Annotated in this window: 43 protein-coding genes, 2 tRNA genes, 2 pseudogenes and 1 riboswitch; of the genes and pseudogenes, 7 read left to right on the top strand and 40 right to left on the bottom strand. The window is 36.4% G+C overall.

What is annotated here, in order from left to right; all coding sequences use genetic code 11:
- Nucleotides 1-190 precede the first annotated feature (190 nt).
- The 4 genes from JCM9157_RS17540 to JCM9157_RS23585 all read right to left on the bottom strand — a co-directional run bounded on the left by JCM9157_RS17540 (nt 191) and on the right by JCM9157_RS23585 (nt 2,184).
- Nucleotides 191-478, bottom strand: a complete 288-nt coding sequence (locus JCM9157_RS17540) for a DUF3006 domain-containing protein (protein ID WP_035666750.1) — start codon at nt 476-478, stop codon at nt 191-193.
- A gap of 4 nt (nt 479-482) precedes the next feature.
- Complete coding sequence (locus tag JCM9157_RS17535) at nt 483-1,718, bottom strand: MBL fold metallo-hydrolase (protein ID WP_035666749.1); 1,236 nt, start codon at nt 1,716-1,718, stop codon at nt 483-485.
- On the bottom strand, nt 1,678-1,809 hold the full coding sequence (locus JCM9157_RS25835) for a hypothetical protein (protein WP_268870961.1): 132 nt from the start codon (nt 1,807-1,809) through the stop codon (nt 1,678-1,680). Before JCM9157_RS25835 ends, JCM9157_RS17535 begins: the two co-directional genes overlap by 41 nt.
- 99 nt (nt 1,810-1,908) lie before the next feature.
- Entirely contained in the window at nt 1,909-2,184 is a 276-nt protein-coding gene (locus JCM9157_RS23585; protein WP_052013230.1) for a potassium channel family protein, read from the bottom strand.
- Between the two features lie 409 nt (nt 2,185-2,593).
- Between JCM9157_RS23585 and JCM9157_RS26240 the strand changes: the two are divergent.
- The 3 genes and pseudogenes from JCM9157_RS26240 to sda all read left to right on the top strand — a co-directional run.
- Nucleotides 2,594-2,885, top strand: a pseudogene (locus JCM9157_RS26240) (IS110 family transposase); the annotation flags it as partial.
- Nucleotides 2,886-3,427: 542 nt separating this feature from the next.
- Nucleotides 3,428-3,511, top strand: a riboswitch (cyclic di-GMP riboswitch).
- A gap of 67 nt (nt 3,512-3,578) precedes the next feature.
- A complete protein-coding gene (locus JCM9157_RS17525; protein ID WP_035666748.1) occupies nt 3,579-3,914 on the top strand; it encodes a hypothetical protein in 336 nt (111 codons plus the stop codon).
- A 375-nt stretch (nt 3,915-4,289) separates the two neighbouring features.
- Nucleotides 4,290-4,433, top strand: a complete 144-nt coding sequence (gene sda, locus JCM9157_RS24135) for a sporulation histidine kinase inhibitor Sda (protein WP_148296906.1) — start codon at nt 4,290-4,292, stop codon at nt 4,431-4,433.
- A 905-nt stretch (nt 4,434-5,338) separates the two neighbouring features.
- Here the strand turns inward: sda and JCM9157_RS17520 are convergent.
- The 17 genes and pseudogenes from JCM9157_RS17520 to JCM9157_RS17440 all read right to left on the bottom strand — a co-directional run bounded on the left by JCM9157_RS17520 (nt 5,339) and on the right by JCM9157_RS17440 (nt 17,706).
- Nucleotides 5,339-5,596, bottom strand: coding sequence for a hypothetical protein (locus JCM9157_RS17520; RefSeq protein ID WP_035666746.1), 258 nt, complete (start codon nt 5,594-5,596; stop codon nt 5,339-5,341).
- A gap of 285 nt (nt 5,597-5,881) precedes the next feature.
- Nucleotides 5,882-6,316: a YhfM domain-containing protein gene (locus tag JCM9157_RS17515; RefSeq protein ID WP_035666745.1), complete on the bottom strand. Its 435-nt coding sequence runs from the start codon at nt 6,314-6,316 to the stop codon at nt 5,882-5,884.
- A gap of 180 nt (nt 6,317-6,496) precedes the next feature.
- Nucleotides 6,497-6,952, bottom strand: a complete 456-nt coding sequence (locus JCM9157_RS17510) for a DUF3888 domain-containing protein (protein WP_035666744.1) — start codon at nt 6,950-6,952, stop codon at nt 6,497-6,499.
- 280 nt (nt 6,953-7,232) lie between these two features.
- The gene (locus JCM9157_RS17505) at nt 7,233-7,622 is read right to left on the bottom strand and encodes a tautomerase family protein (protein WP_035666743.1); all 390 of its coding nucleotides are present in this window, start codon (nt 7,620-7,622) and stop codon (nt 7,233-7,235) included.
- Nucleotides 7,623-7,816: 194 nt separating this feature from the next.
- A complete protein-coding gene (locus tag JCM9157_RS17500) occupies nt 7,817-8,005 on the bottom strand; it encodes a hypothetical protein (protein ID WP_235715043.1) in 189 nt (62 codons plus the stop codon).
- 270 nt (nt 8,006-8,275) lie between these two features.
- Nucleotides 8,276-8,722 (bottom strand): YozF family protein, encoded by a 447-nt coding sequence (locus tag JCM9157_RS17495; RefSeq protein WP_035666740.1) that lies wholly within the window; start codon nt 8,720-8,722, stop codon nt 8,276-8,278.
- Nucleotides 8,723-8,949: 227 nt separating this feature from the next.
- Entirely contained in the window at nt 8,950-9,474 is a 525-nt protein-coding gene (locus JCM9157_RS17490; protein ID WP_201768905.1) for a hypothetical protein, read from the bottom strand.
- An 867-nt stretch (nt 9,475-10,341) separates the two neighbouring features.
- The gene (locus JCM9157_RS17480) at nt 10,342-12,504 is read right to left on the bottom strand and encodes a S9 family peptidase (protein WP_035666733.1); all 2,163 of its coding nucleotides are present in this window, start codon (nt 12,502-12,504) and stop codon (nt 10,342-10,344) included.
- A gap of 184 nt (nt 12,505-12,688) precedes the next feature.
- Nucleotides 12,689-12,951: pseudogene (locus tag JCM9157_RS24130) on the bottom strand (ATP-binding protein); the annotation flags it as partial.
- Nucleotides 12,952-13,026: 75 nt separating this feature from the next.
- A complete protein-coding gene (locus JCM9157_RS17475) occupies nt 13,027-13,989 on the bottom strand; it encodes a ParB/RepB/Spo0J family partition protein (protein WP_052013229.1) in 963 nt (320 codons plus the stop codon).
- Nucleotides 13,990-14,332: 343 nt separating this feature from the next.
- Nucleotides 14,333-14,677 carry a hypothetical protein gene (locus tag JCM9157_RS23580; RefSeq protein WP_052013228.1) on the bottom strand — a complete coding sequence of 115 codons (345 nt, stop codon included), beginning with the start codon at nt 14,675-14,677 and terminating at the stop codon, nt 14,333-14,335.
- A 15-nt stretch (nt 14,678-14,692) separates the two neighbouring features.
- Nucleotides 14,693-15,385, bottom strand: a complete 693-nt coding sequence (locus JCM9157_RS17465) for an N-acetylmuramoyl-L-alanine amidase family protein (RefSeq protein ID WP_035666732.1) — start codon at nt 15,383-15,385, stop codon at nt 14,693-14,695.
- Nucleotides 15,386-15,397: 12 nt separating this feature from the next.
- Complete coding sequence (locus JCM9157_RS25480) at nt 15,398-15,865, bottom strand: ATP-binding protein (protein ID WP_052013227.1); 468 nt, start codon at nt 15,863-15,865, stop codon at nt 15,398-15,400.
- 309 nt (nt 15,866-16,174) lie between these two features.
- The gene (locus JCM9157_RS23565) at nt 16,175-16,921 is read right to left on the bottom strand and encodes a DnaD domain-containing protein (protein ID WP_052013225.1); all 747 of its coding nucleotides are present in this window, start codon (nt 16,919-16,921) and stop codon (nt 16,175-16,177) included.
- Between the two features lie 23 nt (nt 16,922-16,944).
- The gene (locus JCM9157_RS17450; RefSeq protein ID WP_035666731.1) at nt 16,945-17,262 is read right to left on the bottom strand and encodes a hypothetical protein; all 318 of its coding nucleotides are present in this window, start codon (nt 17,260-17,262) and stop codon (nt 16,945-16,947) included.
- Complete coding sequence (locus tag JCM9157_RS17445; protein WP_052013223.1) at nt 17,235-17,486, bottom strand: helix-turn-helix domain-containing protein; 252 nt, start codon at nt 17,484-17,486, stop codon at nt 17,235-17,237. The genes JCM9157_RS17450 and JCM9157_RS17445 overlap by 28 nt, the downstream gene beginning before the upstream one ends.
- Nucleotides 17,446-17,706, bottom strand: a complete 261-nt coding sequence (locus JCM9157_RS17440; protein WP_035666730.1) for a helix-turn-helix transcriptional regulator — start codon at nt 17,704-17,706, stop codon at nt 17,446-17,448. Before JCM9157_RS17440 ends, JCM9157_RS17445 begins: the two co-directional genes overlap by 41 nt.
- A 193-nt stretch (nt 17,707-17,899) precedes the next feature.
- Here JCM9157_RS17440 and JCM9157_RS23560 point away from each other — a divergent pair, with 193 nt between their 5' ends.
- A complete protein-coding gene (locus JCM9157_RS23560; protein WP_052013222.1) occupies nt 17,900-18,523 on the top strand; it encodes a LexA family protein in 624 nt (207 codons plus the stop codon).
- Nucleotides 18,524-18,638: 115 nt separating this feature from the next.
- On the top strand, nt 18,639-19,799 hold the full coding sequence (locus JCM9157_RS17430; protein ID WP_052013221.1) for a site-specific integrase: 1,161 nt from the start codon (nt 18,639-18,641) through the stop codon (nt 19,797-19,799).
- A 103-nt stretch (nt 19,800-19,902) separates the two neighbouring features.
- Here JCM9157_RS17430 and JCM9157_RS17425 read toward each other — a convergent pair.
- From JCM9157_RS17425 to JCM9157_RS17370, 12 genes are all read right to left on the bottom strand, one after another.
- Nucleotides 19,903-19,975: transfer RNA gene (locus JCM9157_RS17425), tRNA-Val, on the bottom strand.
- Between the two features lie 66 nt (nt 19,976-20,041).
- Nucleotides 20,042-20,115: transfer RNA gene (locus JCM9157_RS17420), tRNA-Arg, on the bottom strand.
- Between the two features lie 72 nt (nt 20,116-20,187).
- Nucleotides 20,188-20,553, bottom strand: coding sequence for a hypothetical protein (locus tag JCM9157_RS17415; RefSeq protein ID WP_035666729.1), 366 nt, complete (start codon nt 20,551-20,553; stop codon nt 20,188-20,190).
- Nucleotides 20,554-20,671: 118 nt separating this feature from the next.
- Nucleotides 20,672-21,100, bottom strand: coding sequence for a BrxA/BrxB family bacilliredoxin (locus JCM9157_RS17410; RefSeq protein ID WP_276563944.1), 429 nt, complete (start codon nt 21,098-21,100; stop codon nt 20,672-20,674).
- 122 nt (nt 21,101-21,222) lie between these two features.
- Entirely contained in the window at nt 21,223-22,356 is a 1,134-nt protein-coding gene (locus tag JCM9157_RS17405; protein ID WP_035666727.1) for a metal ABC transporter solute-binding protein, Zn/Mn family, read from the bottom strand.
- Nucleotides 22,357-22,629: 273 nt separating this feature from the next.
- The gene (locus tag JCM9157_RS17400) at nt 22,630-23,106 is read right to left on the bottom strand and encodes a hypothetical protein (protein ID WP_035666725.1); all 477 of its coding nucleotides are present in this window, start codon (nt 23,104-23,106) and stop codon (nt 22,630-22,632) included.
- 106 nt (nt 23,107-23,212) lie between these two features.
- Nucleotides 23,213-24,478 carry a dihydrolipoamide acetyltransferase family protein gene (locus tag JCM9157_RS17395; protein ID WP_035666723.1) on the bottom strand — a complete coding sequence of 422 codons (1,266 nt, stop codon included), beginning with the start codon at nt 24,476-24,478 and terminating at the stop codon, nt 23,213-23,215.
- 19 nt (nt 24,479-24,497) lie between these two features.
- Complete coding sequence (locus JCM9157_RS17390; protein ID WP_035666721.1) at nt 24,498-25,481, bottom strand: alpha-ketoacid dehydrogenase subunit beta; 984 nt, start codon at nt 25,479-25,481, stop codon at nt 24,498-24,500.
- Between the two features lie 15 nt (nt 25,482-25,496).
- A complete protein-coding gene (locus JCM9157_RS17385) occupies nt 25,497-26,492 on the bottom strand; it encodes a thiamine pyrophosphate-dependent dehydrogenase E1 component subunit alpha (RefSeq protein ID WP_035666720.1) in 996 nt (331 codons plus the stop codon).
- Between the two features lie 25 nt (nt 26,493-26,517).
- Complete coding sequence (gene lpdA, locus JCM9157_RS17380) at nt 26,518-27,942, bottom strand: dihydrolipoyl dehydrogenase (protein ID WP_035666717.1); 1,425 nt, start codon at nt 27,940-27,942, stop codon at nt 26,518-26,520.
- A 34-nt stretch (nt 27,943-27,976) separates the two neighbouring features.
- On the bottom strand, nt 27,977-29,074 hold the full coding sequence (gene bcd / locus JCM9157_RS17375; protein WP_035666715.1) for a branched-chain amino acid dehydrogenase: 1,098 nt from the start codon (nt 29,072-29,074) through the stop codon (nt 27,977-27,979).
- A 170-nt stretch (nt 29,075-29,244) separates the two neighbouring features.
- On the bottom strand, nt 29,245-31,302 hold the full coding sequence (locus JCM9157_RS17370) for a sigma-54 interaction domain-containing protein (RefSeq protein WP_035666714.1): 2,058 nt from the start codon (nt 31,300-31,302) through the stop codon (nt 29,245-29,247).
- A gap of 194 nt (nt 31,303-31,496) precedes the next feature.
- Between JCM9157_RS17370 and JCM9157_RS17365 the strand changes: the two genes are divergently transcribed.
- Complete coding sequence (locus JCM9157_RS17365) at nt 31,497-31,733, top strand: DUF2627 domain-containing protein (RefSeq protein ID WP_035666713.1); 237 nt, start codon at nt 31,497-31,499, stop codon at nt 31,731-31,733.
- Between the two features lie 59 nt (nt 31,734-31,792).
- Here the strand turns inward: JCM9157_RS17365 and JCM9157_RS17360 are convergent, their stop codons facing one another.
- The 7 genes from JCM9157_RS17360 to ahrC form a co-directional block, all read right to left on the bottom strand.
- Nucleotides 31,793-32,587, bottom strand: coding sequence for a hypothetical protein (locus JCM9157_RS17360; protein WP_035666712.1), 795 nt, complete (start codon nt 32,585-32,587; stop codon nt 31,793-31,795).
- Nucleotides 32,584-33,249, bottom strand: a complete 666-nt coding sequence (locus tag JCM9157_RS17355) for a glycosyltransferase family 2 protein (protein WP_035666711.1) — start codon at nt 33,247-33,249, stop codon at nt 32,584-32,586. Before JCM9157_RS17355 ends, JCM9157_RS17360 begins: the two co-directional genes overlap by 4 nt.
- A 95-nt stretch (nt 33,250-33,344) precedes the next feature.
- Nucleotides 33,345-34,382 carry a putative cytokinetic ring protein SteA gene (gene steA / locus JCM9157_RS17350; RefSeq protein WP_052013220.1) on the bottom strand — a complete coding sequence of 346 codons (1,038 nt, stop codon included), beginning with the start codon at nt 34,380-34,382 and terminating at the stop codon, nt 33,345-33,347.
- Between the two features lie 258 nt (nt 34,383-34,640).
- The gene (gene spo0A, locus JCM9157_RS17345; protein ID WP_035666710.1) at nt 34,641-35,441 is read right to left on the bottom strand and encodes a sporulation transcription factor Spo0A; all 801 of its coding nucleotides are present in this window, start codon (nt 35,439-35,441) and stop codon (nt 34,641-34,643) included.
- 244 nt (nt 35,442-35,685) lie between these two features.
- Nucleotides 35,686-36,972 (bottom strand): SpoIVB peptidase, encoded by a 1,287-nt coding sequence (spoIVB, locus tag JCM9157_RS17340; RefSeq protein ID WP_035666709.1) that lies wholly within the window; start codon nt 36,970-36,972, stop codon nt 35,686-35,688.
- Between the two features lie 123 nt (nt 36,973-37,095).
- A complete protein-coding gene (gene recN, locus JCM9157_RS17335; protein ID WP_035666706.1) occupies nt 37,096-38,820 on the bottom strand; it encodes a DNA repair protein RecN in 1,725 nt (574 codons plus the stop codon).
- Between the two features lie 13 nt (nt 38,821-38,833).
- Nucleotides 38,834-39,283: a transcriptional regulator AhrC/ArgR gene (ahrC, locus tag JCM9157_RS17330; RefSeq protein WP_035666703.1), complete on the bottom strand. Its 450-nt coding sequence runs from the start codon at nt 39,281-39,283 to the stop codon at nt 38,834-38,836.
- Nucleotides 39,284-39,459: 176 nt separating this feature from the next.
- Between ahrC and JCM9157_RS17325 the strand changes: the two genes are divergently transcribed.
- Entirely contained in the window at nt 39,460-41,079 is a 1,620-nt protein-coding gene (locus JCM9157_RS17325; RefSeq protein ID WP_035666702.1) for a DUF2339 domain-containing protein, read from the top strand.
- The last annotated feature ends 114 nt before the right edge of the window (nt 41,080-41,193 follow it).

The following is a 41,193-nucleotide window of genomic DNA, read 5'->3' as shown; positions in this document are numbered from 1 at the left end:
TCGTTAGCTTAAGTACAATTATTCACATACTCTGAATTTATTTTAACACAAATTCCCAATATAACTTCGATAGTGTTTATAAGCGTTGGTCTGAGAACGATCAAAAGAGGTGCGAATTAGATTGCTAATTCCACCTCTTTAAGCTACGATGCATGTTTTCTCCCTCTCGACCGAACCTGTTAGAGACATACTAAGTTGCATCATTATTAATTCTCCTCTTAAACTTACTCCCACCACTCTTTTTACGAATACGATCAAGCTGCGAGTTAACTTTCTGCTGTACTTCTTCTGTTTTTTCATCGTCTACTTCAATGCTTTGAATAACATCATTTTCTATGATCAAAGTAAGCCATGATCCTTCTATAGTTCTTTCAGGAAGGAGATCCTTTTTTACAGTAAACTCTTTTTTCAGGTCGTCTACTAAGATCACTCCAATTTCACCATCTACTATCCGATCCAATACACCTTGTACTTTCATGGTTTCACCTCACACATGCTAATCCTTCTTCTTTGATATCTGCTAACCTACCAGCAGCAATTCCTGAAATCCTACTCATGTCATCAAGCGAATTAAAGGGACGTAATTGAATTAACTCTTCTGCCCGAGCAGGGCCGATATGAGTTATCTCCTGCAACTCACTATCACTTGCACTATTGATATCTACACAATTCGCGTTACTAGTTGTTTTTTCCAATGATGAACTAGATCCTGCAATACTTTCACTTGTTGAGTTTGTACTGGTACTAGACGGGGGTGAACTCCCACTTGAAGAAGGAGAAAGCGTACCATCTTCTTTCGTTAATACTGTCAACGATTGTCCATCTGATTTTATAATAATTGTGCCATGTACATATGTTCCGTATACATCTATACCGGCTTCTATAACCCGGTTAATAACCTCATCATGGGGATGTCCGTATTGATTGTTCTCTCCAGCAGATACAATAGCAATAGCAGGATTAACTGCTGCTAAAAATTCTGGTATGGTTGAAGTACTAGATCCATGATGCCCTAACTGCAAGACATCCGCTTCTAAATCAAACCCTCTACTGAGCATCGCACGTTCAGTTTGAGTTTCGGCATCACCTGTCAATATAAATGACGTTTCCCCATAGGTAAATTTGGCAGCAATAGAACCTTCATGTACGTCACCTGTTAAGCGATCAGGATTTAGGATCTGAATTTCCAGTGGGCCAACGTCAAAGATCTCTCCTGCTCTTGGTTCATGATAACTCACACCACTCGATTCAATTGCATCTAACACTCGTTGGAAAGCTTGTGATGTTGTCGTATCTCCAGACATCCACACCTCAGTAACATCTATTTCATTTAAAATTTGATCCATTTGACCAATATGATCTGCATGTGGATGCGAACCTATCAAAATATCAATATGACTGATTCGATGAGTATTTAAGTAATTCAGTACATCATTACGATTCCAATTTCCAGCATCAAAGAGAATCCTGAAGTCTTCTCCATCATGAGAAAATTCAAATAGAGTGGCATCAGCTTGTCCAACATCGATGAAGTGTACTTTAAGACCTTCTAATGGTCCATCTCTTGGGTTTTCTTTCGTGTTTTCTTCACCCTTTAGTACTTCTTTTTCATCAGATCCCTTATCTGTTTCATCTACATTCACTTGCTCATTATTTTGTTGGTCTGTTTCTACCACATCATCTAAATTTGTGTCCTGTATAGTCTCCGCTTTCTTCATCAGCTAAGACACCTTCAGCAGCCCCGGAACAGCCTGAAAAAGTTAACAAGATTACAATACTAAAAAGACTAAGGAATAGTTTGTTTTTCATTGCACCCTCCTATTTATTACTCATTTTACCACGGATTACTAGTCTTATTAATTTCAATGGTAAATTAAAAGATTAACCAACCTTTTTCTTTTCTTTACTTTATTGATTCATTAGAACAATCAATCGTTCAAATTCATCCGCAGAAAGTTTTTCATAGTGGGACAGTTCATTTTTAATATACTCAATTGTTCCATTCTCTTTTCTTTGATCAGTTAAGAAATAAGTTGCTATCGAGCCAGTAAACATGCCAATAACTCCAATCATTAAAATTAACGCTATAGCCCTTCCAATATTAGTTTCCAGTGGTATATCTCCATATCCAACAGTAGTAGCCGTTACAATTGACCACCAAAGTGCATCTGCATAACTTTCCATACCTGGTTCTATTGCCTTAATTGGAATTGAATACCGGATTCAAAAAGTGCGCCCCTATAGCAAAAAGTCTAATCGCTCTAAATAACCTTGCTATCCTTGCAAGCTGGAATATCGTGTCAAAAGAAATTATAGCAACGAAGTCTAATGGATTTTTAATGTACTCCCATTTCCGCTTACTTTTATAAATGCGAATGGAGACATCAACCAATAATATGAACCAGACAATTCTTTCAATAAAGTAAAGAGGTTCATTATTTGCCCAAATCATTGATACTGAGACTATTGCAAAATGACCATTAAAGTTTCATGTAATAGTACAAGTTTACGATTCAATCTCTTCACCTTTCTCGGACTATCCCTCCACGCTCGTTACACGTTTCTATGGTACTATGCAGCTAACTTGAATGGAGAGTTCCTTGAGGAAGTAAAGACAGTCAGGTGTAAAACCACCAATTATTCTAGAGTCAACAGGATTATCAAACACCAGTTGTTTATTACTTAGAGGAACGTGGTACTTGTTAATTATCATTAATCTAATGATTTCTTATTAAGCGAAAAGTTCGAGTTTAAGGAAGATTATTACCGATACGGTTGATGCGTAACACCTCTGCGAGCTTTTCTACAAGGAAGAGTTAGAACCATATAAAAAGCTTGGAGTTCAACTCTTAAACCTTCGTAATCTAACAAGGGAAAGTTTCAATTATAATCTTGAATAAAAAGAATAACAGGATCAACGACTTCGAACGCAAGTTAAAACAGATATTACAAAAACGATCCGATGTTGGAAGAGTTAATGCAATGGACCGGAAAGAGTAAGACGGAATTACTTGAGGTTCTGCATAGACTTGGTAAAGTTAGCAAATGAAGTATCGGAGTTGTCTGGATCGGTATGAATCAGGAATTCAAGTACTTTGATTTCTATCTCTTTTAGTGGGCGATTCAATCTATGTTCATATTCAATTATTAATTCTTCTAAGTATTTCTCCACAGAGCATTTCTCCTTTTATGTAATAAAAAATATAAGAAAAAATAAATTTCAATATTATTAGATGTTTGTATGATATGCAGATTTTTTCCGAAGGTGAGAGAATTAAATTACTATTTTGTCTAATGTTTTCTTACATGGTTATGGTTAATTGAAATACCTCTTTATTTTATGATCGCTTTGTTTTATCATTATTTTTATACCAAAGTGAATATCGGACTAGGTAATTAGACATAAATCATACACTGAATTATAAAAAAAGAAAAATGGCAAACTTATCGAAAGGTAGGGACGCAAAGCTATAGGGACTAAAGGACAATCCAATGTCAGCCAGCTGCCTTACTAAATAACTCCTAAAATTGAAGTATATTAGTTCTGGGCAGTATATTAAATACAAGGAGTTTTATATATGAAGAGAAATGAACATGAACTACAAGAAGTATTAAAAAGGTTCGAGTCATTACTAAAGCAATATCCTGATAAACAAGAATCACTTCACTTTTTTAAGACCTTTATCAAAGGTGTTTTAAGAGTTAAATCAACAACAACAAATATGCCCATTGCTGAATTCATGTCTATTATTAAACATGAGCGACCATTGGTATTTAAATTGTTGAAACAGCAATCTAGTAACGATAGTTACCTAAAATTCTTAACAGAAATTAATATGAATAACAAAGCTGCTAACAATAACATTAGTAAGCTTAAAGAACAAATCACCTCTCCAAATTTATTTAATAATTAGGAATTAAGAGGACGATAAAATAACTGATAATGAATTAAAATTAATAGAAATTTTGCATATAATTTAAAACGAAAATGGGACCATAACTATTATTGGATTAATGCGCGGAACTGGAATGGGCCGTTCAGAGTTAATTAATTCGTTGAAGTGTCTTGAGAAAAAAGAATTGGTTCACATCATTAATGCTAAGATAAGTAACCTTTGAATAATTATAATCAATCATTCAAAGAAGCCCTCACATTTGAAGGTGTAAGGGCTTCTTAGGTCATACAAAAGTCACACATTTTTTTCATTTTTTACTTTATTTAACGAATGAACTAAGTTAAAATGAAATTCGTGTCTTATGAACTTAATAAAAAGAGGGTTGTGTTGAATATGTTCGATAACTTAGATGATCAAGAAATGTTAGAAGCTTATGATAAAGCCATTAAATTAAATTTAGAAATAGATTTTATCTGTATTCTAAAAGAAGAATTAGAAGCACGTGGGCTTTTAATTCAAATTAAGGGTTATAAGTAGTTCTTACTATTTATTTTTTCTCTTTTTTTCTAATTCAGCCAACCACCTAATGTACTTCACTTCCTTAAATGTTAATTTTCTCTTTAGTTTCTCTTTGAAAAAACTTTTTAATTGATATGCTCTCTTGCTGTTCTTCAGTTTTCTCACTCCCTTAAGAAAAAATATAATACAATTACAATAAATTAACAATGCTTTTTATGTTGTAGTTTGGTAGAGAAGAGACCCTTAAGTGTGAGGGTTCTTTTTTTAGGCAAAAAAATAGCAGCAACCTTTCCCAAGGGTTACCGCTACTGAATGTATGCATTGAAAGAAAATGAACTTACTGAGTCATCCCACCATGACTTACATCATTATATGAACCTGTTTACATTTTGCTTGTCTTTTTTAAAAGAATTCGCACTAAAAAAGATATTTCCGCGTTGCGGACCGACGATTCGTCCAACCATCCAAATGATAAACTTTTTGCCACTTTTTATAACCTTCCTCGTTACCCATCATACTATTTTCTTCCTCAAGTAGCGTCAGTTGAAAAATACAGTCAAGCGCTCCTCTGCCGCTAGAATAAGACTAGGTGATTACGGTCACCAGGTTTCAGCACTCTCTTCCCATCCTTTTTACCAATGTATGCAATAGATTTACCACACATCTCCAAATATTTACAATGAATATAAGCTTTATAAAATAATAAAAAGCTGAAGTATGCATATGAATAGATCATGTGCATACTTCAGCTTCCTTGAGATTTAAGATTGCTTTAATAACGCACCCATTCTACAAATTTGATATGGTTCTTACCATATAATTGAACTACTTCTAAACAGTTAGGCAAACGATCAAACCTCGATGTATTATTCTCTGATTCCACAATAATTCCCCTAATGCCTGTCTCTATTGTAACCATGAACTTATTCTTTATTAATTATATTCCCGCTTACAGTACTTAAAAGTTCTATCTCAGCACCTTCATCATATAGATTTCCGCCAATTTGGCCTCTAATGGATGCCTTCGAAAATTTCATCAATGTAACGTCTCCTTTCACTGGAGCTTCTAATTCTAATTTAGCACCTGGTAATACAAAAACATTTCCATCAATTTCTCCCATAACCTTTGTATCTACCTCAATAATAACTTCTCCTGTTTGTTTTCCAAAAGAGAGTTTCAAATTTATTTCCTCCTTTCCATTGATAATGATTGAAGAAAAATGTCTTATTCATTATTAAATGTAACGTCACAATTAATATTGTCATTTATAACAAGGTCTTTGTTTTCAAAAGCAAAGTATTATTATTAAATCGTTTTTTCATTAGCTCAATTATAACTGGTTATCTGTTAATAATATCATCAATTCCCTAATTATGGTATATGTTAACAGGAGTTTTCAAGTGTATCTTCGCTGCTAAAAGCGTTTCTACTTGTATCGGAGCTCCCCTTGAAGAAGCATTACATGTTAATTTAATTTTTCACCTGTTATGAGTTCAAATAAGGTATCAGATACTTTTTCGGGCAGTTTTATATATTTCGCTTCCCCTTCTATTACTATTTCAAGCTTATCTCCATTAGGTGTAACCCAGACTGAGTAATTGGATGAGTTTATTCTAAATCGGTACTCAGGTGGTGTAGTCATAGATACAAATACATTTTCCTCCCATTTTGCATTTTCTAAAATTTCTTCAACTGTTTTCATTTCCGCATTATCTAACACTTTAACAGTTTTGTACCCTACATCTGTACGTTCTTCAACTGTTATCAACTTAACTGTTTCCCAACCAATTTCTGTAGCCTCTACCAATTGTTCATTATCAATATCGGAAGCACTATAACCTGCTAAAGTAATCATTCCCATTATCAAGGGTATAGCAAAATAATTTTTACTTATTATCATAAATTATCCCTCCCTTAGATAAGACGCTAACTTATATACATAGTTTCACTTTTCTCTTTTTACCTGCTTCGTCTTTAATAATTAATATTCCACAATATTTTTCGATTCGATTTGTATACCATAAAAAATACGCCCCTGTTATTATCACAGAAACGCCCCCTTATGTTTCTACACATTAATTTATCGGTTGTCATTAGTACCATGATGATGCACGTAGTCTTTTATTTCAACTGTTACATCCTTAAGGTTCTTTCTTTCAACATCAGAGGAACCAAAGTATGTTTTTGGGTCAATAACAAATGTAACAGTGTCAAGTTCCCAGTAATCTCCCTTTACATCTGGTTTATTTATTTTTACTGTGAGACTGACTTCATACCACCTTCTTGACTTACTTACCGTATGGTCAACCATTAAAGTGATATTTTTTACTCTTTCCAATCCCCATATCACATCGTCTCCATGTTCTTTATGAACTACATCGGCAACATAAGGATTGAGCAAATCAACTAATAATTCTTCTGGAGCTGCATAAATTTCCTTTTTTATTTTCCTACTGAGGTCAACTTCAGCTGAAACAAAAGAAATAGGAGCTAAAACAATTAGACTTAATAATAACGAAGATATTATCTTTTTCATATAAACACCTCAATTTCTCTGCAAATTTTGATGTGTTTAATATGCGCTAAAAAATACTCCTTACTCAACAATCCTACCGTGGTTAGGGAAAAAGTGTCTCCACTTATTGTAGAGACGCTCTCGTTACATTGTTTCACAAAGTAGTTACAAATAGATTTTAATACGCAATATATTTGTACTGCGCAGCAAAAAATCGGCTGTAAAGTATAGCTCTTGTTCAACTAACGCATCCGTTAGTTGAACAAGCTAAAAAAGGCAGTCGCTAACGACCGCCTATGACTTATACATTTACTTTATAATTCAGCGCTAACTCATCACCAGGTAAGCCTCTTATCCCCCAGTTATGCTTTGGTGTTTCAAAAATTGTAATTTCGACATCTTGTGGTGATATATTTAATTCACTATTCATACGTTCAAATAGTAGCTTTATTAATTGCTTTTTAGCTTCCACTGTTCGACCTTCGAACATACTAACCTCAATTAGGGTATATGCTTCAGTTCTTCCACTTGCATAAAGAATATCTTCTTTGTCCATAGGGAAAAAACGATGAAATTTCTTATCCGAAGGAAATTGAAGTGCATCAACCATACACGAATGAATAACATTCGATAGTGTTTCCTTAATTGGATTTAACTTGTCTTTTACCCCATAAATTTTAATTTGTCCCATTCTCAACTCACCTTTCTCTTCTCAACTCAACTAAACTCGACTAACAATAAATTCTATTCTATAAAGAGATTTAAAATTCCTTCTTTAAGTATTCTGCTCCGATAGTTGAATAACGAGAAATGATATAGCGAATATTCTAGCCTTTGGAGGGTCTCCACTGTATGGGTTTAAAGTTACTTGGATTCATAGATGGATCATGACTCGTTTGAGTCAATTTTTTCTACGATATATTCTATTCGGCCATCCGCATATTCTCTTACAACTTTTCCGTTTTCAGCATAAACAATTGAGGTATTATTGCGTTTTGCTTCTTCTCTAGCGACTTCTCCTGTTTTCGCAATCAAATCGTCAGCCCAAGCGAACCTACGTTTTCGTTTATCCACAGGTTTCATACCTCCTTTTATTACTAATTATAACTTTTTTATAAGAAAGCTATGTTAAATAATATTGTTGATTTTATACCAAAAAATTAGGGAACCCTCGTTAGCCGTGGGTTCCTTCCTTATTGAACTAACGCATCCGATAGTTTAAGTGTAATAATTCACATGCTTAAATTTTTGAAAAATGCTCACTAACGACCGTTAGGGGTTAATTGAGTTATCACGCTCTGAACAAAAAAAGAAGCCGATGTATATCGCTTCGGTTTCAAGAAGTTATTGCACAGGAACAGTAAAATCCTGTTTAAAGAACCTTCCAGATTCTTCTTCCTGCCACATTATAAATACCTCAAATTCCTTTGCCTCTTTGAATACAGGAAAGTTTTTGAAGTTGATAACCTCTTTGTTTGCTAACATTACATCTTCTCCATCTGTGTCATTTACCGACATGCCAAAATCATAGGATTTTCCTGGTTCCTTTCTAAAAGTATGCACTGTCACATTATACTTATTGCCATCCTTATTAGCGATTTTTAGCGAGTAAACATCCGCTTTTTCATTACCTTTTGTCATATTTTCATCGTCAATTTCGGCATTATCAAGTGTTAGAGTCCACTCATCAGAATCAAGCACAACAGGCTCTTTCATTGATTTAGCTTCTGTAAAATGTGGTGAAGAAATAAAGACAAAAGTAATCATCATTATATAAAGCATTTTTTTCATTACTAAAACCTCCTTTTGAATTGATATTATTTTTCCACAGTTCAAAAAAATTATGACCATTTTTCCAAGTAACCCACGTCTTTACCATATATAAACCAACCAGTAGGGAAGCGTATCTTCCTGTGAGGTGCTGCACAATAAAATATCCGATTGTATAACAAAAAAGCCAACATTAATGTTGGCTTAACTACCTCTATTCAACTAAAGCATCCGTTAGCACAATAAAGTTACTGATTATATTCTATTGTTGAGAATATCCTTGAATACATCTCTCTAATATTTTCAGGACTTTCCTTGTCATTGTATAACCCATAATACCAATACTTACCTTCTTCCTCGGTAGAAGAGAGAAAGCCTATGGCATAGTGATTACTGGTCTCTTTTAAGTCTAAATCATCTTCATAAGTTAAGTCTTTTTCAATAAAAGAACGATAAGACTTTGTAGCTTCAATAAGGAAGAATGGAAGATTTGAATTCAAATATACATCCGCATATTGACTTTCAGAAGCCTCTGATAAGTTTTCTTTCGTTATAAACACAGCATCATATCTTTTTAAATCTTTGGGCAATTGGTCAAAATCAATTGTTTCAAAACTTATTTGGTCTTCTTTTACTTCTGGTATCTCTCCAATAACTGCTATATTTAGTGGTTCGCCTTCGTATAATTTAAAGTCAGGCTTTGAAGAGCAAGCTGTAATACCAAGTAAAAATAGCAAAACAGATAATGTAAAACTTATTTTATTTATCTTCAATATACTTCCTCCTTTCTCCTTGAGTTTACCATAAAAAATAATAACCCTTGTTAAGCATAACTGCTCAGTTAGCGCAATAAGGCAAGCGATGCCTTGTTAAAGCATCGCACCCCGTTAGTTTAATAAGTAAGGTAATGAGAAATATAAAATAAATAGCGACAATGTATAAATTACTCTAACTTTATTTGTTTTCCAAACGCTTAACAACCTTCTTGAAGAAAGTAGCAGTAAAAAAACTGCAACTATTTTTGAAAATATATAGTTGTTACTTATGAAGGCAGCAATCATTGTTAAAACGCCTAAGAAAAAAAGTAGTTCCCATAGAATGGATTTTGGATTGCTTTTAATTCCATTCTTTATAATTTCCTTATCCTTTACCAATACATATAGGAAAGGTATGATTATAAATATAAAAATAATTACTATTTTCATCATTTTCCCTTAAGACTCCTTCCTACCACTTTCACCTCTAATTTACAGTTTTCTTCTTGCATCCTGCCCGTTACTTTAAGTACAACATTTCACAAAGTAAATTATATTTTAACATAAATATCCAATTTAAAACTCATTAGGTTTTTCCAAATATGACTTTATTTCTTGCACTTTAATGGTCAAATAAGAAAAAACGACCACTTTAGTGATCGCTTTAAAATATATATTCTTAACCAGTATCGTTGTGCTGTGCAGCAAAAGATTGGCTGTAAAGGATAGCTTTTGTTCAACTAAAACTCTCCGTTAGATAAGTACAATCCTTCACAACCTATATTGCAAGTGAAGAAATAAATAAGGAATGCCGCCGAACCAGTTTGTAGCTCAATCAAATGTAAGCTCATAAAAAAAGCTGCATAACAGCCATATAGTTACTTTTTAAAGATATTTATTAAACCAACCTAGTACCCTCTTATAGTAATCTTTCAAGTTTTCCTCTTTCCAAGAACCCTGATAGTGATCTTCATCATAAAAGACTAATTCCGCAGTCTTACCAAGTCTATTTAGCGATGAAAATATTGGTCCAGCCTCCTCATTACTTATGTGATCCTGTGTTCCTTGAACAATTAATACTGGTACTTGAATGTTATGAAAATCAAATATTGGAGAGTTTCTAATGTACCGTTCTTTATCCTCCCATAACGTTGCTCCCAGATTAACCTGCCCATCTTCCACCCATCCATAATTAAAATTAGGGGGATCAAACTTCGTATAATAACTAATTAAGTTTCCAATACCAGCTGATATTACTGCTGCTTTAAACCTTGGACTTCTAGTTATTGCAACGAGTGCAGAGTATCCACCAAAAGAGTGCCCAATAATACCAATTCTTTCGGAGTCAATCTGAGGATGTTTTACAAGCTCATTTAATGCATTTTCTATTGCCATACTAATCTCCTCAGCTGGTTCAATACTTCTCAACATAGGTAGGTCAGGTAAAAACACAGCATATCCTCTAGTTGCAAATAATTGGTGATTATCTGCTGAACTAGGACTTAACCCGTAATATCTCACATTATTTGATTGCATAGAACCACCATATACTCGGATGATAACAGGCACTTTACCTTTAATATTTTTAGGAAGTAAAAGTGCTCCTCGCAGTGTTACATCACCTTTTTCCCACTTGATAAGTTGAGAAATACCTAACTGGTTTTTGTTTACTTCATTCAATACCGATTCAACTATAATTAATTTAGATTTCACATCGATTGTCTTTAAAATTGGTGGTTCATTAGCTGACTGAGAGAAAAAAGAAATGCATTCGTGGGATCGACTTTTCTGATATAAGGAACCACCTTCAAACCAAGGTAAATGTGCGTTAGGTTCTTCAAATATCTTATCACTTTCATCTGTTTCATAATCAATACAATAAAATCCATAAATAGCGTTACACTTTTCTACTGTTTGTACGATTACATACTCATCTGACTGATTAGTGATTGGAAAAACAGCTACAATTTCTCTCCCATCAAGAGTAATCATTTTTTCTATACTCCTAGATGGTGAATAAACACACAAACTCCCATTAACAATCATGACTATTTCACCATTCTTTAATGGGATCGGCCCATCAAATTCTCTTCGAATTTGGTTCCCGTCAGGACTAAAATCGAGTTTTGCTGAATTGGGATATTGAATATTAACGGACCATAAACCACCCTCTGACAACGGGCCGCTTGTAGTATAAAGAATGGTTTTATTATCTAACCCCCAAGAAAAACTCAACCCATAATCCATCCTTACCTTTTTTTCAATTTTGGTCACTTTCGTAACAATATTAGGCTCAAGAGTAACGACCCATAATTTAAATATATTTTGTTGGGTATTTATCCTTTCTTCTCCTGTGCAATTTGTAAAAGCTAGATACTTTCCATCATTTGAAATGGCCAGTCCAGCTGGTTTAAATCCATTGCAAAGAGTTTTATCTTTTCCCGTTGATATATTGATCAGGGATATATCAGCTCTATAACGGTTTACCCAAGATGTATTAGATACATTAGCTTCATCCTTTGTATTTTTGCTTGTCGTATAATACTGTGGCTTTGAGTTACAATTCTTAAAAACAGCATCAATGGAGGGGATAGATGAACTGAAATGATTATCATCGACTTCTTGAGAAGGCAACGATTTCACAATAATATGAAGACCATCGTTTGTCCAAATGGGCTTCTCAAAACCAAAGAAAGGACGGACAACGATTTCAGAACCGAGTTTCAAAGAACAATCTGAAGGTGTCCATATCCAAAGTTGAGCTTCACCATGAATGTCGGCAAAGAAAGCAAGGGTTTCACCATTAGGACTCCAAACTCCTCCCCAACTACTATTAGCTTGTATAGCAATCGGAAAAGATTCTCCAGTTTCGAGATTACATACCCATTGCGTATTTCCTTCTACTGCTAGAGAAACACCAAACGATCTACTTTCTGATTTTCCATCTATGCAGAATGCTAGCCACTTACCATCGGAAGACATTGACATATGCACTCGATCTGCAGGTTTCTTTACATTTAGAACATCATTCACTGATAAAAGAGTCATATCATTCTCCCCTCATTTCCATAACTTCACAATGTTGCATATTATCTTATACTAAAATCATACCAGAAAAATACGAATTATTGTTTATATTTTCCATATTTATAGAAATTGTTATTGCGCAGTATCGGTCTACTGTTCAGCAACCAATATTTAATTTTTAACTTTTTTTCCTCGTTGGGCTAACTGCTAACGGAACTTCACCAGGCTTCGGGTTCGTTCCCCCACCGATAATGGAAACAGCAGATGCAGAATGATGTGGATGGCGATAGGAGGGCATAGTAATAGAAATATAAGGAGCACCTGCTGCCAGTTGATACAGGCTAATCTTCTCTAGTTGTGCTTCCTAAGATAACGTAGGTAGAATAGACGGAAAGGTTTCAGCTAATAGACTTTTCCACAACCAGGAGGACCATTCATTAAAACATAATGTTTACCAGATGCTACAAGATGAGCGTAATTCAATGAGTTTCTTAGATATAAATAAAAATCCACAATTTCAATATATGGTATTTTGAATTTTTATTAATTCACCAAACTTTCACCATCATCGTCTTCTAGGTTCTCAGGAGACTGTTCATTCTTGGGGAAGTCTGACCATTTTAATGGTGGGTTCAACACTAAGATTAAATTCGTGAGTGATTTAGACAGATTTTCTTTTTGCTTAACTGATAAATTAGCCGCGTAATTCCTAATGCTAAATATCCTCTCTATTCTCTTAATTAAAACCAATGTTAGATTATACATAAATGTATGACTGCTTTTTGTATATTTAGCTTGCAAACTATTTTCACAGACAATCTCTTTCACAGTTTCATAGTTTTTTGATTGCTGCTCGATGATTTGATTTACGCACTCTTTTACATGTTCATTCGGAATATCCTTAAAGGCTTTTTCATTTGTCGCTTTTTTTATGACACCAACCGTATTTTTATTGATTTGCTTATCACCATATTTATCAGCAATATAATCTTTGTTTACTTCGTTAATATTCAAATGCAGAATATCTGTATAAGCATGCCTACCAGCATTATTCTTTTCTCCCTTTTTTAACCACTCTGGCTTAACACCTGAACCACGTATATATTTTTTTATCGTCTCTTCTGTAACACCACATAGGCTTGCAATTAATTTGGTATCGTACTTTTCACTTTCTAATAGTCGGTTAATCATTCTTTCCAGCTGGTATGCAGTTCTCTTCTTAGTGTGTAACTCTATCCCTAACCTTTTAACTATTCTTTCCTCTTCTGATGATAGCTTTTCAACGCTACACTCAGCATCCTCCATCCCTAAGAACTCAAGGGCGTAAAAACGACGGTACCCATCCACTAACACATATTGATTCTTACCTTCTTCCTCAACTATTAACGGCACATTTAATCCTTGTCTACTAATACTTAATTCCAAACTTAAATCCTTCTCACTTTTTCGATAACTCGTTTCCAACCTTATCTGGGAAAGTTTTATCTTCTTTGGCTGCTTGCTCATGTTTGAACCACCCATTTCATTTTTATTAATGGGTATTCAGTGAGTAATTTGTACTATTACAAAATTTTACAGGTTTTTGAACTATGCTTAAAAGCCCACCCTTGTGCTCTAAACTACTTTAGGCAAAAGTTTTATATTGAACCTATCACCCTAAAAATAATCTTAAAAAATTACTGAACGGTCTTTTGATACTGACAACCGACGTTAAATGTTGTCTTTTCTTAAACTCTTTAACTTTCAATACTATAGTTTTGATCATATGCTTCAACATTACTCCAAACAAAAAGCGTTCCTGCTGCTATGCAGAAACACTTGTTTGGAGTAATACCAATGTATAATTAAACTAAAACCTAAACTCCTGCTCCACCACTTCCCCTTCCCCTAACACCCCACCCTCAACAACAAGTGGTACATCGCGCTCATCCTTCTTCTTCCTCACCTTAACCTCATCCCCCAATATAGCTGCTGTTGCCCTCTTCTTAGGCTGCATATCAAACAAACTCATCTGAGCAGATTCAAGTGTCACGTGTACAATCTCATCAGGCCGAAATCGACGTAATGCAATAAAATTATCATTGTTTAATTCAATGTCCCCAAGAATAATGCGCACCGACTGATTCCACTCATCCTTTGCTATTTTGTTCAGAATCTCAATCTTCTTAATACTTGCTTTTAAAACCGATCCCATGTTTCATACCTCCTCTTAATTAACTTGCTCGAGTTCTATTCTGCTTGCTGTCCCAAGATACTGCCCTACTTGATTTAACAGATATTCCTTTTCTCCAAATGCCCCTATTTGCTTCCCGTTGACCAGGACACGGTATAAGGACCGCTTAGAAACCACCTGTTCTTTGACACTGTTTAGTTTAAGTAAACGCTCTAACCCGTTAACATGACCTTCTGCAATCTTCTTTAACATTCGAATATCGCCTAGCAAATTAGCATCCTCTTTGTTATCAATAAAAAGATTCTCAGTAAGTATAGCTGGCATCTTTGTTAATCTCAGAACTGCGAAGTTCGATTTTTTCATTCCTCGATCCCTAACTTTTAGCTGAGCCATGACTCTTGAATGTATTGCCTGTTGAAACTGAATAGTATCTTGCTGTGCATTGGGGTGAATAAATGATTCAAAGCCTGTCCCTCCAGCAGCATTCACATGAATAGACAAAAAGTAATCAGCTCCCCAATTATTCGCAAGCCTCGCTCGTTCTTCAAGGGAGAGAAACGTATCTGACGTTCTTGTCATTTTTACTAGAACGTCAAATTGTTGAAGCAACATATGTCGCATTTCTCTAGCTATAGTTAACACGATATCTTTTTCCTGTAATCCATTTGCCACAGCGCCCGGATCCTTCCCCCCGTGCCCTGGATCCAACATAATTTTAACTTTTGTCATTGGCCCACTCCCTTAACTTCTAAATTGTCGTAACCGGTAATCATCACCTTGAATCGTAATTGCTTCACATTGTTGCATCATTCTTGAAAAGTTACGTGCCCCCACTTTTTCTTGAAGATCTCGCCCATTTAAATTGGTGGTATAAATGGTGTGCTTTCCTAACCTGCTGTCTACGACTTCAAATACTTTCGCTATTGACCAACTTCCACTATGATCGTTACCGTGTTCGGCTCCAATATCATCGAGTACGAGGCAATCCGCTTGTTCCAATACAGTAAGCAGGTCGTCTTCTGCAAATTCACTATTCTTTTTGTAAGTCGCTTTTAGCTTAGTTAAAAGCTTTGGAACCGATATAAAAATTCCAGTGTGACCTTTACCTAGTAACTCTTTTAACATGGCTGCTGCTAGATGCGACTTTCCTAACCCATAAGAGCCTGTAAGTAATAGATTTCTAGGAAAGTCGAATGAGAATTCAGCCACGTATCTTTCTGCTGCTATTTTCCCCCCTTTCTGGCTCGGTTAGTAGGATGATAGGTTCCAAACACTGCTTCGCGCAGATCTGAGTTTATCAAACTGTTTTGGTCAAAGACTTCAAACAGTCGTTCCTTTTCCCTTAACTTTTTGAGCTCTTTTCTTCTTTCCAATACCTGTGATTCAATGGCTTTATCCTCACATCTACAACCATATTTCATCTCCAGGCTTTTGCCTTTATCCGGTCCAAACGGCATCACTACCCGCCTAACTGTTACTGGTTCATCACACCCTTCACAAATGACTTTTGCCACAATGTTAGAATCGGAAATCGTATCCAGTATAGTCTGTGGCAGATGCGCGCTTGCGTGTATCATGAGACTGACCTCCCTTTTGAGGAAACGGAGTGACCCGCTTCCTCCAGTTTTCTTGTTCCGCTTGGATCGCTTTTAGGGTCTGAAGTTTACGAGATTGCCAGTCTTGCAAAATTTTAGAAACATACCGCCAATTACGAACGTTTTTAAGTATTGCAATTTTCATGGCTTCAATCACGATGTCTTCTGGTTCAAGAAAACTACCATCAGATAACCATGTATTTATGTCTTCACTAATAAAAGGCGACAGCATTCCAAATCCATTTTCCTCGTAGAACAAGAATGGATTTACTTTTTTAGTTGTTATGTTTTGTTTAATATTCTTTTGTTCATATAATGGGGTAACACTGTCTCCCACTTTGTCTGCATAACTGTCTACCTCATTGTCTACTAGTTTGTCTGCATATGGTGCAGACAAAGAAAGTAACCGGTAAACAGCAGCCTGATTTCCTTTCCGACTTTCAAAGGTAAGATACCCCTTCTGTTTTAGCTCATTTCGGCTATTATAAAAATTACGTTCCTTAACTCCAGCCTTTAAACACACTACCGATGCAGCCACAGAGAAATCTATCGGCCATCCTGCCTTGTTGCGTATGTGCATAAGGGCATACCATACCGCAATCGCAGTTGAGCTTAACGGATTCGTCTCCTGCTGATCATAAAAGGCGTTAATCTCTCTTATATAGTTCATAGTTACCTCCAGTTGAAGGCTAGTTACATTTGGTATCGAATAGAAATGGCTTTAAGTGCTAGCTTCATATTCCCGGCATCTAACCGGTCCATATCAGCTAATCCTCTAGGAAGTTTGTTTTTGGGGTTATACAAATGAAGAGCTAGAGCTAACATGAATTTTTCACTTTCGCTCCAACATTTACTGATTTGAGTAAGTTTTCGAATATAGACATGTCCTTTGTGGAAATCAAAATATGCATTAGTGTAGAAGTTTGATAGTTTATAATGTTCAGAAAATAAATAAAGCATTGAACACCACTCCGGACTTTCTTTTACATAGTGCGGTACCGCTTTTGCCATAGATCAATCGTCCCTTCATGGTTAGGATTAGATTTATTACTTTGAACTTTAAACCATGTAAAGAAAGCATCGCGCTCCACCCTCTTTAATCTTCCCATACGTACAAGCGGGAAATCAGCTTGTTCCATTAACTCGTAAGCAACACGCTTAGAGCATCCGATGATCTCAGAGATATGTTCTGCCTTAAGAATGATTGGATAATCGTTCACTGTTCTTTGACTCATAAGAAACGCCTCCTTCATATAACTGCTCATAAAACAACCACTCTACAGAAACACTAAATAAAGAAGCTATTCGAAGCTTATATAGCTTACTTGGTTCTTTGTTCCCCGCTTCTATATGAGCAATCATACTTTGAGATAAGCCTACATTCTTAGCTACTTCCACCTGAGTTAAACCAAGTTTCTGTCTAACATCCATAAATCGTAAATTACGCTTATCCATTTAAGACCTCCTTTGAATCAATCGTTATTTAGTACTTAAAGTTATATTATAGTACTTTAAGTATTAAAACAACTAAAAGTTATAAAATCATTGCAAGTATTACTTAAAGTGATATAATGGGAGAAAGATGACCAAAAGTCATTGACAAAGTTCGACAATTTTATATTAATAAAGAGGAAGGCAGCTGAGTATCGTGCAAACATTTGGACAACTCCTTAAAGAGGAGCGCTTGAAAAGAAACCTTACTCAAGCTCAACTAGGAGAACTGCTAGGGGTCACTCAAGGTTCAATTGCTTCTTATGAGCGTGATGAAAAAATTCCTCGTTCCAATCGCCTCAAAGAAATCTCATCATTGTTTAACCTCTCACCAAATGCGCTATTAGGCCACCATTCTTCAGCTCCAGAAATCAAAAAGATTCATGGGGTGATACGCGTGCCAGTCATTAGGAAAATAACAGTCGATCTTCCAATCGACGCAGAAGCAAACATTATAGAATATACTTACATTCCAGATGACGGCAAATATCGAGAGGGTGAAGTTTTCATTCTCGAAGTCAGTGGAGATTCAATGGAAGGAAGAAGTCGAATTTGCAAAGGCGACCGCGTACTCGTCCAACAACAGGATGATGTAGAATCAGGAGAAATTGCCGTTGTAGCAATCAACGGAGAAGATGTTAGTCTAAGACGCGTTACAAAAACAGAGACTGGAGAAGTAATATTGTATCCAGACAACTCCAAATACGCGCCTATGCTCGTGCGGGATGGTAATGCGAAGATTTATGGGAAAGTTGTGCAGGTTATTTTTGAACCATTATAAAAATAATCTGCCCGTACTACTTATCACTGAAAGGAGGCGGTATTATGAGTTAATAAGTTATTCATCCGATCATATGTATTCGAGTATTTGTATTTGCGAAGGAGGAAAACTAAATATGGCTTTCATTTCTAAATATCCTGTTAAAAACAGCAAAAAGGGATATAAGTGGTACTTTCGTGTTTATTTAGGGGTAGATCCTGCAACCGGGAAAAGACTTCAAAAGTTACAAAGAGGATTTGAAACAAAAAAAGAAGCAGAAGCTGCTTGTAGTGAATTAGTTAAAAAATACAGTCAAGGAGCAATAGTCACTCCTCCAAAAAAATTACTGTTTCATGAATTAATCGAAAAATGGATCCTTAGTAAAAATAAGATACGTGATGTAACACTAAAGAAGTATCAATTACTTTTAAAAAATCACATTGTACCAGGTCTTGGTTACATTGAAGTAGCAAAATTAACAGATGAACATCTCAACCGCTTTTATAACGAACTAAAAGTTAAAAAGAACCTCTCCAGTACATCCATCAATGATATCCACAAACTCTGTAAACAAATCCTATCATATGCTGTAAAAAAGAAAATACTCATCGAAAATGTTGCGACTCTTGTAGAAGCACCACAAATTAACAAAAAGCAAATTCAAATATGGAATTATGAAGATTGCAGAACATTTCTCGATTGTGTGAAAGAACATCGAGAATATATTGCGTTTCTAATCGCATTGACAACCGGAATGCGGCAAAGTGAAATTTTAGCATTAACATGGAAACATGTAAATTTTGAAAGGAATATCATTTCAGTTGATCAAACGTTAGAACGAGGAAAAAATGCACTAAACCCAAAAGTTAAATCTAAAAACAGTCAACGCAGTATTCGAGTAGATCAAGAAACAATGCTTGAACTCAAAAGGCAGAAAAGGAGAATAATGAAAGAAAAAATGTTTTTAGGTCAGGAATATCTAGATTATGACCTAGTCATTCCAACTTCAAAAGGTACACCTATAAGTCAGCGAAATCTACTAAGAACATTTTACCGCTATATCAAAAAGTCAGGAGTGCGCAAGATCGACTTTCACGATATGCGACATACTCACGCATCCATGTTACTTCAAAATGGGGCCAACCCTAAGGCAGTTTCTGAAAGACTCGGACATGATACTCGAACACTTATGCAAACCTATGCTCATATCATGCCTAATATCCAGGAAGAAATTGCAGCAGATTTTGGTTCTACCTTCTACCAACAAAAACAGCAGAAAAACAGAAAGACAAATTAGTAGTATCAAATTAGTATCAAATCACTTCATTCTCTTCCCTCAAATAAAAAGAAACACCCTCCCATACATAGGAAAGGTGCATCATTACTAGCTTTTCAGGTAATGACCCGTACTGGGTTCGAACCAGTGACCTCCACCCTGTCAAGGTGGCGCTCTCCCAGCTGAGCTAACGGATCATGTTGAGTATTAATACACTGACAATTAATAATATAAGCTAACACGTTCAAATTGTCAATAGAAAATGGCGCGCTAGTAGGACTCGAACCTACAACGCAAGAACCGGAATCTTGAATGATATCCCTTTCACCATAGGCGCACATTAGATAAGCAACATATTCTAATATAACGGAAAAGAGAGGTGCTGTCAATGGCTCCTCTCTTCGTTATATTATTTTGCTTCTGTAGCTGGTGTTCCTTCTTCAAGCATTTTGTTAAAACGCTCACTTATATCTTCTTCTGTATATCCAGCTTGTCCTAACCGAGCAGCTAGATTTTTAGCCCATAATTGAAGGCGATCTGCCATTTTTGCGTATTTCTTAGACTCAGAACCTCTGCCTTCTTTTGCACGACCTTCAGCATTTGACATTACGTTCTCTACGATGAATAACGCTTTCCAAACACCTTCTTCGTCTAGTGATTCCTGAACTTCACCTAACTCAGCTAATACTTTACGGTAGTATTCACTAAACTCTTTAAATGAAATTTCCTCTTCCATATTTAAGTACACTTGAATTTGATCATATAACGCTTGCATGTCGACACTCCTTATTTAACTTATACTGTAGTATACCATAACTTATCAAAACGAAGAACTAATCAAAAAAGTGACTTAGATAAATAGTACTCCCAAGTCACTTTATGTTCATTTTCGATTAAGCTTTACAATAGTCATCAAAAGCTTTTTCTAACTTTTGTACAACTTGAATAGGCTCATGTCCCTCAATCTCAAAACGTTCAACCATCGTCATGATCTTACCATCTTTTAGTAAAGCAAACGAAGGAGAAGAAGGAGCGTAACCTGTAAAATACTCTCTTGCTTTCGCAGTTGCCTCTTTGTCTTGTCCAGCGAATACTGTAACAAAACGGTCTGGTTTTGTTTCATAGTTCTTCATATAAGCTGCAGCTGGGCGCGCGATACCTCCAGCACATCCGCACACTGAATTTATCATAACAAGTGTTGTTCCTTCTTTTGTGAGTAATTCGTCTACCTCTTCAGGAGTTTGTAGCTGCTCATAACCTGCTTCAACCATTTCTTGACGTGCAATATTGACAACATCATTCATATAAAAGTTAAATTGCATTATTATCCACCTCTCAACAATCTTTATTATTATTGTAACCCGTTCCATAAATAAAACCAATTCTTTTGCTTAGAAAAAAAGAAAAACCAGCTTATATGCTGATTTTTCTTTTTTGACATTGATTATTGAAGTGCAGTAGCTAAAACCTCAATGTTTCTTCTCATTAAACTAAAATAATCTTCATCGTTATTGATGTCTTCTTGGATAAGTGCCTCAAGGTTATGAAGATATAAAGCTTCTGCTCCAACCTCATCCTTAACGACTTCCGCAACTTTTGTCGGTATATTTTGTTCTAACATCACATAATTTAAGCCGTATTCATTCGCGAACGTAATAATATCTTGTAACTGGCGTTGTGAAGGTTCGTTTGTTGGTGAAATGCCAGAAATTCCGATTTGCTTAACTCCGTAACGCGCTTCCCAGTAACCATAGCCAGCGTGTGAAACAAGAAAAGTATCCTTGTTAGCTGCATCTACCATTGCTTTGAATTCCGAATCAATGGCTTCTAGCTCTGCTTTTACTTCTTCAAAATTCAAAGTAAAGAATTCTTCTTGCTCAGGTAGTAATTCAACTAATGCGTTTTTAATATTTTCCGCTAGACTAATAGATAAAATAGGGTCTAACCAAACATGTGGATCTTCGTCGTGTGAATGGTCATGACCGTCTTCTTCATGTCCGTGTTCATCTTCTCCGTGCCCATGATCATCATGATCATGTTTGTCTTCTTCGTGCCCGTGATCATCATGATCATGTCCATGTTCGTCTTCTTCGTGCCCATGGTCATCATGATCATGTCCATGTTCGTCTTCTTCATGTCCGTGAGCTTCATGATTATCGTCATAGTCAATTAATTCAATACCTTCTGATGCTTCAACGATCGCAACTCCTTCACCTTCGATCGTCTCGATTAACGCATCAGCAAAGCCCTCAAGGCCAGATCCGTTATAAATAAAAGCGTCACCTTCTGCAACACTAATCATTTCACGTGCAGTTGGTTCAAATGTATGTGCATCAGCTCCGACTGGTACTAGATTTGTTACATTTACAAAATCGCCTCCAATTTTTCGAGCAAAATCCTCTAAAGGAAAAATCGTAGTAAATAACTCTAGTGTTTCAACTTCCTCTACAATCGGTTCTTCAGTTGCTGGTTGTTCAGGTAGATCTTGTACTTCTTCTACTGGTTCATTACCGCCACATGCTGCTAGAAAAGAAGACAAAATAAGTACAGAAGCAAATAAACTTGATAACTTTTTCATGACTTACCCCTTTCGTAACGATTCCGTTTTATCACAGTATGGATTATATCGTAAGCCTTACGATTTGTAAACAAGTTTCATTAAATAAAAGTCACTTTTTAAATTGTTAATACTACTTCGATAAGATGGAACTCTAAACAGGGAGGAGTAAGTACACAAGTTTCAATGCGTACAAAAAATAATAAATAATTAAAAACAAAAAAATGACAATAACAGTCTCCAAAAAGGATGTCTCAAAAGGCTACTTACTAACCTATTGAGACATCCTTTGTCTTATGATATTGTGTTAAGATTTAATCTCTTTTTATAAAGCTTATTTAATTCAGCATAGTGATCAAACAATTGCGGTAACACGATTTTTAATTGTTCTTCATCTCGCTTTTCTACAGCTGCGTTAAATACAGATTGAAGTTCAGAATGCTTATCTAACCATGTTTTATCTACAGCTTGGCCATTTTCTAATTCGCCTCTTTGCTTAGCTTCTTTCAACTTCTTTTGTAACAAATCGCGTTCAACTCTTATATCTTTCCATTTTCCAATTTGATCTGGAGCGTACTTATCGGCTAAAAGTTCATAATAATAATCTAAATGAACCTTAAGATCTTTACTAATCCCTTTATCATGTTCACAGCCCTCTTCTTCCTTCTTATCCTCCACGACTTCTGCTTGAACAGGCGCCAACGTTGTTACAACGATCGAAGCAATTAATAAGATTTGAGCAAAAAGAAACAATTGGTGAAAACGTTTCATGTATTGGTCACCCTTTCCTATCAGTTATTCTTAGAATAACCAGCCGAAACCAGTTTATGTAAAAAACCAAATAAAAAAGCTGAGAGAAATCTCTCAGCTTTCACTCTTAGTATATTGAAGTTGTTTCTTCCGTCATCGTCTCTAAAATTTCCTTCACTCTTGCGAGGAAACGTCCGCACACTAAACCATCTAATACTCTGTGATCTAATGATAGGCATAGGTTCACCATGCTTCTAATCGCAATCATGTCCCCAGTAGGACTTTCAATCACAACAGGACGCTTTACAATTGATTCAATAGACAAAATCGCAGCTTGTGGATGATTAATGATTGGAGTAGATAATACAGAACCAAAAGAACCTGTATTATTAACTGTAAAAGTTCCACCTTGCATGTCTTGACTGCTAAGCTTACCCGATCGTACCTTTGAAGCTAATTCTTGAACTTCACGTCCGATTCCTTTAATGGACTTTTCATCCGCATGTTTAATAACCGGTACGAATAGAGAATCTTCTGTAGCCACAGCAATGGAAATATTTAAATCTTTTTTCTGAATGATCTTATCCTCTGCCCACATTGAGTTCATTTGAGGGAATTCTTTCAATGCTTCAACCGTCGCTTTAATAAAGAACGGGAGGAATGTTAAATTAAATCCTTCTTTTTGCTTGAATTCTTGTTTAATTTGATTACGGAAATGAACCAGATTTGTCACATCTACTTCAACCATCATCCAAGCGTGAGGAGCCTCATGTTTACTTTTTACCATATTGGCAGCAATGGCTTTTCGAACGCCACTAACAGGTATCTCGATGTCTCCCGAAGCTGCAACAGGTGCTTCAACCTTTTTCGGTGGTTCTACCTTTTTAGCTTCAACTGAAACTTCAGGTACAGTTTCTATTATTGATGTCTTTGTCGGTTTCCCTCCACCTTCGATGATCTTTTGTAGATCCTTTCTCGTTATTCTACCACCTTTACCTGAGCCGGTTACTTGCTCTAGATCAATGTTATGTTCTTGAGACATCCGAAGAACAGCAGGTGAATAACGGCGCTTTTGTGACTCATCGGGAGGTTGATTTGTAGACAAAGTTTCCGTTTTAGATGTTTCTGTAACGGGAGTTTCTACTATAGTTTCTCCTTCTATATCAATTGTACAAATCACCACACCAACTTCAACCGTCTCATCTTCTTGGACAAGAAGTTCTTTTATTGTACCCGTGTATGAAGAAGGCACCTCTGCATTCACTTTGTCCGTCATCACTTCTGCAATAGGATCATACTTGTTTACAAATTGTCCAGGTTGAACAAGCCATTTACTTATCGTTCCTTCTGTTACACTTTCGCCGAGCTGGGGCATTTTCATCTCTGTTGCCATTTAAGGTCCTCCCTTCTTTTTAAAATTCCGCTAGATCACGCATCGCTTTTTCTACTTTATCTGGATTAATCATAAAATACTTTTCCATCGTAGGTGCATAAGGCATCGCTGGAACATCTGGACCTGCTAAACGTTGGATTGGAGCGTCTAAATCAAATAAACAATGCTCAGCAATAATGGCAGCTACTTCTCCCATAATGCTTCCTTCTTTGTTATCCTCTGTAACAAGAAGTACTTTACCCGTTTTGCTAGCTGCTTCAACAATTGCTTCTTTATCAAGAGGGTACACTGTTCTTAAATCTAGAATATGAGTAGAGATACCATCCTTTTCAAGGCGTTCTGCCGCTTGCAAAGCAAAATGAACAGATAAACCATACGTAATAACAGTAATGTCTTCTCCTTCGCGTTTAACATCTGCTTTTCCAATAGGAAGTGTGTAATCTTCTGCAGGTACTTCCCCTTTAATTAAACGATACGCACGTTTATGTTCGAAAAATAGAACGGGGTCATTATCGCGAATTGCCGCTTTAAGTAGCCCTTTTACGTCATATGGTGTTGAAGGCATGACAATTTTCAACCCAGGAACACTTGCAAAAATTGCTTCTACTGATTGTGAATGATAAAGAGCTCCATGCACACCGCCACCATAAGGGGCACGAATTGTAATCGGACAACTCCAATCATTATTTGAACGATAGCGAATTTTTGCTGCTTCTGAAATGATTTGATTAACTGCCGGCATAATAAAATCAGCAAATTGCATTTCAGCAACGGGTCTCATTCCATACATTGCAGCCCCAATTCCCACACCCGCAATCGCAGATTCCGCTAATGGAGTATCAATAACACGTTGTTCCCCGAATTGTTCATACAAGCCATTGGTCGCACGGAAAACACCACCTCGTGCTCCAACATCTTCACCAAGGACAAACACCTTCTCATCTCTTTCCATTTCTTCTCGTAATGCTTGAGTCACTGCTTCAATATAGGAAATTACAGCCATAAATTTTCCCCCTCTCTATTTTTCTTCATACACATACTTCATTGCATCTTCTGGATCTGCATAAGGAGCTTGTTCTGCGTACTCAGTAGCCTCATCAACTATTTTTGCTAGTTCTTTTTCAATATTCAATTGAATTTCATCTGTTAATATATTTGTTTGTCTTAAATAATCAGCAAAAGTAAAGATAGCATCTAACTTTTTCGCCTCTTCCACTTCTTCACGGGAACGATAAGCTCTATCATCATCATCACTCGAGTGTGGAGTTAAACGATAAGAAACTGTTTCTACTAAAGATGGCCCTTCTCCTCTTCTAGCTCTGTCAACTGCTTGTTTAACCGCTTCATATACAGCTAGAGGATCATTTCCATCAACTGTTACACCAGGCATCCCATATCCAATTGCACGATCAGATACTTTCTCGCAAGCTAGCTGCTTCTCAATTGGGACCGATATTGCATACTTGTTGTTTTCGCACATGAAAATAACAGGGAGCTTGTGAACTCCTGCAAAGTTGGCACCTTCATGAAAATCTCCTTGGTTAGAAGAACCTTCACCAAAAGTAGTAAACGTAACGAAATCCTTCCCTTCCATTTTTCCACCTAAAGCTATCCCTACTGCGTGTGGAACTTGGGTTGTGACCGGCGAGGAGCCTGTTACGATTCTATTTTTCTTTTGACCAAAATGGCCAGGCATTTGGCGTCCACCTGAATTAGGGTCTTCGGCTTTTGCAAAACCTGAGAGCATGAGATCTTGTGCTGTCATACCAAAAGTAAGTACTACTCCCATATCACGATAATAAGGAAGGATATAATCTTTGTTTCGATCCAGAGCAAATGCAGCACCCACCTGAGCCGCCTCTTGCCCTTGACATGAAATCACAAACGGAATCTTTCCAGCTCTGTTTAAAAGCCACATACGTTCATCAATCTTTCGTGCAAGAAGCATGGTTTTATACATTTCTAGTACGGTTTGATCTGATAATCCTATCGCGCTGTGTCGATTTTCAGTCATTCTTCATTCCTCCTCCAAATAACTTTTATGAATGGATAGCTAGACCATCAACAGCTAATGCCGCTTCCCCAATAACCTCGGACAAAGTAGGGTGTGGATGAATCATTTCGGCGACTTCGAAGTGTGCTGCATCTAAAACTTTTGCTAAAGCCGCTTCTGATATTAAATCTGTTACATGAGGTCCAATCATATGAACACCTAGTAAGTCATCATTATCAGCATTCGCGATTATTTTAGCAAATCCTTCTGCATTTCCATACACGAGTGCTTTACCAACTGCTTTAAATGGGAATGAGCCCACTTTAACATTAAAGCCTTTTTCCCTTGCTTCAGCTTCCGTTAAACCAACGCTTGCCATTTCAGGGCTACTATATATACATTTAGGGACTGTATCATAATTGATCGGATCTGGTTTTTTTCCAGCTAAGTGATCAACAGCTATAATTCCTTCATGCGAGGCAACATGCGCAAGTTGCAAGCCTCCTATAACATCACCAATTGCATACATATGAGATTCTTTCGTTTGACAAAATTCATTGACCTTGATCGTACCATTTTCTACTTCGATATCTGTGTTTTCTAAGCCAATGTTATTAACATTCGGGCTTCTTCCAACGGATAACAAGATTTTTTCGGCTTGGAATGACTGTGTTACGCCCTCCACTTCGGCTTCGATTACAATATCATTTTCAGAAGTTTGCAGTGTTTCCGCCAACACTTTCGCATTCGTAACAAAACTGATTCCTTTTTTCTTTAATTGTTTTAACGCCTCTTTTGCAATATCAGCATCTTCTGTCGGAAGAATCTGCTGTGCATATTCAATCACTGTAACTCTCACACCAAAATCGGCTAACATTGATGCCCATTCAATTCCAATCACACCACCACCAACAATAACAATTGAAGTTGGTAGATGTTCTAGTTCAAGTGCATGATCTGAAGTCAGCACAAATTTCCCGTCTGGCTCAAGTCCAGGAAGTGATCTCGGAGAAGAACCGGTTGCAATCAGAACATACTGAGGAATAAGCATTGTATTCTCTTGACCGTCTGTTCTTTCTACAGAAATGGTACCAGGTGTCGGGGAAAAAATAGACGGACCTAGAATTCTACCAATGCCCTCAAATACGTCGATTTTCCCCTTCTTCATTAAGTGTTGGACTCCCAGATGCAATTGATTCACAATTGAATTTTTACGTTCTTGAACTTTACTAAAATCAAGGCTTACATCTGCTGTCATTACACCAAATTGCTCAGAATGTTTAGCCGTTTGAAATACTTCTGCACTTCGAAGCAAGGCCTTGCTCGGAATACAACCTTTGTGTAAACACGTGCCTCCAAGTTTTTCTTTTTCTACGACCGCTACTTTCATCCCATGTTGAGCAGCACGGATTGCAGCTACGTAACCACCCGTTCCTGCCCCTAAAATGACAAGGTCATATTCTTCAGCCATTCGCGTTCTCCTCCTTATTCACGTCTTCCTCACCTTATTTACGACGTGATAAAATGTGTTGTCCGTTTTGTAAAAACTGACGACGAGACCTTCTCATTCTTTCAATTCGTTCTTCTGCCATTCGATCTGCAGCTTTGAAAGTTGGAATTTGGTCACGTTTTGCAATTTCAAATACTTTCTCTATGTTCTGATAGATCCCTTCCACTTTCTTCAAAGCTCGTTCGCTATTGTAGCCATTCAATTCATCTGCAACATTAATAACTCCACCAGCGTTAATAACATAGTCAGGAGCATAAACAATTCCTAGTTCATGAATTAAACTTCCATGACGCTCTTCTTTTAATTGGTTGTTCGCAGCACCAGCAATTACTTTAGCTTTAAATTGTGGAATTGTTTGATCATTTATAATCGCTCCCAGAGCACATGGAGCAAAAATATCACAATCGACGCTGTAAATATCATTTACGTCAACTGCTTTTGCACCAAAATCAATAACAGCACGTTGAACTGCATCTTTATGAATGTCTGTAACAATTAAGTTAGCTCCTTCTTCATGAAGATGTTTACAAAGGTTATAAGCAACATTTCCGACGCCTTGAACGGCAATCGTCTTTCCTGCTAAATCATCCGAACCAAATGCTTCTTTAGCAGCTGCCTTCATTCCAACATATACACCGTACGCCGTTACAGGTGACGGATTACCTGATGATCCGAATGCCGGTGAGATACCTGTTACATAATCTGTTTCCTCATAAATGGTATCCATATCTTGTACGGTTGTTCCTACATCTTCAGCTGTAATGTAGCGTCCGTTTAACCCTTGTATATAACGGCCAAAAGCACGGAACATTTCTTCGTTTTTATCTTTACGCGGGTCACCGATAATGACCGTTTTACCTCCACCTAAGTTCAAGCCAGCAGCAGCATTCTTATACGTCATTCCTTTAGCTAATCTAAGCGCATCTTCAAAAGCATCCGCCTCTGATGCATACATCCACATTCTTGTTCCTCCAAGAGCAGGTCCGAGCGTAGTGTCATGAATAGCAATAATAGCTTTTAATCCAGATAATTTATCTTGACATACGACAACTTGTTCATAGTCGTAGTTTTCCATATAAGAGAATAATTCCAATGTGTAACCTCCTTGATTGTATCTCTATGAGATCCTATACCTTTCATATTGCAAGGATCGTGCCAAATTTTATAATTTGAAAGAATCCTTATAAGTCTTCACAAAACGATCACATTACATAAATAAACATGCAATTCCATTCATGCTTACGCAATATTTTGCATGCAAAGTTATTCAATTTGATGTTTTTCCATTTTATAATAAAGGGACCGTACTGATATACCTAGAGCTCTCGCCGTTTTTGTACGGCTACCTTCATAACGCGCTAACGCCTTTTTCAGAACGTTTCTTTCATAATCATCAATGATTTGCTGCAAAGGTTTTTCTTGTTGTAGTTCGACATCACTATTAATAGGAACTGCAGATCCTTTTTCTATAATGTGATTTAAAGACGGTAGGTGAAACTGTTCAACTCTTTGAGTCGAAGGTTCCATATAAATCATCGTTCGAGCTAAGACATTTTCAAGCTCCCTGACATTGCCTGGCCAATGGTACGAACGCAAATAATTTATAGCTTCCTCTGAGATAGATTGGACGTAACGACCATAATCTTTATTTAATTTAGACAGTAAATGTATAGATAATAATCCTAAATCAATTGTTCTTTCTCGGAGTGGCGGTATGTAGATAGGAAACTTATTTAAACGATAATATAGGTCCTCTCGGAATTCTTTCTCGGCAATCGCTTTTTCAAGGTTAACATTCGTAGCCGCAATGACCCTAACATTAATCATAATCGGTTTTGTACCACCAACTCGGATTATTTCTTGTTCTTGCAGGACTCGCAGTAATTTAGCTTGCATTGCACTAGAGAGTTCTCCAATCTCATCTAAAAAGATGCTACCGTTGTTAGCTTCTTCAAACAATCCGCGTTTACCTCCGCGTTTTGCCCCAGAAAACGCTCCTTCCTCATAACCAAATAACTCACTTTCTAGCAGTTGTTCCGAAAGCGCAGCGCAATTCACACGGACAAATGAGTGATTAGAACGCGGACTTCCATTATGTATAGCATGTGCAAATAATTCTTTTCCGGTCCCTGATTCACCACGTAACAGAATCGTCGCAGGGGTTGATGCCGCAAGTTTTGCTTGTTCTTTCGCCACTCTCATTTCGTCTGACTCCCCTACAATTTCATCAAACGAATATTTGGCTTCAAGCGTGCGTATCCTTTTCTTTGCTTTTTCAAGCTGTGAATGAAGAAATGTAAGCTCGGACACATCATGTATGACACCAACACTTCCACTTTTCTTTCCGTCAACAATAATGGGTGCTACATTCACAATTACATCCTTCATATTTGGTCCTACTTTTAACGGAACGCCTCTTACAGCTTGCCCTGTTTCTAGAACTTGTAAATGCATGCTTTCACCCTCTGAAATATCTGCTGTCGCAGGGTGACCGATGACTTCTTCTGGTTCTAGGCCGGTTAATTTTGTGTAAGCTGGATTAATCATTAAACCATTCCCTTTTTCATCAACGACTGAAATCGCATCATTAGAGGAATGAATAATTGCCTCAAGCATCGTCTGAATGCTTTTTAAATTTAAAACCTGATTAGACATTTCTTCAATTTCAGTTATATCCTTAAACACAGCTAAAGCGCCAATAAAGCGTCCTTTTTCGAACATCGGCACTCTTGTTGTAATTACACTCGTCCCATTCTCAAATTCTTGTCTTTGATGTAGCTCAACTTGCTTGGTTTTTAACAGTCTAGGTAAACCACTTGTAGGCAATAACTCTATAATTGATTTACCAATCGCTTTTTTTGCGTTAATTCCCGAAATTCGTTCTGCAGCTTCATTAAAAATTAAGATTTGCTCTTTTTCATTAATAGCGATCATGCCATCATATGTAGAATTTAAAATTGTATCTTGAATTAACATTTGTTCATTTAATTGCTGAATAAGTTGATCTTTTTCTTCCATTAAAGAATAGAAAAGCCGAGCAAGTTGAGAGGGTACAATCATCGTTTTAGGTGCTAGTGATTTCCTTAGCTCCATCAACACCTCAGGCTCACCAGTTGCCTCAAATACAAAATTTATATGTTCAAAATCATGCGTTTGCCAAAACTGACCTGTTTGGATATTTTGTTTTCTTGCTGCTTGTATACCAGGGGCATGAGGATCAATATCATACACAGCTACCACTTGGATATGCTCCATATTCATTAGCAAATGAAACAGTGCAGTTCCACCTTGACCAGCACCAATTATTATAGCTTGCTTCATTTACATTCCCCCTTTTTAAGACTTGGTCTTAACTTCTAGTATTAAATCTCTCTTTACTATTACGCAAATGACACAAAAATGCAACTACTAACGTGTACAGAATACAGTTTTTTCGTTAAGATAGAGATAAGATCTCACCCCTTTAAAAAGGAATTGCTTGTGTTCACTATTTTCTACGAAAGAGGCTTAAAAAAATGGGACGTTTTATCGCATTATTAATATTAGTCATACCAGGTGTCATTGCTGGTTACGGAATAAAACTTATGAGGGATACTATTTTTCAGTTATTAAATAGTCCATTCCCTAATTTAACATTACAATTTTTTAGTGGACTTATTCTTTTCGGAATTTGTTTAACCTTTATAGGTGGCTTTATTTTTTATCGTGACCGAAAAAACGGTAAGATCGCTCCGAGATTTCAAAAAAAATAAAGAAATGAGTTAAGGGCTATCCCTAAAGGTCTTTGATTGACCTGGGATAACCCCTGTTCTTATTTTCTGATTACGCCTATGCCATCTATTGCTTTTAGAAGATTAGACCGTTCAATAATAGTTGAAAAAGAATACCGTTCTGCCACTAAGATCAGCGTCAAAACAAAAATTAGCATAAGGTATTGCGCCAACATTGAAAGCTGATTGACAACAACTACAGCAAGTATTGCCCCTATTACAGTAGCTCCATTGTCTCCTAGCATCGCTTTTCTATAACCTTCCAATACATACCAAATATAAAAGACAGTTACGACCATTAAAACAAAGAGAAATGATGGTAATGGATTTAGAACTAACACGACTATTGTCAGGCAAACCGTTAATTTCCATACTCTAAGTGGTCTAGTATCGAATAGGTTCACCACATGAGGAAAACCAGTTAATAAGAGAAAGGCAACAATAAACGCAAGCGAAAATGGATACTCATTTATCCAAAGGTACATAAGAGCAGCAATAATCGTGCCACCAGCCTTCAGTAATCCAGTTGTCACTACTTTATGCTTAAAAAAATAACTAACATGACCTTTTAACCCTTTTGGATAGGTTTTTCCGTAGACGTCGTCAATAAAACCTAACAACCAAATCGTTAAAATAAATAAAAAAGCAGGTAGAGCTAATGAGCGATTTACTCCCGGAACAAATGCGTACATAAACGAATAGCTATAAATAATGATGACACCAAGACTATAAGGAACATATCGCCCCTCAAAATTAATCACACTAAGATTCATTCTTTGAAAGGCAATCATACTCAAATAGGTGATAATTGGTACAGTAATAAAAAATCCAATCATGATTGAACTCCTCTAAGCTGTCTTTCAATATCGAACCATTGCTTTAGTCTATGAAAAAAACCCTTAACGTCTCGTCCCATTTCTCGGTGTTGCATCGTTGTAGGCACTTCTAAATAAATGGCCCCACTTTGTAACAAATCAATCGTCATCTGAGTTTCAATCCCAAAGCCAGTGTATGAACGCTTTAACAACACTGGTAGCCATTTTCTGTGAAATACACGTTGGCCGGATAACGGAGCTTCTAACCTCACACCTGTTTTATGATATACTAGCGCCTGAACTCTTCTCTTCACGAAACCTGTGCCAGCCTTTTTCCCTGCTTTGATAATAGACGTCGTTACATCTGCATTCCCGTCTCTAACTGGTTCAAGTAGCGCCACTGCCTCTTTAGCTGTTTCTCCTAAATCAGCATCTAGACAGACAATATAAGTTCCTTTTGCAATTTTCCAACCTTGCGTAAGAGCGAATCCTTTGCCCTTATTTTGAGAATAAGAAATAACTGTATCAGCAATTTGGTTGGCAATTGCAGCTGTTTGATCCGAACTCCCATCATCTATTACGATAATTTCTGCATTAACGGAAATATCCTTTACCGCTTCCAATGTTTTTCTTATTCGTTCTTCTTCATTAAAGGCTGGTATCACATAAGAAACTTCAATCATGTCTAAAAGCCTCCTTTTTCTTTAAGGTCGTCCATTTGTCAGGAAGTAGACTTTGTAAACTTTCAATTAAAGAAGGTTTCACCTGGTTATGTTTATTAAATCCCCAATGAAATGAATGGTCTTCTTTTCATTAAAGTATGAATTCCTTTTAGATCTGTTATTTTTTCACCAGCTTGAATGCGACTTAACCATGTAGACCCCATTCCAGCTCTTCCTTTTTCAAGGAATTCTACCATTCCTATTCGACAACCTAACAGAAAAATCTGTTTTGCTCCAGTATTGTATGCTGCCGTAATAGCCACGTCCTCACTAGTCCCGACAAAACGAATTACATCGACCTTTACCCCTAACTCTTTTAGTCGATCCCTACCAGGAGAGTGTCCATTAGGATGTTCGTGACAAAGGAGGATTGCCCCACAGTCGATTGCTCGATCGCTGATAGAATCCATATCACCTATAATAAAATCTGGTGAGATTTTATGCTTTAATAATCCATCGGCTGCACCATCTACGGCTATAATGACATTATCCTTTTGCTTTAGAACATGTCGAAGTACCTTAACGTCTTTTTCATAATTTGTATTTCTAGCGACTATAAACACGTCTTTACTTTTAATTGCATTGAATGATGATGGAACTTCTAGTTGCTGTGTAAACCAATCACATTCTTTTTCAGCATATTGTAGTGTATTTGAAACAAATTGTTGAAATTGGTTTGAATAATTCGCCTCTGCTTGGCGATCTTTTCTAGCTAACAACTCATTATCATAGGAAACTAAACTTGAAATAAAGTGCGGTTCATTCTCTCCAAATGCTTGCACATATAATTCATTCGAATATACGATAGCCTCCTCACCTTGATAAAAGGATTTCTTATCTATATCAGGTGTTGTCATATCAAAAACCGGTATACCGGCTTGAATAAGAGTTCTTACATGATGTTGATTATAACGACCACTCATTGATGTTTTTCCATTAATGACCGCTTTCACTTTCGCTTCTAACAAGCCATTAACAGCTACCCCATCAAGATCCTCGTGCCATAAAAGCACAATGCTTTTACTAGGCAAATAATGAAGTAACTTTTTTGTTTGTTTATGTTCGTAAATAGGTCCTTTAATTAGATTTATCATCGAAAAACCCTCTTTGCACCGTTTGTTCATAATATAAGCAGATTTCACCTAATTTATTAGAGTTTGGGGAAAGAGTTTTTTTCGTTGGACCTTTGAAGTTAATTATAAAAGAGTGTGCTCATTGCTTAGTGACCCCTTCCTCACAACGAGAAAAGTTTCCCTATCAATCACAAAAATAGCCAATAATAAAAGAGCATGCCATCCATCAAGGATTAGCATACTCTTTTATCCAAATTAAATATTTATTATTTCTGGTCCTCAAGAGACCTTGTGCTCAATTCTTAATTTATCAGCTACCATTGCGATAAATTCACTGTTTGTAGGTTTTGCTTTTGTATGGCTTACTGTATATCCAAAAAGGCTCGAAATTGAATCAATATTTCCACGACTCCACGCAACTTCAATTGCATGCCTAATTGCACGTTCTACACGGCTTGAAGTAGTGTTAAATTTCTTTGCAATGTCTGGATATAACACTTTTGTAATTGAACCCAATAATTCAATATCGTTATAAACCATTGTAATCGCTTCGCGTAAATACATGTATCCTTTAATGTGAGCAGGTACACCGATTTCATGAATAATGCTAGTAATACTAGCATCCAAGTTAAAACCACGATTCTCAACCTGACTCGGTGTTGAAATAAACGAATTAGTAGGTGCAGATTGCACAAACGTTCTTGTTTGTCCACTAATCTCACGAATATTCGTGATCAATACTTCCATATCAAATGGTTTAAGAACATAATAAGCCGCCCCTAGATCCACAGCTTTTTTCGTAACATCTTCCTGTCCAAAAGCCGTTAGCATAATGATATGAGGTTTTTTCTTCATATTGAGTTTGTTGATTCTTTCTAATACAGCTAAACCATCTAAATGAGGCATGATAATATCTAAAATTAAGACATCTGGTTCTTTCTCTTCAATTAATCCTAAACATTCTTGCCCGTTATAAGCCGTTCCAATCACCTGCATGTCATTTTGTGCTGATATGTATTCAGTGAGTAAATTAACTAACTCACGATTATCATCTGCTATACAAACATTTACTTTTTGCACCTAAAAGGCCTCCTCTGTATCCACTTTTTCAGTCATAACATACTAATTCGACAAACACTTTATAAAACCTTTTATTTTTCGGAATTTATTTGTTTTTTTTTGATTTCCTTACATTTACTCCATTTTCCTAGCTTTTTCGACCTTATTCGCTTTTTGACAAAAAAGAAGTCTTACTTTTGTCGAATTTTCTTTTTCTGCTCTTATCATACCATAAAATAAGCAGAAGAAAAGAAGCCAAAACGATTTAACTCGCTTTGGCTTCCTGTTTATTTGAGAAATGATCTGTTACTCCTGCTTCTTCTAACATCCAGCTTATGTGACATCCGTAGCCACTTGTTGGATCATTAACAAAAACATGTGTAACAGCTCCGATAATTTTCCCATCTTGGATAATTGGACTTCCGCTCATCCCTTGTACAATGCCACCCGTTGCCTCAAGTAACTTCGGATCCGTTACTTTGATAACCATTCCTTTTGTAGCGGGCTGTTTTTGAGGGACTGAGCTAACAATTTCAATATCATATTCTTCAACATCTTCACCTTCAACAACTGTTAAAATTTTAGCTGGTCCTTCTTTAACATGAGTTGATAAGGCGACAGGCATTTTTTTATCATGAATGTTATTTTTTAGGTTTGCTTCCTTAAGTGTTCCAAAAATTCCAAAGGAACTATTCTTTTCGATTGAACCAAGAATTTCTCGTTTGTCAGATAAACTTGCTAACTTCTCACCTGGATCGCCGTTACTTCCTTTTTCAATGGATGTAACAGATGAACGAATGATTTGACCGTCATGAACGACAATTGGTTTTTGAGTATCAACATCAGAAATAACATGACCCAATGCCCCGTATTTTTTTGTTTCTGGATCATAAAAAGTTAACGTTCCTACCCCTGCAGCGGAATCCCTTATATAAAGGCCCATACGGTAAGAGTGTTCACCCTTTGCCTTAATTGGCGTTAATTCTTTTTCGAATGTTTGATGCTCACGTTTTATAACCATATTTAGTGTCCGTCCTTCGTCTCCTGCAGCTTGAACGTATTCACCTACTTGGCTCATTCGTTGGATCTCATGCCCGTCTATTTCAGTAATCATATCACCGACTTCAATTCCCGCTGTTTCACCAGGAGATGCACTTCCATCATCTGTTTCAACCAAATGATGCCCGACGACTAAGACCCCCTCAGTGTTTAATTTAACACCAATAGACTGTCCACCTGGAATGACTTCCTTTTTAGGTAAGGTTGTAACGTCAATACTTTTAACAGGAATGCCGGCAACTTCTAAAGATACTTGTTCAACATCATTTTCACTAACTCCGCTAGCTTGAAAAGCTTGTGCTGGTTGATTCGTTGAAACCGTTACGGCTTTTAATGATTCAGTCGCTTCAACAATTGGCGTTAATTCCCCTTCAAACACCGTCATAGACGTTGGGATATGAGCCCATTCTCTAACTTCATTTGAGAAACCCAAGCTTATTACGAGTAGCAGAACAAAAACACCTATAACTTTTCTGAATGTATCGCCTCTCACTCACTTCACTCTCCTAGCTCCTTGCCCACACCTCCATTATTGGCTGTATTACTAATGTTGCCTTTAGATGGAACATTTATAACTGGAACAAAAAGAAAAAGCTAACCTAATTTGGCTAGCTTTTCAAGCTGGTTGTTTCAGTTGATCAGCTAATTCCAACAATTCCTTGGCATGCTGAAGGGTTAAATCAGTGATTTCAACACCAGAAATCATACGCGCGATCTCATAAATTTTCTCTTCAAGTGTTAAAACCTTAACTGATGTTTTGACTCGGTCATTTTTTTCTTGTTTCTGAATATAAAGGTGTGAATCAGCCATTGCTGCTACTTGAGGCAAATGAGTAATGCATAACACTTGCGAACCCAGTGAAATCATATGGATTTTCTCTGCAATTGCCTGAGCTACTCGACCACTAACACCAGTATCTACCTCGTCAAAAATAACAGACGTCACTCCTTGCTGATTTGAGAAGATTGATTTAATAGCTAGCATAATTCTAGAAATTTCACCACCGGAGGCTACTTTAGATAAAGGTTTCATTGGTTCTCCAGGATTTGTTGATAGATGAAACTCGATATAATCAATTCCATCTTGGCTAAAAGGAACCGGCTTTCCATTTATAATCGGGGCTTGCTTATTAGCTAATTTCTCAAGAACTCGAACTTCAAATTTCGTTTTTTCCATATATAACGATTTGAGTTGTTCGTGTATTTTATTTGTTAATTGAGTTGCAGCCTGTTTTCTAATTTCCGTAAGTCCTTTAGCTTCTACAAACAAATCTTGCCATAATGCTTCTAATTCTTGTTGAAGTTTAGTAATACGATCATCTTTGTGTATAATTGTATCTAATTGTTCCTCTACCTTTGCCGCATGCTCTAAAATATCATCAACAGTCGCTCCATATTTTCTTTTTAATCTTTGAATATCATGAAGCCTACTTTCAATAAACTCTAACCTAGATGGATCAAATTCAATTTTTTCCACTCGATCTCGAAGCGTAAAAGCAGCTTCTTCCAATAAATAAAAACTATTGCTAACCGATTCAAATAAGTCCTTTAATTCTTCATCTATTGTAGCTGCTTCTTCAAGGTGAGCTACCGCCGTTGACAAAAAGTCAAGACCTCTTTCTTCTCCATATAAACTGAGGTAACTATCTTGAAGCAAAGCAAACAATTTTTCACTATGAGTCAGTTTATGCCGTTCTTGGCTTAATAACTCGTCTTCATTCGGTGTAAGATTTGCCTGCTCTATTTCCTGCAATTGATATTGAAATAGGTCTAATTTCTGCGCCATTTCTTGTTCATTTTGATTTAAACTCAATAATTGTTTCTGAAGTTGTTTTGCTTGCTTGAAAAGACTTTGATACTCACTTAATGCTGGCGCTAAAGTCTTGTGCGCAAATCCATCAACCATCGCTATATGATGCTCTGCTTGCATTAATGCCTGGTGTTCATGCTGACCATGAATATCAACGAGAGCTTGTCCAATTTCGCGGAGAATGGCTAAAGTAACTAATTTACCATTTACTCTGCAAATACTTTTTCCCTGTGAAGTAATATTCCGCCTCAAAATAAACATTGAGTCTTGAACATCAATCCCGTATTCGAGCGCTTTCTTAATACAAGGGTGATCATCATCTACAATAAACAAACCTTCAATCTCAGCACGTTTCTCTCCATACCGAACGAATTCTGAGGAACCTCTACCACCTAGCACTAAACCTATAGCATCAATAATAATGGACTTCCCTGCACCTGTTTCCCCCGTTAAAACAGTTAAACCTTTTTCAAATTGAATCGTTAATTCATCAATTATTGCGAAATGTCTAATTGATAGTTCAATTAACATGCAAGTCACATCCTTATAACATATCTAAAAATCGTTGAGTTATCGCAGGACATTCTTCTCGCTTTTTACATATAATCAAAATCGTATCATCACCACAAATAGTTCCCATAATTTCTTCCCAATCCAAATTATCAATTAACGCTCCAATTGAGTTGGCGTTACCAGGAAGAGTTTTCATAACAATTAGATTTTCAGAAAGATCAATGCTGACGAAACTATCCATTAATGACCGTTTTAATTTCTGTAACGGATTAAATCGTTGATCTGCTGGTAGGCTGTATTTATAGCGTCCATCAAGCATTGGTACTTTCACTAAATGTAGTTCTTTAATATCTCTAGAAACCGTGGCTTGCGTAACATTGTAACCAGAGAGACGAAGCTGCTCAACCAAATCATCTTGTGTTTCAATTTCGTTATTTGCAATTATATCTCTTATTTTAATGTGTCTTTGTCCTTTATTCATCTATTTCACCCATCTTTATTCGATCTCTTTTCTTCATTATCTACGTAAACTTGTTTCAATACAACAAAAGAGTCGACAAATGTTAACAAAAAATTATTCGTTTACAAATTTTGTATAATGTTACACAATTAAATGAAAAGTCTTTTTAAATTTTTGAGAAATTGAGAGGTGAGTTGATGTCAAACAATGAACGAATAGAACAATTAGAAGAACGAGTGCTTAAATTAGAAGAAGAATTAAAATACCTCAAAAATTCAAGTTCAATTACTAGTAAACCACAAGAAACATTAGCGGTTATTCCAACTTCCGAACGAGAGTCTGAGTTAGAGCCTAAACTAGAATCAAAAGTTTCAACGAAAAATGAAAAAGACCTTGAAAAAGTAATTGGCCAAATTTGGCTTCCACGAATATTTATTTTTGTTTTACTATTAGGAGTGGTTTGGGGTTTTAAAGCAGGAACTGACTTAGGAATCATTAATGAATTCGTCCGAATAGTCGCTGGTTATTTAACAAGCATGTTCGTTTTATTCATCGGTTTTAAACAAGTGAAGAAACATCATATCGTATTAGGGAATATCTTAATTGGTGGATCTATTGCCGTTTTATTTGTAACTACTTTTGCTGCTCATATTTTGTACAGCTTTTTTTCATTAGCTGTAGCGTCTCTGATTCATATAGTCATTGTTGTGCTCGGATATTGGCTAACGACGTTTTTCCGTTCACAAAGTATTGGAATTGTAAGTAGTATTGGTGCGTTTCTAGTACCTTTTTTACTTCAATCTGAGCAAGGGAATCTTTTCGTTTTTGGTTTATATGAACTCGTTATATCCCTTTCATTTATTGCACTTGCCTTAGCTCATCACTATAAATATTTATACGTAACCGTTAGTTACGCGCTCCATGTTTCGTTTTTTATGTTTGCACTCATTCAATGGACGACTGAGCTTCACTTTCTTGCGATCCTAGTCCTTGTTCAACACATAATTCTCTTACTGGCCTTTTTATATCATAAAAAGTTAAAGACTCAAACAACATGGATGTTTTTGACTAGTTCAGTCCTAACTAGCTTTTGGATGCTCATAACATTTTCCTATTCTTTTTGGTTAATTATTTTAGCATTAAGCTATGTTATTCTTATTATATTTCTTAAAATGAGTCGACCTGATCGCTCTGTCCTGTTAACAAGTTCAGCTCTTACTTTTTTACTTTACTTGTTTTACACTTTTGACCAAGCGACTTTAGGATTATTTCTTTTGATCGAAGGAACCTTATTTATTTACCTTAGTTATCAACTACAATCAATGATGCAAAGATGGGTTGGATTTGGAATTTATCTTATTGGAGTTCTTTCTATACTTGTTCATCCATTTAATCATATGTTTTCAATTGAAACACTGGCGTGGTCATCACTCATTGCTACACTTATTGTTCTATATCAAATGAATGATTTTACTAAAGTAAAAAATGAAATCCAATTGATCGCAATGGTGTTTATTAATCTAATTGGTCTTGCCTATGTATCACAATTAGTTCGAGTCTTAATTCCTAGTCAGGAAACAATGATGTTAACTGTCACTTGGATTGTATATGCAGCTGTTAACATCATTTATGGTCATGTACGCAATATAAAAATGTTTCGCCTTTTTGGTATGTTTTTAATCTTTTTTACTCTTTTAAAACTAATTATTGTCGACCTTCCTACTGTTTCACTTGTTGTTAGAGCTAGTTTGTTTTTAATTCTGGGTTGTATTGGCTTAGCTGTCTCCCGTCTCTTCTATAAGAAAGAACAAGAGTAAATGCAAGAGGCTAGGACAAGAAAGTATTTTATAACGAGAAATCAAAACGAAGAGATGGTTACAGCGTAGCAATCGCTCCGGAAATACACTTCGCTTTCCGCGGGCGGCTGGTGA

This window comes from Halalkalibacter akibai JCM 9157, assembly GCF_000513135.1.
In the GTDB taxonomy this organism is placed as follows: domain Bacteria; phylum Bacillota; class Bacilli; order Bacillales; family Bacillaceae_D; genus Halalkalibacter; species Halalkalibacter akibai.
This window is presented reverse-complemented; position numbering and strand designations above follow the sequence as displayed.

Bases quoted from the DNA above. Each gene is read 5' to 3' on its own strand.
- JCM9157_RS17540 (WP_035666750.1), bottom strand. From the start codon at position 478: ATGAAAGTACAAGGTGTATTGGATCGGATAGTAGATGGTGAAATTGGA.
- JCM9157_RS23565 (WP_052013225.1), bottom strand. From the start codon at position 16,921: ATGAACTATATAAGAGAGATTAACGCCTTTTATGATCAGCAGGAGACG.
- JCM9157_RS17480 (WP_035666733.1), bottom strand. From the start codon at position 12,504: ATGACTCTTTTATCAGTGAATGATGTTCTAAATGTAAAGAAACCTGCA.
- JCM9157_RS17360 (WP_035666712.1), bottom strand. From the start codon at position 32,587: ATGATTGGATTTTTTATTACTGTACCAATTATCACCTATTTGAGTATG.
- JCM9157_RS17495 (WP_035666740.1), bottom strand. From the start codon at position 8,722: ATGAAAAAAATGCTTTATATAATGATGATTACTTTTGTCTTTATTTCT.
- JCM9157_RS17440 (WP_035666730.1), bottom strand. From the start codon at position 17,706: ATGGATAAGCGTAATTTACGATTTATGGATGTTAGACAGAAACTTGGT.
- ahrC (WP_035666703.1), bottom strand. From the start codon at position 39,283: ATGAATAAAGGACAAAGACACATTAAAATAAGAGATATAATTGCAAAT.
- JCM9157_RS17415 (WP_035666729.1), bottom strand. From the start codon at position 20,553: ATGCAAGCGTTATATGATCAAATTCAAGTGTACTTAAATATGGAAGAG.
- JCM9157_RS17465 (WP_035666732.1), bottom strand. From the start codon at position 15,385: ATGACAAAAGTTAAAATTATGTTGGATCCAGGGCACGGGGGGAAGGAT.
- JCM9157_RS17445 (WP_052013223.1), bottom strand. From the start codon at position 17,486: ATGAGTCAAAGAACAGTGAACGATTATCCAATCATTCTTAAGGCAGAA.
- JCM9157_RS17325 (WP_035666702.1), top strand. From the start codon at position 39,460: ATGTCAAACAATGAACGAATAGAACAATTAGAAGAACGAGTGCTTAAA.
- JCM9157_RS17355 (WP_035666711.1), bottom strand. From the start codon at position 33,249: ATGATTGAAGTTTCTTATGTGATACCAGCCTTTAATGAAGAAGAACGA.
- lpdA (WP_035666717.1), bottom strand. From the start codon at position 27,942: ATGGCTGAAGAATATGACCTTGTCATTTTAGGGGCAGGAACGGGTGGT.
- JCM9157_RS25835 (WP_268870961.1), bottom strand. From the start codon at position 1,809: ATGAAAAACAAACTATTCCTTAGTCTTTTTAGTATTGTAATCTTGTTA.
- JCM9157_RS17430 (WP_052013221.1), top strand. From the start codon at position 18,639: ATGGCTTTCATTTCTAAATATCCTGTTAAAAACAGCAAAAAGGGATAT.
- sda (WP_148296906.1), top strand. From the start codon at position 4,290: ATGTTCGATAACTTAGATGATCAAGAAATGTTAGAAGCTTATGATAAA.
- JCM9157_RS17370 (WP_035666714.1), bottom strand. From the start codon at position 31,302: ATGAAGCAAGCTATAATAATTGGTGCTGGTCAAGGTGGAACTGCACTG.
- JCM9157_RS17515 (WP_035666745.1), bottom strand. From the start codon at position 6,316: ATGATAATAAGTAAAAATTATTTTGCTATACCCTTGATAATGGGAATG.
- JCM9157_RS17450 (WP_035666731.1), bottom strand. From the start codon at position 17,262: ATGGCAAAAGCGGTACCGCACTATGTAAAAGAAAGTCCGGAGTGGTGT.
- recN (WP_035666706.1), bottom strand. From the start codon at position 38,820: ATGTTAATTGAACTATCAATTAGACATTTCGCAATAATTGATGAATTA.
- JCM9157_RS17525 (WP_035666748.1), top strand. From the start codon at position 3,579: ATGAAGAGAAATGAACATGAACTACAAGAAGTATTAAAAAGGTTCGAG.
- JCM9157_RS17400 (WP_035666725.1), bottom strand. From the start codon at position 23,106: ATGAAACGTTTTCACCAATTGTTTCTTTTTGCTCAAATCTTATTAATT.
- JCM9157_RS23585 (WP_052013230.1), bottom strand. From the start codon at position 2,184: ATGGAAAGTTATGCAGATGCACTTTGGTGGTCAATTGTAACGGCTACT.
- JCM9157_RS17390 (WP_035666721.1), bottom strand. From the start codon at position 25,481: ATGGCTGTAATTTCCTATATTGAAGCAGTGACTCAAGCATTACGAGAA.
- JCM9157_RS17385 (WP_035666720.1), bottom strand. From the start codon at position 26,492: ATGACTGAAAATCGACACAGCGCGATAGGATTATCAGATCAAACCGTA.
- JCM9157_RS17405 (WP_035666727.1), bottom strand. From the start codon at position 22,356: ATGAAAAAGTTATCAAGTTTATTTGCTTCTGTACTTATTTTGTCTTCT.
- JCM9157_RS17510 (WP_035666744.1), bottom strand. From the start codon at position 6,952: ATGAAAAAGATAATATCTTCGTTATTATTAAGTCTAATTGTTTTAGCT.
- JCM9157_RS17365 (WP_035666713.1), top strand. From the start codon at position 31,497: ATGGGACGTTTTATCGCATTATTAATATTAGTCATACCAGGTGTCATT.
- JCM9157_RS17535 (WP_035666749.1), bottom strand. From the start codon at position 1,718: ATGAAGAAAGCGGAGACTATACAGGACACAAATTTAGATGATGTGGTA.
- JCM9157_RS17475 (WP_052013229.1), bottom strand. From the start codon at position 13,989: ATGAGCAAGCAGCCAAAGAAGATAAAACTTTCCCAGATAAGGTTGGAA.
- steA (WP_052013220.1), bottom strand. From the start codon at position 34,382: ATGATAAATCTAATTAAAGGACCTATTTACGAACATAAACAAACAAAA.
- JCM9157_RS23580 (WP_052013228.1), bottom strand. From the start codon at position 14,677: ATGGGATCGGTTTTAAAAGCAAGTATTAAGAAGATTGAGATTCTGAAC.
- JCM9157_RS17505 (WP_035666743.1), bottom strand. From the start codon at position 7,622: ATGGGACAAATTAAAATTTATGGGGTAAAAGACAAGTTAAATCCAATT.
- JCM9157_RS17395 (WP_035666723.1), bottom strand. From the start codon at position 24,478: ATGGCAACAGAGATGAAAATGCCCCAGCTCGGCGAAAGTGTAACAGAA.
- JCM9157_RS17410 (WP_276563944.1), bottom strand. From the start codon at position 21,100: ATGCAATTTAACTTTTATATGAATGATGTTGTCAATATTGCACGTCAA.